At 60.6% G+C, this 57,671-nt stretch carries 45 protein-coding genes (1 of these 45 cut by a window edge); 24 read left to right on the top strand and 21 right to left on the bottom strand.

The annotated features are described in order from the left end of the window. Window positions 1-15 precede the first annotated feature (15 nt). On the top strand, window positions 16-1,047 hold the full coding sequence (locus G6N83_RS03010; protein ID WP_165139155.1) for a glycosyltransferase: 1,032 nt from the start codon (window positions 16-18) through the stop codon (window positions 1,045-1,047). A gap of 12 nt (window positions 1,048-1,059) precedes the next feature. Here the strand turns inward: G6N83_RS03010 and G6N83_RS03005 are convergent, their stop codons facing one another. From G6N83_RS03005 to G6N83_RS02985, 5 genes are read right to left on the bottom strand one after another with little or no spacing between them, the layout of a single operon-like run. Beyond that, complete coding sequence (locus tag G6N83_RS03005) at window positions 1,060-2,283, bottom strand: hypothetical protein (protein WP_165139153.1); 1,224 nt, start codon at window positions 2,281-2,283, stop codon at window positions 1,060-1,062. Beyond that, window positions 2,280-3,407: a glycosyltransferase family 4 protein gene (locus G6N83_RS03000; RefSeq protein WP_165139151.1), complete on the bottom strand. Its 1,128-nt coding sequence runs from the start codon at window positions 3,405-3,407 to the stop codon at window positions 2,280-2,282. Before G6N83_RS03000 ends, G6N83_RS03005 begins: the two co-directional genes overlap by 4 nt. Window positions 3,408-3,409: 2 nt before the next feature. Beyond that, window positions 3,410-4,609 carry a glycosyltransferase family 2 protein gene (locus tag G6N83_RS02995; protein ID WP_165139149.1) on the bottom strand — a complete coding sequence of 400 codons (1,200 nt, stop codon included), beginning with the start codon at window positions 4,607-4,609 and terminating at the stop codon, window positions 3,410-3,412. Beyond that, on the bottom strand, window positions 4,606-5,829 hold the full coding sequence (locus G6N83_RS02990; protein WP_165139147.1) for a glycosyltransferase family 4 protein: 1,224 nt from the start codon (window positions 5,827-5,829) through the stop codon (window positions 4,606-4,608). Before G6N83_RS02990 ends, G6N83_RS02995 begins: the two co-directional genes overlap by 4 nt. Before the next feature lie 3 nt (window positions 5,830-5,832). Further along, the gene (locus tag G6N83_RS02985; RefSeq protein WP_165139145.1) at window positions 5,833-7,758 is read right to left on the bottom strand and encodes a DUF6541 family protein; all 1,926 of its coding nucleotides are present in this window, start codon (window positions 7,756-7,758) and stop codon (window positions 5,833-5,835) included. Between the two features lie 165 nt (window positions 7,759-7,923). Here G6N83_RS02985 and glf point away from each other — a divergent pair, with 165 nt between their 5' ends. After that, window positions 7,924-9,060, top strand: a complete 1,137-nt coding sequence (glf, locus tag G6N83_RS02980; protein WP_165139143.1) for a UDP-galactopyranose mutase — start codon at window positions 7,924-7,926, stop codon at window positions 9,058-9,060. Window positions 9,061-9,066: 6 nt separating this feature from the next. On the opposite strand, the gene G6N83_RS02975 is transcribed toward glf, so the two are convergent. Together G6N83_RS02975 and G6N83_RS02970 are read right to left on the bottom strand one after the other, a co-directional pair. Further along, window positions 9,067-11,154 carry an acyltransferase family protein gene (locus G6N83_RS02975; protein ID WP_165139141.1) on the bottom strand — a complete coding sequence of 696 codons (2,088 nt, stop codon included), beginning with the start codon at window positions 11,152-11,154 and terminating at the stop codon, window positions 9,067-9,069. Continuing rightward, window positions 11,151-12,728 (bottom strand): DUF2142 domain-containing protein, encoded by a 1,578-nt coding sequence (locus G6N83_RS02970; protein WP_165139139.1) that lies wholly within the window; start codon window positions 12,726-12,728, stop codon window positions 11,151-11,153. The genes G6N83_RS02975 and G6N83_RS02970 overlap by 4 nt, the downstream gene beginning before the upstream one ends. A 211-nt stretch (window positions 12,729-12,939) precedes the next feature. On the opposite strand from G6N83_RS02970, the gene G6N83_RS02965 reads away from it, so the two are divergent. The 5 genes from G6N83_RS02965 to G6N83_RS02945 all read left to right on the top strand — a co-directional run bounded on the left by G6N83_RS02965 (window position 12,940) and on the right by G6N83_RS02945 (window position 18,955). Beyond that, window positions 12,940-14,013: a glycosyltransferase family 2 protein gene (locus tag G6N83_RS02965; protein ID WP_338143807.1), complete on the top strand. Its 1,074-nt coding sequence runs from the start codon at window positions 12,940-12,942 to the stop codon at window positions 14,011-14,013. A gap of 33 nt (window positions 14,014-14,046) precedes the next feature. Next, window positions 14,047-15,120 carry a nitroreductase family protein gene (locus G6N83_RS02960; RefSeq protein ID WP_165139135.1) on the top strand — a complete coding sequence of 358 codons (1,074 nt, stop codon included), beginning with the start codon at window positions 14,047-14,049 and terminating at the stop codon, window positions 15,118-15,120. 15 nt (window positions 15,121-15,135) lie between these two features. Then, window positions 15,136-16,104, top strand: a complete 969-nt coding sequence (locus G6N83_RS02955; protein ID WP_165139133.1) for a lysylphosphatidylglycerol synthase domain-containing protein — start codon at window positions 15,136-15,138, stop codon at window positions 16,102-16,104. Then, window positions 16,101-17,342: a polysaccharide pyruvyl transferase family protein gene (locus G6N83_RS02950; protein ID WP_165139131.1), complete on the top strand. Its 1,242-nt coding sequence runs from the start codon at window positions 16,101-16,103 to the stop codon at window positions 17,340-17,342. The genes G6N83_RS02955 and G6N83_RS02950 overlap by 4 nt, the downstream gene beginning before the upstream one ends. Window positions 17,343-17,536: 194 nt before the next feature. Then, window positions 17,537-18,955: an ArnT family glycosyltransferase gene (locus G6N83_RS02945; RefSeq protein WP_165139129.1), complete on the top strand. Its 1,419-nt coding sequence runs from the start codon at window positions 17,537-17,539 to the stop codon at window positions 18,953-18,955. A 1-nt stretch (window position 18,956) separates the two neighbouring features. Here G6N83_RS02945 and G6N83_RS02940 read toward each other — a convergent pair whose 3' ends face one another. From G6N83_RS02940 to G6N83_RS02925, 4 genes are read right to left on the bottom strand one after another with little or no spacing between them, the layout of a single operon-like run. Continuing rightward, window positions 18,957-22,037: a glycosyltransferase gene (locus G6N83_RS02940; protein WP_165139127.1), complete on the bottom strand. Its 3,081-nt coding sequence runs from the start codon at window positions 22,035-22,037 to the stop codon at window positions 18,957-18,959. A 23-nt stretch (window positions 22,038-22,060) separates the two neighbouring features. Then, window positions 22,061-23,029 (bottom strand): rhamnan synthesis F family protein, encoded by a 969-nt coding sequence (locus G6N83_RS02935; RefSeq protein WP_165139125.1) that lies wholly within the window; start codon window positions 23,027-23,029, stop codon window positions 22,061-22,063. Next, window positions 23,026-23,991: a glycosyltransferase gene (locus tag G6N83_RS02930; RefSeq protein WP_165139123.1), complete on the bottom strand. Its 966-nt coding sequence runs from the start codon at window positions 23,989-23,991 to the stop codon at window positions 23,026-23,028. Before G6N83_RS02930 ends, G6N83_RS02935 begins: the two co-directional genes overlap by 4 nt. Next, window positions 23,988-25,898 (bottom strand): glycosyltransferase, encoded by a 1,911-nt coding sequence (locus G6N83_RS02925; RefSeq protein WP_165139121.1) that lies wholly within the window; start codon window positions 25,896-25,898, stop codon window positions 23,988-23,990. Before G6N83_RS02925 ends, G6N83_RS02930 begins: the two co-directional genes overlap by 4 nt. Before the next feature lie 128 nt (window positions 25,899-26,026). Here G6N83_RS02925 and G6N83_RS02920 point away from each other — a divergent pair, with 128 nt between their 5' ends. After that, the gene (locus tag G6N83_RS02920) at window positions 26,027-26,818 is read left to right on the top strand and encodes an ABC transporter permease (RefSeq protein WP_165139119.1); all 792 of its coding nucleotides are present in this window, start codon (window positions 26,027-26,029) and stop codon (window positions 26,816-26,818) included. Continuing rightward, window positions 26,818-27,564: an ABC transporter ATP-binding protein gene (locus G6N83_RS02915; protein WP_165139117.1), complete on the top strand. Its 747-nt coding sequence runs from the start codon at window positions 26,818-26,820 to the stop codon at window positions 27,562-27,564. The genes G6N83_RS02920 and G6N83_RS02915 overlap by 1 nt, the downstream gene beginning before the upstream one ends. Here G6N83_RS02915 and G6N83_RS02910 read toward each other — a convergent pair. Both G6N83_RS02910 and G6N83_RS02905 read right to left on the bottom strand, forming a co-directional pair. Beyond that, complete coding sequence (locus tag G6N83_RS02910; RefSeq protein ID WP_241246262.1) at window positions 27,549-28,871, bottom strand: O-antigen ligase family protein; 1,323 nt, start codon at window positions 28,869-28,871, stop codon at window positions 27,549-27,551. The genes G6N83_RS02915 and G6N83_RS02910 overlap by 16 nt on opposite strands. After that, window positions 28,871-30,286 carry an O-antigen ligase family protein gene (locus tag G6N83_RS02905; RefSeq protein ID WP_165139115.1) on the bottom strand — a complete coding sequence of 472 codons (1,416 nt, stop codon included), beginning with the start codon at window positions 30,284-30,286 and terminating at the stop codon, window positions 28,871-28,873. Before G6N83_RS02905 ends, G6N83_RS02910 begins: the two co-directional genes overlap by 1 nt. A 59-nt stretch (window positions 30,287-30,345) precedes the next feature. On the opposite strand from G6N83_RS02905, the gene manA reads away from it, so the two are divergent. The 4 genes from manA (at window position 30,346) to G6N83_RS02885 (ending at window position 36,332) form a co-directional block, all read left to right on the top strand. Next, a complete protein-coding gene (gene manA / locus G6N83_RS02900; RefSeq protein ID WP_165139113.1) occupies window positions 30,346-31,521 on the top strand; it encodes a mannose-6-phosphate isomerase, class I in 1,176 nt (391 codons plus the stop codon). 159 nt (window positions 31,522-31,680) lie between these two features. Then, window positions 31,681-32,007, top strand: coding sequence for a WhiB family transcriptional regulator (locus G6N83_RS02895; protein ID WP_165139111.1), 327 nt, complete (start codon window positions 31,681-31,683; stop codon window positions 32,005-32,007). 66 nt (window positions 32,008-32,073) lie between these two features. Next, window positions 32,074-34,935 carry a glycosyltransferase gene (locus G6N83_RS02890; RefSeq protein ID WP_165139108.1) on the top strand — a complete coding sequence of 954 codons (2,862 nt, stop codon included), beginning with the start codon at window positions 32,074-32,076 and terminating at the stop codon, window positions 34,933-34,935. Then, window positions 34,932-36,332, top strand: coding sequence for a DUF5719 family protein (locus G6N83_RS02885; RefSeq protein WP_165139106.1), 1,401 nt, complete (start codon window positions 34,932-34,934; stop codon window positions 36,330-36,332). The genes G6N83_RS02890 and G6N83_RS02885 overlap by 4 nt, the downstream gene beginning before the upstream one ends. Window positions 36,333-36,357: 25 nt before the next feature. On the opposite strand, the gene G6N83_RS02880 is transcribed toward G6N83_RS02885, so the two are convergent. Further along, a complete protein-coding gene (locus tag G6N83_RS02880) occupies window positions 36,358-36,792 on the bottom strand; it encodes a metallopeptidase family protein (protein ID WP_165143065.1) in 435 nt (144 codons plus the stop codon). A 67-nt stretch (window positions 36,793-36,859) separates the two neighbouring features. Here G6N83_RS02880 and G6N83_RS02875 point away from each other — a divergent pair, with 67 nt between their 5' ends. After that, window positions 36,860-37,066 (top strand): DUF3499 family protein, encoded by a 207-nt coding sequence (locus G6N83_RS02875; protein ID WP_165139104.1) that lies wholly within the window; start codon window positions 36,860-36,862, stop codon window positions 37,064-37,066. Here G6N83_RS02875 and G6N83_RS02870 read toward each other — a convergent pair. After that, window positions 37,063-37,938, bottom strand: a complete 876-nt coding sequence (locus G6N83_RS02870) for an RDD family protein (RefSeq protein ID WP_165139102.1) — start codon at window positions 37,936-37,938, stop codon at window positions 37,063-37,065. The two genes, G6N83_RS02875 and G6N83_RS02870, sit on opposite strands and share 4 nt — an antisense overlap. A gap of 16 nt (window positions 37,939-37,954) precedes the next feature. On the opposite strand from G6N83_RS02870, the gene G6N83_RS02865 reads away from it, so the two are divergent. The 3 genes from G6N83_RS02865 (at window position 37,955) to katG (ending at window position 41,781) form a co-directional block, all read left to right on the top strand. Further along, window positions 37,955-38,950, top strand: a complete 996-nt coding sequence (locus tag G6N83_RS02865) for a stage II sporulation protein M (RefSeq protein ID WP_165139100.1) — start codon at window positions 37,955-37,957, stop codon at window positions 38,948-38,950. Between the two features lie 74 nt (window positions 38,951-39,024). After that, on the top strand, window positions 39,025-39,486 hold the full coding sequence (locus G6N83_RS02860) for a Fur family transcriptional regulator (protein ID WP_165139098.1): 462 nt from the start codon (window positions 39,025-39,027) through the stop codon (window positions 39,484-39,486). A 42-nt stretch (window positions 39,487-39,528) separates the two neighbouring features. After that, window positions 39,529-41,781, top strand: a complete 2,253-nt coding sequence (gene katG / locus G6N83_RS02855; protein WP_165139096.1) for a catalase/peroxidase HPI — start codon at window positions 39,529-39,531, stop codon at window positions 41,779-41,781. 78 nt (window positions 41,782-41,859) lie between these two features. Here katG and G6N83_RS02850 read toward each other — a convergent pair whose 3' ends face one another. Genes G6N83_RS02850 through G6N83_RS02830 form a run of 5 tightly spaced genes read right to left on the bottom strand, consistent with a single transcriptional unit; the run spans window position 41,860 to window position 47,146 of the window. Next, window positions 41,860-43,167 (bottom strand): DUF58 domain-containing protein, encoded by a 1,308-nt coding sequence (locus G6N83_RS02850; RefSeq protein WP_165139094.1) that lies wholly within the window; start codon window positions 43,165-43,167, stop codon window positions 41,860-41,862. Between the two features lie 7 nt (window positions 43,168-43,174). Further along, entirely contained in the window at window positions 43,175-44,146 is a 972-nt protein-coding gene (locus G6N83_RS02845; protein ID WP_165139092.1) for an AAA family ATPase, read from the bottom strand. Beyond that, window positions 44,143-45,303 (bottom strand): DUF4350 domain-containing protein, encoded by a 1,161-nt coding sequence (locus tag G6N83_RS02840; RefSeq protein WP_241246261.1) that lies wholly within the window; start codon window positions 45,301-45,303, stop codon window positions 44,143-44,145. The genes G6N83_RS02845 and G6N83_RS02840 overlap by 4 nt, the downstream gene beginning before the upstream one ends. After that, window positions 45,300-45,938 (bottom strand): DUF4129 domain-containing protein, encoded by a 639-nt coding sequence (locus tag G6N83_RS02835; RefSeq protein ID WP_165139089.1) that lies wholly within the window; start codon window positions 45,936-45,938, stop codon window positions 45,300-45,302. Before G6N83_RS02835 ends, G6N83_RS02840 begins: the two co-directional genes overlap by 4 nt. After that, window positions 45,935-47,146, bottom strand: a complete 1,212-nt coding sequence (locus G6N83_RS02830; RefSeq protein ID WP_165139087.1) for a glycerophosphoryl diester phosphodiesterase membrane domain-containing protein — start codon at window positions 47,144-47,146, stop codon at window positions 45,935-45,937. Before G6N83_RS02830 ends, G6N83_RS02835 begins: the two co-directional genes overlap by 4 nt. A 164-nt stretch (window positions 47,147-47,310) precedes the next feature. Here G6N83_RS02830 and mtrA point away from each other — a divergent pair, with 164 nt between their 5' ends. The 5 genes from mtrA (at window position 47,311) to hpf (ending at window position 52,892) form a co-directional block, all read left to right on the top strand. After that, complete coding sequence (gene mtrA, locus G6N83_RS02825; RefSeq protein WP_165139085.1) at window positions 47,311-47,991, top strand: MtrAB system response regulator MtrA; 681 nt, start codon at window positions 47,311-47,313, stop codon at window positions 47,989-47,991. Window positions 47,992-47,998: 7 nt separating this feature from the next. Next, window positions 47,999-49,681: an MtrAB system histidine kinase MtrB gene (gene mtrB / locus G6N83_RS02820; RefSeq protein WP_165139083.1), complete on the top strand. Its 1,683-nt coding sequence runs from the start codon at window positions 47,999-48,001 to the stop codon at window positions 49,679-49,681. After that, entirely contained in the window at window positions 49,678-51,351 is a 1,674-nt protein-coding gene (locus G6N83_RS02815; protein ID WP_165139081.1) for an LpqB family beta-propeller domain-containing protein, read from the top strand. Before mtrB ends, G6N83_RS02815 begins: the two co-directional genes overlap by 4 nt. 89 nt (window positions 51,352-51,440) lie before the next feature. Further along, entirely contained in the window at window positions 51,441-52,139 is a 699-nt protein-coding gene (locus tag G6N83_RS02810) for a ComF family protein (protein ID WP_165139079.1), read from the top strand. Between the two features lie 87 nt (window positions 52,140-52,226). Continuing rightward, complete coding sequence (gene hpf / locus G6N83_RS02805) at window positions 52,227-52,892, top strand: ribosome hibernation-promoting factor, HPF/YfiA family (protein WP_165139077.1); 666 nt, start codon at window positions 52,227-52,229, stop codon at window positions 52,890-52,892. A gap of 72 nt (window positions 52,893-52,964) precedes the next feature. On the opposite strand, the gene G6N83_RS02800 is transcribed toward hpf, so the two are convergent. Next, the gene (locus G6N83_RS02800; protein WP_165139075.1) at window positions 52,965-54,287 is read right to left on the bottom strand and encodes a hypothetical protein; all 1,323 of its coding nucleotides are present in this window, start codon (window positions 54,285-54,287) and stop codon (window positions 52,965-52,967) included. 249 nt (window positions 54,288-54,536) lie between these two features. Between G6N83_RS02800 and secA the strand changes: the two genes are divergently transcribed. Continuing rightward, window positions 54,537-57,344, top strand: a complete 2,808-nt coding sequence (gene secA, locus G6N83_RS02795; RefSeq protein ID WP_165139073.1) for a preprotein translocase subunit SecA — start codon at window positions 54,537-54,539, stop codon at window positions 57,342-57,344. 47 nt (window positions 57,345-57,391) lie between these two features. Next, window positions 57,392-57,671, top strand: partial view of a pyridoxal phosphate-dependent aminotransferase gene (locus tag G6N83_RS02790; RefSeq protein WP_165139071.1) — the 5' portion only. It continues 947 nt past the right edge of the window; only the first 280 of its 1,227 coding nucleotides appear in the window; the start codon lies at window positions 57,392-57,394; its stop codon lies beyond the right edge, outside the window.

The raw sequence follows: 57,671 nt of genomic DNA, 5'->3' as shown, positions 1-57,671 counted from the left end.
GGTTTCAACTCAGACATGTCTTCAGAAAACACCACACCATCGCAGCGCGTGCCCGCGCCCCTCGGATGCATCGTATTAGCGGCATACCGACCCCAGCGGGAACTCTTCGAACGCCAGCTTCGTTCGATTCAGGCGCAGACGGTGTCTGATTTCTCGTGTCTTGTGGTCGCTGACGGCGGCGAAGAAGACGTACGCGAGATGTTGAGATCTATCGTTGGCGACGATGAACGTTTCACGGTGATCGGCGCGGCAAGTCGAGTGGGTTTCTACCTCAACTTCGAGCGGGGTCTGTCTGCGGTGCCCGACACAGCGCAGTGGATCGCGCTGAGCGATCAAGACGACTATTGGCAGCCAGAGAAGTTAGAGAGGATGCTGCCGCATCTGCAGTACGCGTCAATGGTGAGCGCTCAAGCTCGCGTCGTGACGTACCCGGGCGGGGAAGTGCGTGCTGCGACTACCGGGCGTGTGCAGCCTCACGCTGACGACATTCCGATCTTCAATCAATTTACCGGCGGCATGTCTGTACTTCGACGTGACCTGTTGCAACTCGCGCTGCCTTTTCCCCAGTTCGACTCGCCCGCTCAGGTGCACGATCACTGGCTAGCTGTATGTGCTTCTTGCCAAGACGGTGCTGTTGTCATTCCTGACATCGTGCAGGACTACGTTCAGCACGACCAGAACGTTCTTGGTGAGACATCTGATAACGAGTTCGCCATGCTGCAGTCCTGGCGAAATGTGAAGACTCGCGCAGATGCGGCACAGCACGCGGGTGGGCTTCGTCGCTCGGCAGTCATTGCTTTGTCTGCTTACGTAGTCAGTGCTGGGTGGGCGCAGGCGATGACGGTTGCGCTCGTATCCCGCCCCCTGGCGGGCGACACTCGTCTTGAGCGACTTCAAGTGCTTTATGGTCGTCGACGTTCGTTCTGGCGGTCCGTAACGCGTCTTGTAGGCGCTGTCTTGCGACGCCGCATTCCTATCCGAAACGCCGCGGTGTTCGTTGCAGGAACCGCAGTTCGTGGGTTTACGCCAACTGACCGGCGCCCCTGAGTCTCGAAATATCTAGCGAGGAATTCGTTCTCGTCGCAGTACACCAATCGCCGCGATCGACACGAACGTCAAGACGATGACCTCAGAGAGCACGAGGCCGCTCACGATTCCCAGAAGCCCCGCCGTCGTCCCCGCGATGACCATTGCGGGAAGCCCCACAATGGCTGACGTGATGATGGCGATCATCACGATGCGGTCGCCGTGCGCTGGTACCAGTACGTTCCGGATAAGCGGTGTCGTCATCGAAATTATGAAGAACGTCACGCCGTAGGCTGGGAACACTTCGGCCGGCGGTGTCACATCGTCGCCGAGAAGCAGCCGCGTCAGTGGCGCACCAGCTAACGTCAACACCATAAACCCCACGACACCCAGCACGGCATGCAGAGTCAATGCGATGACGTGGCGTCGCATGCGACCATCGACGAAAGATACCTCCAGCACCCACTTTTGGAGGCTGTTTGCGAGGACAGCGATTGCGGTGACCCCGATTCGGTAAACCTTGTCAGCGGAGGTCAACTGTGCGGCAGCCGTTGTGCCGATGACTGCCTGTCCGATCGGGACGGGCGCTGTCGTATAACTGCCGCCGATCCCGTCAGCGACAGCAAGGCGGAAGTTCGAGCGAAACGCCGCCCGCAGCGCTATGGGATCAAGCGGTGGCACAACGGCGCGGTACAGATGAAGATTGAGGAGAATCAGTCCGCCGACGATTCCAGCGAGCATCAGCGTCGGATACGCTGCAACCGATCCCGTGACGAGCATGGCGACGCTGCTGAGAAGGGTGAAGGCCGCAGTAGGAATGGCTTCGTACCACAGGGCCACTCGTGCGCGACCGACACCGACCGAGTACCAAGCGACAGTAAGACCAGTCGCGCCCGTGGCGAGAGCTGCGAGAGCAGCCACCACTCCGAACTCCCCACCGATGAGTACCGCCGCGAGGATCGCACCAGCTGTTCCCGCCACGGCGTACGCGATGATGCGCGACCAAAAGCTCTGCGCGTAGATCTCTTTTTGCATTACGGCGTCGGATGCTTGAGCGACCCGTGCGCCACCGTTTACGTTCCACCCATAGCTTGCAACCATCGCGACAAAGCTGCCGATCGCCTGCCCCGTGCCGATCGCCGCCCATCCCGCTGCACCGTCGATGCGGGAAGCTATGGGGAGAACCAGCAAGGGAACCACCGCCGACATCATCGGCACCGCGCCAAAACCGGCGAACCTTGCAAGCATCGCCTTCATCGCGCTGCCTTTCGGTTGACGACATCATGCAAAACCGCCGCTGTCTGCTGTGCTGAGAGCTCCCAGGTGAAGCGCGATCCCCAGCTCCGCCGGTGGGAGCGTGCGCTCTCGCTGTCGGGAGTCGAGAGAACGCGGACGATTTCTGCCCCAAAGGTCACGGCTTCACGAGCGTCCGTGTAGGTGGAGACATCGCCGCCCACCTCGCGCAAGACCGGAATATCGTTAGCGATCACCCGGCACCCGCGACGCAGAGCGTCAACGATCGGCAGGCCAAACCCCTCGGCGAGCGAAGGGCATATGTATATTTCGCACACAGAGTACAGCGCCTCAAGCTGATCATGAGTGATCCAGCCTGGCAGGATCACGTCACGCTCTAGCCCGAGGGATCGGACCAGATCTGCCAACGGATCTTTGCCGTGACTGCCCGGTATGACGAGGAGCGGGCGCTCCGACGGAGCTAATGTCGCTACGGCTCGGATCAGGCCGTCGAAGTTTTTATGAGGCATCCGGTTGCCCGTGCTGAGAACGATCGGGCGACGAGTGTCGATGCCGAGTTGCCGCATTGCGCCGTGGACATCCGGTGCACGTTCCGGGAGAGTGCTGCCATTCAGGACGACGTGCACGGAATCGGGATCGATCTCCATATACCGGCGGATGGCTTCAGAGGTCGCCTGCGAGATCGTTATGAGCTGATCCGAAGAGCGCGCCGCTCGCGTCATCAGCCACGATGTGACAGCACGCGACAGACGCTCACGCGTGCTTCCTGGGATTTCACGGTAGATCAGATCGTGAATTGTTGTGACACGGGGCACGCCACGTCGGATCGGCCCGAAATTCGCCGGAGACCACACGAGGTTTGCCGTTACCGATCGCGCCACGCGGTCGAGTGCGAAGAGTTCACCGAGAGCCCAGAACGAGCTTGATGCGCGCACCCACGGAACCGTGACGACCTGTCCTGGAAAGAACGCACCCACGCGCTCGGTGCCGTCCCTTCCTGTCACCGCAACGAACTCGGCATTGGGAAGTAGCTGGGGCAATCGAGTGATGATTTCGCGCGCGTACGTTTCAGTGCCGCCGCGTCTTCCGGTATAGCCCAGAAGATCGATCAGAATGCGTGTGCGCACGCTCAGTTTTCAATAATGGCTTCGGGCCGAGTCTCGCGGCGCGGGATAGTGAGAACTCCAGCGAAGAAGCTCATCAGTATCGTTTGGAATCCCAGCATGATGCCGAGCGCGCTCGGCACTGCGATCCGGAGGACTTGGCCAGCCTCGAGCGGTCCAAAGTCAAGATTTCCCCAGCGCACTACCTGCACGATGCCGATCAGTATGCCCAGGAGGAAGATCGCGAGACCCACGAGTAAACCTCGCTCCTGTGTCCAGCTCGCGGCCACCGCGCGATACCGCGGGCTGGCTGGCAAGAAGCCTTCTTGTGTTGCATAGAGCTTCGTGAGCCACGCGAACATCAGCGCTTGATAGCCAATCGCGCAAAGTGCGGTCGCGTAGACCATTGTTGTGACGTCGAAACCTACCCCGCCGACTTGAATTGGACCGATCGCGAGAGCCCCCACCGCGATTGCACCAATAAGGAATGCCACGAGGCCCGGGTAGATGAAGAGCCACCTCGGTGAAAAGAGCAGCAGGAACCTGAGGTGACGCCAGCCGTCGTGCCAGCTCCGCAGGTGCGGCGGACGCGAACGTCCGTCTTTCTTCAACGTCGTGGGAACCTCTTCGACCCGGTAGCGAGCGAGCGAAGCTTTCACGACCATTTCGGAGGCAAACTCCATGCCGGTCGTCTGCAACTCAAGTTCCGTGATCCGACGGCGATTGAAGCCGCGCAGACCGCAGTGGAAATCGCCGATGCCGGGGCGGAAAAATAGCTGCCCTATTCCGGAAAGCACGGGATTACCGAGGTACTTGTGGAGGGGCGGCATCGCTCCGGGCTCAATTCCACCCTTGAACCTATTGCCCATGACGAGGTCCGCTCCGCCACGAAGTCGCTCAACGTAGCCATCAAGGTTGACGAAGTCGTAGCTATCGTCTGCATCGCCCATGATGATGTACGTTCCACGAGCTGCTTCAATGCCCGCGATGAGCGCCGCCCCGTAGCCGCGCTGCGGCGCGTCAACGACGCGGGCGCCTAAGCGTGTCGCGATTGACTGCGAACCGTCGGTGCTGCCGTTATCAGAGATGACGACTTCGCCGGCAATCCCGGACCGTTCGATGAAGCCCAGTGCTTTCCGAACGCATACTTCGAGAGTCTCCGCCTCATTCAAGCAGGGCATGAGAATCGTCAACTCGACTGAGTCATCTCCGTGGTACGTGTTCATGGGCGTCCTTCCTCAGCCTCACGGCGGATCAGCCGCGAGGGGTGTGCATCGTTTAGAGCGGAACCGGGGGTGCCGATTACCTCGACGATGCGACTCACTGTTCGTTCAATCGTCCGCGATGTGATCGCTTCTTCATACCAGGATCGTGTACGCCGGCGGAGATCAGCCCCGCCACGCACGGACGCGATGATTGATGATGCCAAGTCTCTCGGATTCGTGCTCGCGGCAACAAAACCATTGACGTCATCCGTCACCAACTCAGTCGAGGCGTTTCCTTCGTCGCTTACGAGCACTACCGGAGTTCCGTGCGCGGCCGCTTCGACGACGACAAGGCCGTACCCTTCACGTTTCGAAGGATTTGCCAAGCACGCAGCGCGTGCCATCAATCCGTCGAGCTCTTCTTGCGAAACAAATCCTGGCAAATCGGTCCACAAATCACCGTCGGCACGCGCGACTTCTTCTCTGATGAGCGACGTGGTCTGTCCGGTTCCGAGAATGACCATCTCCAGATCGGGAATTGTCTGGCGCGCCAGTTTCACAGCCGCGGGCAGTACCTCGACTCTTTTGTCTGAGATGTGTCGTCCCGCATACAGCACGAATGGCGGGTCAGCTGCTTTCTCAGCGAACGTCGCCACCGAAGTGTTGTCGATAAGGCCCGGGCTCACGAGAGGCGCGCTCCGTAATCCTTCAGCGCGGAGTCGCCTTGCGCTGAGTTGGGAGTGGCATGTCGCATGGGGGGACAGCAGAATGGCCAGTTTTTGAAGAACCCACGCGACGGTTCCCATCACCGGCCCCGAGTACGCTCGCCACTGCTGCGCACCCCATACCTCTAGATAGTCGACGATGACAGTGGTACCCGATCCACACAGGGCCAATCGGGCGGCGAAGACGTTGAGCACGGGCAGGGCGCTCACGATCACAGCTCGGTATTGACGTCGTCGACGAACAAGTTCGCGAAAAAGTCCCCACGCAAACCCGAGCGCCGCAGCAGGTCGTCGCACACCCTGCTGATCGTAAAGTGCGAGCGGACCTGTGACAGGTACAATCGAAAACTCGGTGTTCTGTGGTGGCTCGTCGTCCCACTGCGATGTCGTGAGGTAATCGACGTCGAATCCCCGTCGCTGAAGTTCTTCGGCGAACCCACGATATTGGCGCTCGCCGCCGCCGGTGCTCAGGGGAAAAAGGCAGTCGTACGCTATCGCGATGCTTCGTCGTCGCATGGATCAGCAGCCTTCGATGCGGAACAGTCGAGCATCGGGGCCTTCTTCGTCGACGAGCACCAGGTGATCCGAAGGATCCAGGTTCTGGATGCCCTCCCGGTCGGCAGCAGCGTCGGGATCACTGAACACGTTACGATCGCCGAAATCCAACACGTAAGACACGCCAAGGCTCTGAACCACAGCGCAAACCCGCGGGTCAGTGTCGATGTCGTTCAAATGCGCGTCAATGTAGGTTTCGTCTTCGTCGCGAGCCCCGAAGACGTGCTTTTCGAGCACGTTTCTTCCGGCAATTGCATAAGCCAACGACACGCCGGTCCAGGGGCTGCCGGCGATCACTGCGTCTGACGGTGTCGTGTCGTCGAGACGAGAGATGAGTGCCGCTTCGTCGGTGCTGAGGAGCGCTGACGCGTCATTCATTGTGTACGAACCGCGCGCCGCCGTTGCCATCGTCGTGACGTTCGGACCGATGGCGACAAGGAACAGTGCCGCCGCGGCAACTGTTGCGAGCGCCGCTTTGACGAGATGAGGTGATGCGGCGACGAACTTCACACGGCGCACGGCATCGACAACGACTAATGCGCCGTAGGTTGCAACGGGAATTCCCGCGATCGGGAGAAGAGCGGCTAAGCGGTAGGGATCGTTGTACCAGGGGTTCGTCACCATCTCGCGTAGCAACGTGTCGACGGGCGTACCTGAAACAAGAATGAACATGAACCCGGCCACCGCTGCCGGGATGAGAACCGGTAGATGGGCCGGTCGTCGAACCACAGCGATAATGCCGATCGCGAGCAGCAGTGCTGTCGCAAGTGTGATGGGGTACGCACGCGGAGAGAGCAGGAGTGCTTCACCAATCGCTTGCGCAGTGCTTTGCCATGGCCCCCACCGTGACATGCCCCAGTTCGTGCGGGAAAAACGCCAGAGGAGTAGACCGGTGAGAAGAAGAAGTAGAGCGGCGGCGCCGTTGAATATCCATGCCCGTCGAGACTTGTTCTGCAGTGCTCTTCGTGCCAGTTCGAACAGTGCCAGGAATACGGCGAAGGCAAAGAGCGCCAGGAACGCGTTCGGGTGGCCAAGTCCGATTCCAGCACATACAACTGCGAGCAGAACGATGTGCCGAGTAATTGTTGCTACGCCTCGCAGTCGAAGCAACTCCCACACAATTGCGATGCCCGCGGGTAATACTGCATACCCCATCGCATTCGGGTAGAGCACGCCGAAGTCGAACAGCAGAATCGGAAATGCTCCGAAAGCGGTGGAAAGTGCTGCGGTGGCCGCTATCGCTGCGGCGCGCTCACGGAAGATCGTTGCGCCGAGCGCCATGGCGGATGCGGGCCACGCGATCGCGCCGATAGCGATATTCGCCGCGTTTACCGACAGCGGTATCGATGCGCCGGTTGTCAGCGCTGTGAGAGAAGAGAGGCTGTGCCAAGCGTTGGGGTAGAACGGGATATCGGTCGTGGTGCCAATATTGAGTGCCGAAGCATTGGCGGTGTCGACCGCGAAGCGCACGGTATTCAGGTGGACAATAGCGTCGAAAGTCTGCGAAATGCTCTCTGGAGTCATGAAGACGTATGTGAGCTGAGCCCAGAGGGCGACCGCGGCAAGCACTAATCCGCCAACCGTCGCGACGATGCGTCGTGGCGACGGTGTGAGAAGGACCTCCGTGCCGACCCAGCGCCTGATGGCATACGCTGCCAAAGCTGCTACAGCGGTCAAGCCAATGACTGGGATCCAAGACCAAGACATGCCCACGAGCGGTGCGAGGGTCGCCGATACTGCCAAGATAGCGACAGATACGGCAGGGGCCATCAGTAGAAGCCGCAGCCGATGCCAGCCCCAGCCAGCGAGCACGATGACGAGCCCTGGAATTATGAGGGCGGCTGTGGCTACGAGGAACGCGGGGACGGCGCTTAGCCAAACTTCACTCATGCGATACCCCTCTTAATGACACAGTGAGCAATCGTATCCGACAGCTTGCTTTGTGACCCCTGGGTGCGCGCAGCGGAGTCTTGATGCGGTCTAGGTACACTCTTCTGAACCCACTTTCCGGCATCCGATGTCGTGTAAGTCACCGCAGCTCAGAAAGAACTCACAATGGATCTTCTCGTCGTCGGCTCTGGATTCTTCGGGCTCACGATCGCTGAGCGGGCCGCAGCCGCGGGTCGCCGCGTCACTGTGATTGATCGCAGGCATCACGTCGGGGGTAATGCGTACTCCGAAAATGAGCGTTCCACGGGGATCGAAGTGCACCGCTACGGTGCGCACCTTTTCCACACTTCCAACGCGACGGTGTGGGAGTACGTAAACCGCTTCACGGCTTTCACCTCCTATGTGCACCGGGTCTACACAACGCACAAAGGGCAGGTCTTCCCGCTGCCAATCAACCTCGGGACGATCAACCAGTTCTTTCAGGCCGCGTACTCTCCGAGCGAAGCGCGCGCACTCATTCACGAACTCGCTGGCGAGTTCGATACGAAAGAGGCGCAGAACCTCGAGGAGAAGGCTATTGGGCTGATCGGACGCCCGCTCTACGAAGCATTCATTCGGGACTACACCGCCAAACAGTGGCAGACGGATCCGAAGAACCTGCCAGCTGAAGTCATCAGCAGGCTCCCGGTGCGTTACAACTACGACAACCGCTACTTCAACGACACCTGGGAAGGTCTTCCCGTTGACGGCTACACGGCATGGCTCGAGCGTATGGCTGATCACCCGAACATCGAGGTGAAGCTCAACACCGACTTTTTCGACGAATCGCAGCCGTTGAATAAGAAGGCCGTCGTCGGTCAGCTTCCGATCGTCTACACGGGACCGGTCGATCGCTACTTCGATAATTCCGCCGGGGAGCTGTCGTGGCGTACGCTCGATTTCACTGAGGAGGTTCTGGACGTCGCTGACTTTCAGGGCACGAGCGTCATGAACTATGCGGACGCCGATGTTCCATTCACACGCATCCACGAATTCAAGCACTTCCACCCCGAGCGTGCAGATCGATACCCCGCCGATAAGACAGTCATCATGCGGGAGTTCTCCCGGTTCGCCACGCGCGACGACGAGCCTTACTACCCGGTGAATACGCCCGAGGACCGAGCGGGCGTCTTGGCCTACCGCGAGCTTCAAAAGGGTGAGCGTGACGTCTTCTTTGGCGGGCGTCTCGGTACCTACCAGTACCTGGATATGCACATGGCCATCGGATCCGCGCTGTCGATGTGGCAAAACCAGCTCAACTGAGCTCGATCAACGCGATTCGGATGCAGCGAGCACGTCACGGAGCTTCTCATTGAGGTACGGTGCGATGGTTTTGGCGTAAGTCGCCGTGAGGTGGCGACCATCGCGGTAGACGATGACATGTCCAACGACCGGCGAGCAGTTCTCTGGCCCGCAATAGAGATCGGTGAGATCGACAGTGTACGAGTTCGGGTCACTCGCTGCTGCCTCGTTGAGACCGTCAGGCTTGAGAGCCTCTGCGCGGCTGATCGAGCACTCATCGGTGGCGTCAAGGCCGTACTGCTCCACGCACTCCAGCGAGTCTGCGGGGAGCCATGGATTGTCGATGAGGGCTATAACGGGCACGTCTAGAGATGGACGTTTGCCCCACGCACTGCTCATCCCATTAACGACCTCAGAGAAAGCGACATCCTGATCTACCGTGGTGACTTCCGCGCTGAGAGGACGACGCGCCTTAGTTGTGACAATGGCGTCTACATCGGGATTATCTCCAACAAATGAAGCCAACGAGTCTCGCCACTGAGCGCATTCATCTTGTAGCGCCTCTGTTGGTTGAACGAGGTCGACATCTGTCCAGTAGCATCCTGCTCGACCGGCGACGTCTATTCGCCAGTTGTTCTCTTGTGCGATCAGTTCGTAGGCCCCAAGTAGCGCATTGCTATGAGAGTCACCTACGACGAGTAGATGCTTGTCGAAGCCTGAGGCCGGCCCGAGCGTGCACGAATTGAAAGTCGGGTCTCCTCCAGTTGACCAGCACTCGGAGCGGTTGTCGTTGTCGTCAGTAACCTCAGTGAGGTTGGGCACCAAAATGCCGTCGAGGTCGGGGTTCACGCAACCCGGTTCCGCCAAGCTCGCGGCTCCGAGGCAGGGAGACGTCCCGGCTTCAATGGCCCGCGTCACTTCTTCAAAGTGCGCGTTTTCTTGACGCACGATGAGTGCTCCAGCCGCGGGCAACGCTAAAACGATCGCCATACCGATAGCGCTCACCGCCGCGATGGTCCGAGGTCGAGCTCTCCCCAGTAGCCGGGGGGAGAACCTCACCCGGTCTTCCCACAACAACGTCGCGGCGGCTCCCATTGCGATGGCTCCCACGATAATCAGCAGCTTCTCGATAGTCGTAAGCGGGTGCTGTGTGATGTACGGGAGAAGAATAATCGGCGGCCAGTGCCAGAGATAAACCGCGTATGAAATTCGTCCGAGAAACGCGATCAGGGTGAACTTGCCCAGCGCGGAGGCGAAGGTGTCTGAACCTGCCCAGATGACGAGCGCCGTCCCGAGAACGGGAAGCGCAGCAGCCGAACCAGGAAAAGGCGTTGACTCGGAGAAGAATCCGATTGCGATCCCGATGCTTGCCAAACCGACGAGAGTTATGAATCTTTTCGCTACGGCGTTCTTCAGCCTTGGGAGGACAGGAATGAGTGCACCGACGCCAAACTCCCAAACCCGTGTGAGGGTCGAAAAATACGCCTCGCTCTCTGACCAATGCGTGAGCCAGATGCTGTAAAAGAAAGACAGAAGCGTAATGGCGCCGAGAAATGAATAGATGGCGATGCTGCGGTTCCATCTAAATCGTCGAATCGCGAACACAAAGGCGATGAGGAGGAGGGGAAGCGCGATGTAGAACTGCTCTTCGACCGAGAGCGTCCAAAAATGCTGCACCGGAGACGCGCCGTTATCCGCGGCCGAGTAGTCCACGCTGTTGGCGGCGAGCAACCAGTTCTGAACATAGAGCGTCGACGCAGCGACTTCGGTGAGAAACTGCTGCCACAGCGTACGGGGCACCCAAATGAGAATCGCAATTCCGGTCAGTGCAAGCACGAGGAGGGCATCAGGAAGAAGTCGCTTCGCTCTCCGCGACCAGAACCTTCCGACTGAGATACGTCCCGCCGTGTTCAGCTCCGAGAGGAGGTGGCTCGTGATGAGGAATCCGCTGATGACGAAGAAGACATCCACCCCAACGAATCCACCACTGACGCGGTTGGGCCACAGATGATAAATGAGCACTGCGCCAACAGCGAGAGCGCGGAGACCCTGAATTTCAGGACGGAAGCTCTTCCTGCTGGACGCTTTCATCTCAGAAGGAAGGACAGCGCTCACCCGGCCAACTCTCGTTGTTCGCGGTCTTCTGGCGACACAAGAATCGCGCGCACCGACATGACCGCGCCCGTGATGAGCAAGGCGCACGCCAAGCCGGCGATTACTGTGGTCGTGCCCGCGGGGAGCGAGGAACTATGAAAGATCCACTTTGTAAGGGCGCTGCGCCACTGGGCCCAAAGGTCGTCGCCATAAAAGTAGATCCCTGAGACGGCGAGTCCGAAGAAGGCCATAGCGACTGACGCGGCAATTGTCCCGAGAGCTAGCGCCGTTCGGGCTGATCGCTCGCGCACAATATTTGACAGCGCAAGCGCTGCGAGTGCGAGAACCAAAACGATAAAGGGATAGAAGTACCGGCCGTGCATACCTCTGTACGCAGTTGTTTCTGCGTACGCACCCCAACTCACTCGCAGCATGAGAACCGCACTGATCAAGATCGGCGAAACAAGTATCGCCGCAGTGCGCAGTGTTTTCTTGCGTCGAAGCATTCCAGTGAGTACCAGAACGATGCACGTGACTGTGGCGAAATCTACAAGAATCTGGGGTAGGGGAGCGTTTACGCGTCCAAACCAGCCCCAGAAAGTGGCCGGTGTCACACGCCACATCTCGTCGATAAAGTCTCCGATGCTGGGGCCCGTACCCGGAGCCCAGGTCGTGTCACTAAGGAGATATCCGTAGGGCTGGAGCGTCCCGAACAATACAAGATTTCGGATCCACCACCACTGTCCGAAAACGAGCGACACAAGCAATGGCCACGCTGTTTGCCATAGCCGTTGTGGCCATGCGCGAGGATGGCCTGCGCCGAAGAGTAAGACCAGCACAACCAAGATTCCATAAGCGAGAAGGGTGCCCTTCGCCAGGCCCGCCAGACCAAAAGCGACTCCGAGGCCAAGAAGTACGGATCTCCTGCGATCACCACAGAGGATCTTTATGCTCAGCCACGCCACGATAGACCCGACCAGAATCGCGAACGTGTCGTTGTTCGCGACGCCGAGCATTTGAGCCAATCCCGGAACCAAAAATATCGCCATCGCCGCTAAGATGCCTGCTTTTCGAGATCGCGTGAGTGTTCGCGTAGCGCTCCATGCTAGCCACACCAGAGGTGCCGCTAGTATCGCCCCCAACAGTCTCACGAGCAGCGCTGCCTGGTCCCATCGCCAGTCCTCAGCGCCGAATATCTTGACGACACCTGCAGCGATCACGTAGTAAAGCGGAGGATGCTGCGTCATCTGATCAAGTCGGTCGCTGGCATCGGGATGCTGGGCGGCGAGGTCGCTCAGTACGCTTCGATCCTCGGGCGCAAGCTGCCGCTCCTCACCGAGCATCGTTACGTATTCTGGGATTCGCGCTTCGCCCGGGTCGGGCCACGACAGGTCGTCCGCAACACGTAGCACGCTCGATAGATGTGATGTCTCATCAGGGGCGAGCAACGGCGGGGTGAGAATGCTCCAGGTCGCGCAAATAAAAACGAGTGCGGCCGTCAGCACCCAGACGAGCAGCGGTGCCCGCTCTGTCGGCTCGGCCTGGCGGGATTCGCTGAGCTCCCTTGAGCCGCCGGCACGGAATGAAGATCGCATGCGCTCTCCTTGAGGAGTCTGTGATGGACAAGTCAAGCTTGGAGCTTGTGCGGGTCATTGTGCGTTCGAGGTAGTCGTGCGAGGCCATCGGCTAGGATACTACGGGCTGCTGCGTGACAAGAGCTGGCACTGCTCTACTGGGCTGCAGCTCCGTTATCGTCCGGTACATGATCTGAAAGTCACAATGCGACTGTTCATCCAAATTCCCTGTTTGAACGAAGAAGAGACCCTTCCGATGGTCTTGAAGGGGATACCGACTCATATCGACGGTATCGACGAAATCCACATTCTCGTGGTGGATGACGGCTCCACCGACGCGACTGTAGAGGTGGCGCGTCAACTCGGCGTCGAGCACTTTGTCTTCCACACCCGCAATATGGGGCTAGCTCGCTCTTTCCGCGACGGCGTTGATTACGCGCTCCAACACGGAGCCGACATCGTTGTCAACACCGACGGCGACAACCAGTACCCGCAAGAGCGAATCGCGGATCTCGTCGCTCCAATGTTGCGTGGTGAGGCAGATATCGTTATCGGTGATCGCCAGACGAAGACAATCGAGCACTTTTCTGCGTTTAAAAAGCTCATGCAAAGCGTCGGGAGTCGAGTTGTAAACTTCGCGGCTGAAACCGACCTTCCTGATGCCGCGAGTGGGTTTCGCGCTTATTCTCGTGAGTCACTCATTCGGCTCAACGTCGTGACCCAGTTCAGCTACTGCATGGAGACGATCATCCAAGCAGGGAATAAGCGCCTGCGAATCTTTAGCGTTCCGATCCGCACTAACCCCAAGACCCGCGAATCTCGCCTCTTCAAGAATATTTTCCAGCACATGGCCCGCTCCGCTCAAGCGATTATGCGCAGCTATGTGATGTTCAAACCACATGCCCTGTTCGTGAGTCTCGCAGTCGCTTTCTTCATCGCGGCAGCAATTCCTTTCGGGCGGTTTCTTGTTCTCAGCTGGCTAGGAGTGGCAGGAAGCCATATCCAGTCGCTCGTTTTCGGATCGGCCATGCTGGTTGGTGGATTGCTCAGTCTTGCGCTCATCGTAATTTCCGACATGATCCGCACAAATCGCACACTTCTCGAAGATTCTCTCGAGCGTGTGAAGCTGTTGCAATACTCGCCTGACCGAGTCATCAATCCCAATACTTCAGTGCATGAAGAGGTGGCCCAGCATCCGTCATTGCCCGTCAGTATGCACGCAGCCGAGTCGGTTATCGCTCGTGCCGAGCGGACTAGCGATATCGCAGGAGCAGCGTCCACTGAACACGCTGCCCCACAACGCTAGTCAAGATTCGCCATCCAAATACCAGGAGACCCGTTGCTGAATACGCTCAAGAACATCGCGAAGGATCTGCTCGCAATTACATGGATTCGGCGCATCTATGAGCTTGTCAATCGGATTGTCCTCGAATCTTTCGGGTCAAGTCGCTTTTTGACACACTTTTGGTATTTTCTAAGCTTTCTGACTTTCAATCGAGAACAATCAGCGGTGCTGCGTGGCCGTCGCGATTACTACCGCAACAAGAAACGCGATCGACTCTCCCACGTGGAATTGCGCCGCAACATTCATCGCCTTGAGAAGGGCCTCATCATGCGCCCGCGACGCGATGTCTTCGCGCGCGATTACATTACCGAGACCATCGAGTTCTACGAGGACGCAGTGGCGCAGCAGCACTCGGCGCCAGCCTCTATGGAGGCAAGCGAGATGGCATGGGCACATGACGTGCTCACCGAGTACTTTCGGGTCAGCGCTAGAACAGATGCCACAGTAGAAGCTGCGCGGGAGCGATTCGAAAGCACGCAATTCATCGGAGAGTTCAGCGGCAAGATTCCGCATCCGAAAGAGCATCTTTCTGATATCGAATTCGATGCTCTCGAGCGGCTGGTTCGCCAGCGTCGAAGTGTTCGCTGGTTTGAGCAGAAGCCCGTCCCACGGGAGCTCTTCGACAAGGCGCTTCTGATCGCGCGCCAGGCGCCGACCGCCTGCAACCGGCTCCCCTATGAGTTCCGGATCTTTGACGAGCCTGACGCTGTGCGCCGGGTATCGTCCATTCCGTTCGGGGCTGCTGGCTATGGCGACAACATCCCCTCGATCGTCGTTGTCGTTGGAAAGCTGGAGTCGTACTTCAGCCCCCGTGATCGCCACGCGATCTACGTCGACAGTTCCCTCGCCGCGATGCAGTTCATCCTCGGTCTTGAGACTCTTGGGCTCAGCTCCACGGTTATCAACTGGCCCGATTTCGAGCCACTAGAACGCAAGATGCAAAAGGAACTGAAGCTCGGACTTTCGGATCGCGTCGTGATGCTCATCGCCGTGGGGTATGCAGATCCCGAGGGGCAAGTTCCGTATTCGCAGAAGAAGGAACTCGATACCTTCCGCCGATTCAACTAGTTTCGGCCGGTCCAAATGACGAATAATTCATCGCCCTGGTGGCGAAAACGTGCGCTGCGTTGGGGCATCACTGTGCTCGTGCTCGCCGCAGTGGGTTACTTCTTTGCCTCCTCACTGTGGAGCAACTGGGATCAAATCTCGCAAAAGCATCTTGACTTCGACTGGCTATGGATTCCGGCAACGCTGATCTTCGCCCTCGCTGTGCCGCTTACTGGGCTGCTCTGGGGCCGAATGGTGCGTGTACTTGAGCCCACCGCGCGTGTTTCCGCGGCCGAGGCGATAGCCGTGCAATGCGCTTCTTGGCTGCTCAAGTACATTCCTGGCCAAATCGGTTCCGTCATGAACAAAATCGTTTGGGCAGGGAAGAAGGGGGTGAGCCGATCTCTGATCGTCATCTCCTTCGTATATGAGAACGTCTATCTGCAGTTAGCTTCGATTGTGCCCAGCGCACTTATCCTGCTGGTGAGTCTTGGCCCTCGCATTTTTGGTGACAACGCGACGCTCCTCTTGCTTCCCCTGCTCGTGCTCGTGCCCCTGGTACTCATCCTCCATAAGCCGACATTCCGTAAGATCGTCGGACTCGCAGCTCGACGCATCCTTAAGAAAGATGTTCCCGAACGCTACTTTCTCAACTCGGCGCAGACACTCCGGTTCTTCGTGGAATTTCTGCTCCCCAGGATTCTCAACGGGGTCGGTTTCGTACTGATCGCTATCACAGTTTCCCGAATCGGCCCTGCGGAGTGGGTGCCATTCGCCGCCGCCTATGTGCTTGCAGGTGCCATAGGAATACTCGCCTTCTTTGTGCCGAGCGGTCTCGGCGTTCGAGAGGCCATCATCGTTCTTGTTCTCACCCAGTATGTTCCCGTCGAGGAGGCGGTAATCATCAGTCTTCTCGCACGTCTTCTCAGCACCGTCGGTGACGCGATTGTTGCGCTCATCTACGGCGGTGTCCGCCGCACGATTCCTCAGGAGTACCGACCATGACCTCTCCCAATATCGCCATCATTGGCTCTGCGCTGTCGGGGAATAAGGGCGCGTCGGCGATGCTCGAAGCCGCCGTCCAGACACTCTCCGAGCGTCTGGATAACCCGAGCTTCACGTTGCTGAGCATGTATCCCGAAGAGGATGCAGCGCTCAATCCTTACCCGAACCTAAAGATCGTGGCTGCGAATGCAAAGCAGCTCGGTGTGACGATCAATTCGCTCGCGCTCGCGTACCGGGTTCTTCCATTTCTGCGCGGCGTCTTGCGTAGCCGGTCGGAGGCTATTCGTGCATTGAGCGAGGCAGACGTTCTTCTTGATCAAGGCGGAATCACTTTCACCGATGGACGCGAGAAGTTTCTGCTCTACAACATCGCCTCAATTCTTCCGGCGATCAACGTAAGAACCCCCGTTTTCAAATGCGCTCAGGCCGTCGGACCGTTTCGTAATCCTGTGAATCGCTGGGCTTCTCGCACTTTCTTGCCGAAGGTGCGTACCCTCGTCACTCGCGGCAGGATCACTCATGAGTACGCGGAGGGTCTTGGCCTGAGCAATATTGTTGCCGGGGCTGACTACGCATTCTCTCTCGAGCTCGCGGGCACTGAAGCGACTGATGTATCGAGCCAGATCGATCTCACATTCTTCGAGCAGGATGTGGTGGGCGTGTGCCCGAGCGTCGTGCTACAAAAAAAGGTCGACGCGCGGGGCGGCGACTACGTCAGTCAGATGGTCGCCTTTATCGAATACCTTCGAAGCGAGGGAAAGCACGTGATGTTGATCCCTCACAGCGTTCGAACCGGAACAGAGAAGACACACAACAATGACCTGCCGTTGTGCCGTGATATTCACTCACGCCTCCGGCTAGGTGCTGACCTGCTGTTTGTTGATCGTGAGCTTACGTCGCAGCAGCTGAGATTTTTGATCGGGCAGTGCTCGCTTTTCGTCGCCAGCCGATTCCACGCGATGGTCTCCTCGCTCGCGATGGCGGTTCCCACACTCGTTATCGGCTGGAGCCACAAATATCGCGAAGTTCTCGAAATGTTTGAACTCGAGGATTGGGCGTTCGGACACGACAAGCTCACGCTCAAATACCTCACCGAGCGCTTTTCCGAGTTAGATAGTCAGCGCGTGGAGGTCAAGGCAAAACTTGATGCCCGTCTGCCGTCGGTGAAAGCGCGATCGCTCATGCAGGCAGACTTAATTTCTGACATCGTTCAAAAAACCCGTGGTGCACGCGCGTGACATCGTCAGTGACTGATACGCGGCTAGATCATTCTGTCTCTAGAGCCGCTGCGCGACGGCTGAAGGCTCGTCGTCTAGCGAGACCGTCATGGTACGCAGCCGGAGTCGCCGCGGTCACCGTGGCGACATTTGTGCTCCTCTTTGGCTGGGCGACATCTACCGCTCCGTTTAGCACCGTCGATGAACCGCGCCATATGAACTCAGTTTTGCGCTTGATGCAAGACGGCGGCTGGCCGGCGCCCAAGTCAGCGCCCATGCTCGAGGGAACGGCAGTCGCGTCGAGGGAGGCAGGGCACCCGATCTCTGGGGAGGCGGACGACCCACTTCCTTCCGCGAGCGAGCGTTCGGTTATTTCCGACAAGAACCAGCCGAGTTCTCCAGAGCAGACCGATTGGATGACCCAGCATCCTCCCGCCTATTACACGATTGTCGCGGGTACGCTCACTGCGCTCGGCGCGAACGAGTGGCGCTGGGACCAACTGCTATTGGGAATGCGACTAGTCTCAGCTGCATCGGCTGCATTGGCCGTGCCTTTTGTCGCGGGCAGCGTGCGGCGGATCACAAGATCCCGGGCTGCAGGCGTACTCGGGGGCGCGCTTCTTCTCGCGATTCCGCAGTATCACCATGTGCTTTCCCTCGTTACCAATGATGCCCTCGCGACTTTTCTTGGTGCTGCGCTCATGTACATCGTGGTTCGAGCGATGACGAAGCCCAAGCGCGTTATCGCGCTTTCACTTGTGGGCGGCGCAGTGCTGGGCGTGGCGCTGCTTACCAAAGGTTTGCTGCTTGCAGCGATACCGCTTGTATTTATCGGTTTCCTCGTCGCTGGTTGGCGGGCCTACTCTCGTCCGATGCGGCGATTGCTCCCGGCTGCTGTGACAATGGCTCTGGCCTTCGCTATCGGAGGCTGGTGGTGGCTCCGAAACCTGATCGTTTACGGTGTTCTTCAACCGAGTGTTTTCGGCAGCGGTATCGACGAAGAAGAGCCATCCGATGCGTACAGTCTGAGTGGCTTCTTCCTGCGAGTCGGGGAGCGCTTAAACGAGACAATGTGGGGCTCTTTCCGAGCGGAACTTGATCTCCCTGTCGTGCTCACGACGTCAGCAAGCATTGTTGCCATCTTGAGTATCGTGTGTGCTCTCGCGTTTTCTCGGAGACGTCTCGCGCTGGCGGTTCTCCTGCTGTACCCACTCGCAACAATGGGAATCATCACTTTCCACGCCTGGGAGATCTTCTGGGACAACGGGACCATTCGCGGGATTCAAGGGAGATATCTCTACGGAGGGCTTACCGCTTTGGCGGTAAGCCTTGGCATGTGTTGGACCCTTCTTTTCCGTCGCGTTACTCCCTGGCTGCGTGCAGCGGTGGCGGGATTGATTATGTTCGCGGGGCTATGCGCGGGTATTGGTGGATGGGTCTTCGGATACAGAGTGCTGTGGTCGGAATCTGGAGTCGACGCCATGCTGGCTAGTGGCGCGGTTACTTCCGTCGCGTTCGCGATTGCGATCTGCGTTTACGCCATTGCTGGTTTGATCGCAGTGGTTGCCGTTGTGGTGTGTGCGCGGGAGAAGGTCTTGTCAGAATCCGGCCCAGCCCCAGTTGTACCTCAGTAGATCAACTATCTCGGCACGCAATCGCCGCGTCGATGAGAACCCGAGCACGCGCGTCGAACGAGTGCTCACGCCGAATGTACTCGCTGGTTTCAGCGATTTCAGATTCGGTCGGGAAGGCAGCGGTCAGATCGCCCTCGAGGATCGACACGAGCTCTGCCGGTGAGTTGTACGTCGCCACTGCTTTTCCGAATACCTTGTCGATCCCGTCGACACGGTCGCTGAGGACACGCCCGCAGGCAGCCACGACATCGAATAGGCGGTTGGACATAAACCCTTCGCGCTGCATATCACGCCAATGGTCGTTCAGGACGACTGATGCAGATTCGTAGAGCGCGGGAACTTCCGCGTTCGGAACGCTCGTCGCTGCGATCGAGTCGGGGGAGATGAACTGCTCCCAGTCGCCGCCGTAGACGACCAGGGGAATGCCTGCCCGCAGTGGTTCGAGCACTGCCGGGCGAGCGATGTGTCTGCTGTTGCCCACGAAAACGATGTCTTGCGTTCGTGTCCGCTGTGTTGGGCGGAATAGTTCTGGATCAGTGCACTGCAGAAGCGGTGTCACAGTGCGACCCCAACGGCTCGATTGTCTTCGAGCCCATGAGTCCGATGCGGCAAACACTAAGTCAAACTTGCTTGCTTCGGCTCGGGTGACCATCTCGGGGTGGCTGATGACCCAGAGCATATTGATCCCCGCGGTGGGAGTGACGTGCACGTCGAGACCTCGGATCACGAGACTGACATCGTCAATGTACGCGGTCTCCCGACTGTGTGCATCGTGGTAATCGATGACGACTTCTTGTCCTAGGCGTTCTAGAGCGCGCGCCAGCGAGCGCGCGAAGTGTGTGTCACCCCAGGTTTCGCCCACCGGCCCGAAGGGCGAGGCGATCTTCAACGCCCATCGCAGGCGCGGAATACTCGACGAGGTTGCGATTGCACGGTGGATCACAGGCCGCATCCGGGACTCACCGTCTGCAGCGGTGAGATACTCCCAATGCGCGAGTTTTTGGCCGAGCTCCGCATAAAGTTCAGCAGCATCACCCAGTGCCTCGGGCATGAGAGTGGTTAGCGCTCTGAGGTTACCCATCGGATCAACGCGCGGAGGGGTGCCGTTTTCGAACTGACGCCACACGACGTCAGTTCGGACGACGAATTCGTAGTCAGGCCACTCTGCACTCAGCGCCGACGAAAGGGCAGGCAGCTCGAACTGGTTATAAAGCAGTGGCGAAAGTCCCTGCACTTTGACGAGATCAGCTGTCGGCATAGCGAAAGACTCGCCGTGGAGAGCTGGAATCTTGTGGGTCGTCCCTAAAGCCTTGGCGTCAGAAAGGGGGTGGCCCGACAGGATCGGCTCGGGCGCCGCGCCGCGCTTGGGCTGCACCGATCCGACGCCGACCAACACTCCTTGGGGTGTGACGTTGGTAGGTATGACCACTCGTCGCGACGTCGGTTCTGCTGCGTTGGCCAGCTTCCGGACGGAATCGGCATCAAAGAGCGCGCGAGGGCCAAGGACCAGCGTTCCAGTTCGGCGCACCTTCGTCAGACACATGTTCACTGCGTACGAAAAGGACTCGCGCTCGACAAAAAGCTGTGTGTCGAGGTCTGGGCGTCCGAGACGTGCTGCCGCCCCCGACATCCACTCCTCTCGGGTGGGAGCGATGAACGCCACGAGCACGCTGAATGACGGATCCTCGGAAAGTAGAAGAAGCTCTTTCAACTTGTGACTGATGTTTTCGTCGCGCCGATTCAAGATCGCGATGACGTGAGTTCCTGCAAGTAGCTCTTTTTCACGCAGCTCATCCCAGGAGACTTGTGCGCGAAGACGCACGTAGGTGTTCCACCCCATGGGCTCAGTCGTGGAAATGCGGTCAGCAGATTCTTCGCGATTGTCGTATATAGCCCCGAGTACCGGAATGTGCCGAATTCGGTTTTTTTCCGCAAGCCGCAGAATGAGGTCGAAGTCGACTGCGCGTGGCAGGGCAGTGTCAAAGTTTCCGGCCGCGGTGAGGGCATCAGCGCGCACCACGAGCGAATTCAGATCGACAGAGTTACCGAGCAGCAAGCTGTCATGTGTTGGCTCACTTTGCCGATAGCCAACGCGATCCTCGTACACCAGCTCGATCGTCGCGAAGGCGACGGTGTCGCCTTCTTCGACCATTGACGACACCATCGTCTCAAGGAAGAGCGGCTGCCACTCATTGTCGCTGTCAAGAAACGCGATGTATTCGCCCCGCGCCGCGTCAATGCCTGCGTTGCGTGTCGCGCTCACGCCGCTGTGATCACGAGGGATGAATCGAATGCGCTGGTCTCGATGCGCGAGGAGTTGAGCGATAGCCGCGGTGTCGTCCCACGAGCCGTCGTCGACGATTAAGAGTTCCCAGTTCGTCCATGTCTGGGCAAGAACTGAGTCTGCCGCGACTCTCACCCCGCCAGATCTATTCCATGCCGGCATGACGATGGATACCAGGGGCTGCGTTTTTGCACTGTCCCAGACTGGCAGTGCTTCAGTCGGTTTCTTCATCCATGAATTTGGGCGGCGGCGGCGGCGGTCCGCTCGCGCGGCCGACCACGCTGAAATCGCCTGCAGTGCATCCTGGTAAAGATCTGTCCACGCGACAGTTCGCACACCCGAAGCATCCTGAATGGGTATCTTCACGTTCTGCGGGTCGCTTTGAACGCGCCCCCACAAGTGCCCCACGGGGCCGCCGGGATGTTGTCTTGCTTCTGGGTGCTCTGCCAGATAAGACGCGGGATCCCAAACGGGACTCACCGGCGTGTTCCACTCCGCGCTTGCGATGTAGTCATACGCGAGAGGACGGGGAGTGCCAGGCATATTCTGCTTGAGGACGAAGTTGTCGATCAGAATATTGACGGCGTAGCCGTGCCGATAGCCCCAGCGAATGTAATGCTTGGCGGCTTCTGCCGTGCTCATTTCATCGACGCCGAGCTGAGCCGCGTAGAGCACGGGGTCAACGATCCCTGCTGCGATGATTCGCGCGATCCGTCGACGTGGATCGCTTTTTTCCAGAGCATGTCGCACGACGGGAAGACGGCGAAGGTGGCGACTCATCTCACGCAGTCGGTTCATCTGGGTGTCCTTGTTCTCTTTCATCATGCCTGCCGCGATGTGTAGCCCACTCGCCGGCGTTGCAGCGCAGAGAGTGAGCTTGAGCTGTCGTTCTCCCAGCGTCGCCCAGGGTAGAAAGAAGCTGTGGCGTCGATGTATTCGCGCACCCCATCGAATTCGTTAGGGAACCGTGCTTCGCACATCGAGAGCAGCGCGGCCGAGTCGAGCCAATAGGGGTCGTAGCGGAGTGTGTCGAACTTCACCAGAGGAAATCTCGTGTTGTCGAAGACGGAGTCTGCGTAGACGGTCGACGGGTTAAGGAAGCGACTTTCGCGCGGGTCACGGCGCCGGGATACATCGAAGTCGCTGTCGACGAGGTCGAGGAACTTTGACGGATACCGGTGGCGTCGACGCTGCAGCCAGTGTGTTCCGCGTCTGGATGCACGCTTCATTTCGGCGGTCGTCGGCTCGAAGTAGGAGCCGAGCCGGAATCCCGCTTCACGCATCTGCAGGCTGATGCCAAGCTCTTGTTGCGCGATCGCTGCTTTTCGATCCACCGCGGGACGGTATAGGTCCCAGAACGAAGTGAAGGTCGCAGATTTCAGTGCTTCGGTTGAGAAATACAGGAAGTAGGACTGGATATGCTCTCCGCGGCGCCAGGTTCGTGTTGCTCCCCACATTTCCACCGGTTGTGACTGCATTTTGGTGATCATCGACTCGACGGGGACTAGCTGCACGTAGGAGTCGTTCGTGAGCAGCAGCTCGTCGTAGTCGGCCGCGAAGTCCGTCATCTGGAGTGCCTCGTGCCACGACCCGAAGTCTTGGCCAACGTTTGCGCGCTCAAGAATTTCGGCGTACGGAGATATCGCGGTGCGATCTTCCGGCGTGAAAGTACTCGTGGAGGCGAGAACGACTCGATCGAATGTTCGCGAAAGGTCCTGGAGCTGGCGCAGCACGTGCGGTGCGACGCGTCCGAGCGGGTTGAAGTGGGCGACGAGAGCTAGTCGCTTCACTCGATCATTCCTCTATCGAGCGCGGGCATAGGGCGCCAACTGGCATCCTGGGAAATCTTTCTCCCGTCGCGAATCCCGCGAATGAGATTACTCGTGCCACGCACGGTGCGTTCGACGAACAGCAGGCGGATGAGCTCTTTCGCAAACGTGAGCGCCGTACCTGCACCGAAGAGCACAGGGTTGTAAATGCCAACGGACCGGTAGTACTGCTTGATGTGCGCGCGATTGCGCATGATGTAGTACCTGTAAGCGTTGCTCGAGGCATTCATATGACGAATGCCCATGTCCCACTGTTTGATTTCGCGGGTGCGTTTGAGCACAAACTCGTTGACTATGACCGATTGCGTCTTGCGTGACGCAAGCCAGCCATAAACCTGGTCATCCCAGTAGATGAAGAAACGCGGATCAGGAAGACCGATCTGCTGCACGATGTCACGGTGAATGAACATGCCCTCGAAGCATCCCGAATTCATCGGTTTGAAGCCCGACTCGTCGAACCCAGCAGGCGCGAACGGGATGGGGATGCCGAGAGGCTCGGCGATGCGGTACTGCCAGTAGAACTCGCTTCCGTCGTAATCGTAACGACGGCCCTGGATGCTCTTGAAACGCGGTGCCCAGGCGCCCATTCGTGCGAGTCCATTGGGAATGACTTCGACGTCGTCATCCATGAGCCACATCCAGGTCGATCCCAGCTCGTACGCGACGCGCATGCCCTCACTGAACCCGCCGGAACCACCGGTGTTTTCGTCGAGTCGCCGGTACACGAGCGTCGCGCCAATTCGATCGCGGTATGACTCGACGAGTGAAGTGGTGTCATCGGTTGATGCATTGTCGATAATGACGACGTGACCGGGCTTCGGGTCCATCACAATAATGCTGTCGAGCAGCTTCGAGAGCAGGTGTGAGCGGTTGAACGTCACAATTGCGATCGTCGCTGTAGCGGGGTCGAAAGCAGCGCTCATTTATTCACCCCAAGGTTGGAGCGCCAGGTCTCGGCCGAGGTGAGATCAGGCAATGCATCTCGGTACTCATGCGAGAGGCGCGCCCATTCCTTACGCAAACGCCGGTGCAGACGAACACTCTCAACGATCATCCGTCGGTACGCCGCGCGGTCGCGAGTGTAAATGTTCTTCCCCGCCCCGTCGGCGGTACTGACGAGCGCGCTGTCGTACCGAGGTATGCGCCACCAGTGCGCGTCGAGCTTGCCGAATTCAACTTCGGGCTGAGCCACATTTTCTGGCCGGGGAGTGTGTATCCAGTGCGCTACAAGCGTGCTGAGTGTAAACCAGCGAAGTTGCATTCCCGTTGGGCTGTCGAATTGCTGCCGCCTGAGGCGCTTGAACACCTGCCGGCCACGGCGAGAGCGCAGAACGGATGCCGCTTCTTTGTGGACCACGGTCTCGGGATAGTCCTTGGCAGCGGCGCGTGCGCCTGGCATCGCCGTTTCGAGATTTTTCCACATGTGCTGCGGACCCGACATGACGTCGCGGAGTGCGCGGTGACGCAGCTCTACCGGGTAGTACTGCATCATCATGAGGTGCTTGAGATCCACACGTCGGCTGTGGCGGATCAGTGTGCCGCCGTCAGGAACGGGGGAGTGTAGGAGAGCTGCCACGATGCGGTTTCGCGCGTGAAAGTACGCCTGCCAGTCGATGCTGTCGTCCTTGCCGACCCAGGAGACGTGCCAGAGCGCGACGCCCGGCAGCGAAACTGTGGGCACTCCAGCAGCTCGCGCACGCAGGCAGTGCTCGGCGTCATCCCACTTGATGAAGGCAGGCAAAGCAAGCCCGATCTCACGCAACACCGAAACGGGGATGAGGCACATCCACCACCCGTTGTAATCGGAATCGAGCCGCATGTGCAACATCGGAGACTGCCGAAGGTTTGCTTCGCTGAAGTCGTGCGGCATCCGCTCTTGAAAGAGTGTTCGCCACATGAACGGAACATCATCGACCACTTCGGCCCATGCATGGAGCTTCGGTCGATCGAGTAGGTCGAACATGTGTGCTCCGACGATGGTGGGCGTCGTGCAATACCGGCCGAAGATCACGGAGCGGCGGATTGATTCGGGTTCGATGCGCACGTCATCATCGAGGAGCTGAACGAAGTCGCTGTCGGGGCGATCGAGGGTCTCGATCATTGCGCGCGAGAAACCTCCCGAGCCACCGAGGTTGGGCTGACGGATGACCTGCAGAGTCTCGCCGAGCTCTGCAGCGAGTCCCGCATACTCAGGGCGATCTTCAACGTTCTCAGTGCCCTGGTCAATAACGAAGATGCGGTCGATAACGTCAAGCGCTTCGGGCGACTGAGCCAGATTCGCCAGAGTTTCAACGCAATAGCCAGGCTTGTTGTAGGTCGTGATTCCGAGCGACGCCTTGCCCGCACGTACGGGCTGTTGTTCGGTCGTCCACTCCGCGCCCTCGAAGATCGTGTCTTCGTGGTCGGCCACGATGTCGAACCAGATCCATCCGCCGTCGCTGTATTGATCGAGCACAAGCTCGACGGTCGTCGTGGCAGACCCGGTTACCTCGCGTGTCTCGATCCGCTGCTTGATGCCGCCGCCGGTGGAGCGGTAGACGAGAACTGTCGCTGTGCCCGTGGTGCGCACAGTCAGGGAGATGTTGCGAACGGGCGTCCAATGCTGCCAGTAGGACGCCGGGAAAGCGTTGAAGTAAGAAGCAAACGAGACGCGGCGGCTTGCTGCGATGCGCGCTCTGTGGCGGTCAAGGACGTTCGCGAGGTGAGCAACGCTGGTGACACGCACGGGTTCCTCGTCGATGATCGACCACGTTTCGGGGTCGGCATACAGCGGAAGGATGTCGGGGTCCCGCTCGAGCGGGAAGACAACATTCTGAAGGACGTGTGTCACTGGTTCTCCGATTGCGTGTGAGACAGGCGTCGGGAGCGTCGAGCCGGAGAGAAGCCTACCGTGCGCGCCATGTTGATCCCTGGGTGTGAACGCTCGCTTACGGCGTTTGGGCATCTACACTCGAAATCGTGACCACCGCAGCCGTCGGCGCCCCCGGATCTTCGCGCCGGTATCTGCACTCATTGTGGATACTCTCCGCGCGAGATCTTCGCGTGCGATATTCCACCAGTGCCCTCGGATACCTGTGGTCGGTTCTCGACCCGTTGGTAATGACCGGTATCTACTGGTTCGTCTTCACTCAGGTATTTCACCGCACGGTCGGCGAAGAGCCCTACATCGTCTTTCTGATCACCGCCCTCCTGCCCTGGGTATGGTTCAACTCATCTGTGAGCGACTTCACAAGGGCATTCAATAAAGACGCGAGGCTCGTGCGTTCGACGTCAATTCCGCGCTCTATCTGGGTGAATCGCATCGTTTTGAGCAAGGGAATCGAATTCCTTTTCTCGCTGCCCGTCCTCGTCGTGTTCGCTGTTTTTTCTGGAGCAACCGTCGGTTGGGGGCTGTTGCTCTTCCCCGTCGCGATGATCCTCCAGCTCGTGCTTTTAACCGGCCTGGGTTTACTCATCGCGCCGCTGTGCGTGCTGTGGTCCGACCTCGAACGGACAACGAAGCTCATCCTGCGGGCGCTCTTCTACGCTTCGCCGATCATCTACGGTGTCGCGAATCTCCCCGGCGCCTTTTCTGCGGTTGCGGCGTTCAACCCACTTTCCGGGATCTTCGCGCTGTATCGCATGGGGTTTTTTCCTGATCAATGGAACACGTTCACTGTCGTCGTCGGTGCGGTGATGAGTCTTGCCTTTTTGGCGCTCGGGATGTACACGTTCCGGTCGCTCGAGCGCCCCATGTTGAAGGAGCTGTGATGTCAACTGCTTCGCTCGCTATCGAGGTAGATGGCCTCGGCATCCGCTTTCGCCGAAACAAGCGCGGGCGGCGAAGTATCAAAGACCTTTTTGCCGGTGCCTCGCGGCGCTCACGGCCGGGTGAATTCTGGGCGCTACGAAACGTGACTTTTTCGGTGAGGCCGGGGGAGTCTATCGGCGTCGTAGGGCGAAACGGTCAAGGAAAGTCAACGCTATTGAAGCTCGTCGCGGGCGTGCTTCTCGCCGATGAGGGCGAAGTACGGGTGCACGGCGGCGTTGCACCGTTGATCGAGATCACCGGGGGGTTCGTCGGAGACCTCACTGTTCGCGAGAACGTCCGCCTCACGGCTGGACTCCACGGGATGGCTCGCGCTGAGATAGCCCGTCGGTTCGACGGCATCATTGCGTTCGCTGAGCTCGAGGATTTTCTCGAGACTCCCTACAAACACCTCTCGAATGGGATGAAGGTTCGTCTCGCGTTTGCCGTTGTATCCCAGCTCGACCAACCTATTCTTCTGGTCGACGAAGTACTGGCCGTCGGAGACAAGGCCTTCCGCGAGAAGTGCTACCGACGCATCGACGAGCTTTTGGCCGAGGGGCGGACGCTGTTCTTCGTTAGCCACAACGAGCGCGACTTGCGGAGATTTTGCACGCGAGGAATCTACTTCGACAAGGGGCGGTTGGAGATGGATGCTCCGCTCGCCGATGTGCTGGACCGGTATAACGCCGACTATTCCGCCGCGTGAGCTGCGGGAAGGTCTGAGCTTCCTGGCTCGTCGTTGATGTGTTGGCGCCATGACCGCGACTGCCCGGCCCGCACGGCACAGATGACGAGCAGCAGCCAACCAAAGCCCGAAAGAGTGAAGCTCTCAAAGAGCGAATCTACGGTTAGGGCAATAACGACGAGCGGTGTCCAGGCGTAGACGACCGAGCGACGAACGCTTGCGACGAGCCAAGAACGCACCAGAGCGATCCCCGCCAACAAGACGAATAGCGCGAGTCCCACCCAGCCCAACTGTAGGACCACATCGACGAAGGCGTTGAGCGCGCTGGCGTGGTGGTCTTGTTCGACGTAGTTGATCGCGTTGAACGGTGCTTGGTTGCGCAGCCACGGTCCCATCCACCCCCACCCTTGGACGGGGTAAATGCGCACGAACTGCTCGATGGTGTTCCATAGATCGACCCGGGTCGAGAAGTCGCTGCCCGCGCCGAGGAACGCGATAATTTGATGTCGCAGCGCGTATGTAACGGCGAGCCCTACTGCGACGATTGCGCCGAGCGTCCATTGCAGTACGTTTCGATTCTCGCTGGCGGTATGGCGCACCAGCATGAGTATGAGCGCCGCGGCACCGACAGCAACGCCGAGAACGACGACGGTGGGTGAATCGGAAAGTACAGCGAGCACACCAGCCAGAACAACGGAGCCGATCGCGACTCCGGATCGAACCGATGATGTTCGCCACTCGATCATGAACGCGATTAAGGCGATGACGGCAACGAAGCCAAGCGCGTTGCGAGTACCGAAGAGTCCCTGAATGGGTCCACCGGCGGCGATGTTGGCTTCGACACCGAGGAACGCTATCGGCGTATCGAGGAGAATGCCGGAGAGTATTTCGATGCCGAGCGATATCGCGAGCAGTAGTCGCAGTACATCACCGAGGGCGCGAACCATCTGGAGAGTGTCGCGCACGTGAGCCGCGACAATTCCCAAGAATGCCAGCGCCGCTAATGCGAGCCAGCCGACGATCGTCTCTGTGGTGTCATGGGTCCAAATCGTGCTGGCGAGTGCCCAAACGACGAAGGCAAGCACTGACAGCGGCACAAGGCGCGGTAGTTCGAGATCGTCGCTTCGCGCCCAAAGTATTGCTGCGCCAAGCAAACAAAGTCCGACGATGATCGTGATGAGGCAGATGCGACCAGCGACATGCTCGATGGCAAACATGCCGAACGCGGTGCCGAGAGTCGTCAGCGTGAAAGCTCGGGCGATCGCCGCTGACCGAAAGAACTCTCTGCCGAACCGCAGCGATGCAGGCGTTCCACCGAATCCGCTCATCACGTGTGCTGAGTCTTCGCGAGGGTGGCAAGTCCATCGCCACGTTCCATCGCGAGTGTCTGTCCGGTTGGGCCGACGCCGATCAGGGGCGCTTGCTTGATCTTGAACCCGAGCATGACGACACTCAACCATCCCCACAGCAAAAGGGGCCCGGACTCAGCGAGACCCTGCACGAGAAGCATGCTCATGAGGAGGATCGGCAGGAGAGTGAGGGGGGAGAACGGACGACTGTCCACAAGGTCCCATCTTGGTCGGTCGACCGCGAAGAACCACGCCCGCCAGATGACCGAGAAGTAGATACCGACCATGATGAAGAGGCCGACGGCTCCGAGCTGCAAAAAGACGTCGATCCACATGTTGTGCGCTTGCATCACGCTCTGCCCGTGGTCAATGATCCAGCCATCGAAAGCGGGGTCCGAGTCTAACCACGGTGTCGCGAAGCCCCAGCCGACGACGGGATGCTCGACGGCACGGTCGAGAACGGCCTGCCAGATGGTCTCGCGCCCGGTAAGAGTGGATGACCGCCCCAGCGCCGTGAAGATCGCGTCTCGCCACACCCATACCGCAGCGATCCCCAGCGCTCCGAGTCCGGCGAATGCAGCGTAGTACTTTGTGCGAGACCCCGGACGCCGCGCAGTGCGCATGAGGAGAGACGTCGTGAGCACGACAGCGACAGCGATGGCCGAAAGGTACGCGGTGGCGGAATCGGCGCGAACGAACGCGTAGGTTGCTGCGGAAAACCAGAGCGCGAGCGGAACACGGCGAGTCGTGTGCGCGGCGAACAGCAGCGCGAAGACAATCATGGCCGTGAGTGCGACGCTCGCGAGCAGATTCGCGTTGCCGAAGATGCCCTGGATGCGGCCGCCATCGAACAGATTATTTCGGGACCAGTAGACGATCGGGTCCAACTTCGTCGTTGGAATCACGAACCCGGGTAATACTGGCCCGTTGATGAAGACGGATACTGCAAGCTCGAACAGGAGCGACAGTGAGATGACCCACTTCAGTGCAGCAGCCATCGCCCGGATAAGTTCTTTCCAGCCCAGCATGCTCGCGACCATGAGGCCTTGCAGCGTTGTGCACGCAAGAAGCGTCCATGTCAGCGCTGTCGTAGACAGCCACGAAGACCAGAAGACCGAGGTCAACGCCCATGCAACGTAACCGAGAGGGAACCAGGGCAGTCGCCGCCAGTTCAGGGGTGGTCGGATGCTGACCCACAGCACCGCTGAAATGATGGCGGATACCGCAGCGATGCTTCCGGCGATGAAGTCGCCGAAGGCGTTGACCCAGGCAACTCCTGCGAATGCTTGGAAGAGCACGAAGACGCACCAGGCGCGCAGCATCAGATGCCGCGTCTTCTCCCTGGGAGGCGCAGCGGGGGGCGCTGCAATCGGATGCTTCGTGTGTACGGCCATGGTCTCTTCAGGGTACCGGGCGCACCGATGAGACCAACGGCCCTCAGTAGGCTGGCGTCATGCTTGTGCAGATATCCAATGAGCCTCGCGACTACGCGTGGGGTTCGACATCTTTGATTGCTCGATTGCAGGGGCGCACCCCCTCAGGCGTGCCAGAAGCGGAAGTCTGGTTCGGTGACCACCCCGGGTCTCCCGCAGTCGTTGAAGATGGGACCGGCCGCACGCTCGACGCGTGGCTCGCCGAGCAGCCCAGCGCGACGTCGAAGCTTCCGTTTCTCCTGAAGTTGCTTGCTGCGGGATCTCCACTGTCAATTCAAGTTCACCCTTCGAAGCACCAGGCTGAGGAAGGTTTTGAGCGCGAAGAAGCAGCAGGAATTCCGAGAGATGCTGGGCACCGAAATTATCGAGACGATAACCATAAGCCTGAACTCATCGTCGCTGTCAGCGATGAATTCGAAGCACTCGCGGGTCTGCGCCCACTCCCTGCGACGCGCCGTCTCCTCGCGACGCTGCGCGATTGCCCAGGCGTTCGACAGCTCACCGAGCGACTCAGCGGCACTGATGACGCTGTAGCGCTCGCCGGCGTTATCGGCTGGGTGTTGTCGGGCGAAGCAGGATCTGAAGTGGATGATGTTATCGCTGCCGTGTCGGAGCTGAAGCTCGATTCCAGTCATGAGTTCGCGCGTGAAGCACAGCTCATCGGACGGCTCCAGGGGTATTACCCGGGAGATGCGGGCATCGTCGTTGCACTGCTTATGAACTACGTCACTCTCTCGAAAGGGGAAGCGATCTTCGTGGGGGCGGGCATGCTGCACGCCTATGTTTCCGGACTCGGGGTGGAACTGATGGCTGCGAGTGACAACGTTCTGCGTGGCGGGCTGACCCCCAAGCACATCGACACGGAAGAACTGTCTCGCATTCTGAACACAAGCCCGATCGAGCCCCCGCGGCTTGTTCCGAGCTCGAAAGATGAAGCCATCGACGTTTTCGACGCGGGGATTGCGGATTTTTCCCTAACTCGCGTTCGGCTCGCGAACACTTCAGTCGTCTTGCCGATTTCGGGACCAGCGATCGCGCTTGTCATTGACGGGCGCGTCGACGTTTCGGCCAGCGATCAGTCGGATCATCACGTGCTTTCGCCCGGAATGGCGCTGATCGCGAGCGCAGACGAGGAGCTTCTGCACCTGCGAAGCGATGGTGACGGTGTCGTCTTTGTCGCAACGCCCGGGCGATGAGTCGAACGTTTTTGCATCGAAACATGTCTACGGCGCGTCGTAAAGATTCAAGACACACTTGAGGGTTTACGATCTGCGACTTGACCGCAGCGAATGACACCGGTGTAATTATGCGTAGGCACTATTCAGGTGCTGGGGGCTAAACGCTAGGAGAACGATATGGCGGCTGCGAATTACCGCTCGGGCGTTCCCGAAGACTGGTTTGTCGATCCGGTGAATCTCGGTGTGCCAGGAGTTCGGCGCACTGTGGAGTCCGAGGAAGAAAGCGTTCTCTCTTGGCAGACTGATGCGCTGTGTTCGCAGACCGATCCCGAGGCATTCTTTCCAGAAAAGGGCGGCTCGACTCGCGACGCGAAACGTATCTGCACGACGTGCGACGTGCGCTCGCAATGCCTCGAATATGCCCTTCAGAATGACGAGCGATTCGGCATCTGGGGTGGGCTCAGCGAACGCGAGCGTCGCAAGCTGAAGCGTCGCGCAAGCTGACTGAGATCGACACTCGCGGCGCGTTCGCGCGGTTGCAGCGCTGTTGCCGCCTAGGCTGACCTGGCCATGCCCGCTCGAGTACATGCTTTTCTCGTCGTGCGCCCTGAAGGGCGTACGACCGCTGCCCTTCACCTCAAACGCACCTTAGCCGCGCTTGAGGCGCAGACTCGCAAGCCCGACACGCTCACGATTGTGATGTGCGGCGGCGACAAGGCTGTCGCGGATGTCGCGGGGTCTTCGCGGGCTGAAGGTGTCATTACGGCGGCAGCTTCCACGAGCTACGCACATGCACTCAGTCTCGCGACGTCGCGACTAACTGGGGAGGCCGTCTGGCTTCTTGCGCAAGACACGGCTCCCGAACCCGAGGCTCTGGCGAGGCTTGCTGGTGCGTTAGAACTATCGCCGTCGATCTCTGTTGCCGCGCCGAAGCTCGTTGATGGTGAGAACCGCCAACAGATTGTTTCCCTCGGAGTGAGCATGACTCGCTACGGACGCACGGTCGAGATCGTCGAGGACGAGCTCGACCAAGGGCAGCACGACGTAAAAGCGGATGCCATGGCTGCGGATGTGCGAGGGCTACTGGTCCGCGCCGACGCTTGGCGTCAGCTCGGAGGTCTTGATCCCGCGCTTGCTGGAGCGGATGAAGGACTCGATCTCGGTGTGCGAGCTCGCCTCGCGGGTGGCCGCGTCGAGCTTGTACCGCGAGCGATCGTTGCAGTCGACGGCGATGGCGTCGCCGGGCTTCCACTGCCGCAGGGTGGCAAACGCATCCGTCGTCGCGTGTTCGCCGTCCGCACAGCGCAGTTGCATCGGCGCCTGGTTTACGCGCCCGCGGCGAGTGTTGCGCTCCACTGGCTTTCGCTTTTGCCGCTCGCCCTGTGGCGAACCATCTTGAAGCTTCTTGCGAAAGAACCCGCGAGCGTCGTCCCGGAATGGGCAGCCGCCATTCTGGCGCTCGTGCGATGGCGAGCGATTTCTCGTGCGCGCGCCGGAATTCGGCGAACGAGACGATCGTCGTGGGCCCTTATCGCTCCATTACGCGTTGGACGAGAGACACTACGGGAACGACTCGACATCGATCCGGATGAGACCGGTGAAGCGCCGCGTCGTAGCGATCTTGCGCTATTCAGCGGCGGTGGTGCGTGGGTAGTCCTTGCCGCGCTTTTGCTCTCGGCAGCGGTTTTTCCGGCGCTTCTGGCTTGGCCCGTGCTTGGTGGAGGGGCGATCGCGCCGCTTCGCGAGACTCTTGCAGGACTCTGGACAGACGCGGGGTACGGCATTCGCTCGACCGGTCTGAACATCGTCGCCGCCGCCGATCCATTCGCTGCTGTCGTCGCGGTTCTCGGTTCGCTGTGGCCCGGCGACCCATCGCGCGCGGTGGTGTTTCTCTGGCTGCTTGCTCTGCCGCTCGCCGTCCTCGGCGGTTGGTTTGCTGTCACCCGTATTACCGAACGTTCGCTGTTGCGCATCACCGCTGGCGTCGCATGGGCCTTGGCTCCGACATTCTGGTCGGCGCTGATAGACGGGCGACCCACGGGCGTTATCGTGCATTTGCTTTTGCCCTGGCTCTTTTATGCCGGATCGGTCGTGCACCGGTCCTGGACTGCTGCGGGAGCCGCGTCGCTCCTGATGGCCGCAACGATCGCGTCTGCGCCATCTCTGGGTCCGGCTCTCGTTGTGCTTTGGCTTGGCGCAATCATTCTCACGATCATCATGCGGGCAGGCCGCGGCGCCGGGCGGATCGTCTGGACCATGGTTCCAACGGCAGTGCTGTTTGCTCCGCTGGTGTGGACGCAGTTGCGGCTGCAAAACCCTTGGGGGCTTCTCGCGGACCCTGGCGTCGTGTGGGCCGGGCCGACGGCATCAGCTGACTCGACGGGGCGCGCGCTGCTCGCAGCTGGGTTTCCTTCTGGCGACTTTGGCGGCTGGACATCGATCCTGCAAGATTTGGCTCCGGGCGTTCCAGTCTGGTCAGTAGTCTTCCTCACCGTGCCGATAGTGGTGCTCGCGCTCCTCGCGCCGCTCACCCCCCGCTGGCTTCCGGGCATGGTTCTGGTCGTGTTCGCCGCGCTCGGTATCGGGACAGCGATCCTGCAGGTCGGAATCGCCGTCTCGTTCGACAACGCCGACGCGGTAGCGATCTGGCCAGGAACCGGCCTGAGCTTGGCGTGGATGGGCATCGTCGGCGCCGCTGTTGTGACGCTCGAAGCGGGTCTTGTTCCGCGTCAGAACGTGGCGCGCGCGGTGAGTGCGACCGTCGTCATGACGACCCTTGCCGTTCTCGCAATCCCCGCGCTCACCGCTGTCAACAGGGAACAGTCAGCGCTCACAAACGGCCCTACCTCTACGCTGCCCGCCTATGTCGCGGCCCAGGGGCGAGATGACGCGTCGGTCGGCACGATCGTCTTGACACCACTCGAAGACGGTTCAGTCGTCGCGGAGATCATCTGGGGTGGGAGCGAAACGATCGGCGGGCAGTCCACCGCCATTAATACCCGCGTCACGGCGACGGCATCAGACGACGAGACCGCAGCTCTTACGTCAGCCCTCGTGACAGCGACATCGTCGGACGCCGTTTCTCAATTGGCGAGTGAGGGAATCGGCTTTGTTCTGCTGGCGCCGTCGCCGGGCTCCGAGACCGACGAGGCACGCACCATTCGTCTTTCGGCACAGACCGCGCTCAACCAACGCGAGAACCTCGACGCCGTGGGAGACACCGAAAAAGGCCTGCTCTGGCGCGTGACTGACGACGTCGCGCCGCGCGCCGAAGCATCCATTTTCGTGCGAGAGACCGGACGCCTCATCGCGATCGTGCAACTTCTCATCTTCGGAGCAGCCGTGTTGCTTGCGGTTCCGACATCCGCATCGCGTCGAGCCGCCCGGCGGACTTCTCGCATCGTGGGGCCACACGCGCAGGAGGTGCGATGAGTAATCGGCGAATTCGACGTTGGGCTCTCACGAGTGCGCGTGTTCTCGTGGGGGCAGCAATCGCTGCCGCCACAGTGTTGGGAGTCGTTGTCGCCGTCGCAGCGCCGTGGCCAAGCTATTCCGCCACGCCAGTAGCGGTAGATGCCGAGCCAGCGCTATCGAATTCCGTTCTTGCATGCACGGGGCCTCTGCTTGCCTCGGCCCGCGATTCGACCCAGGCGAGTCTGTTGAGCGTGGCAGGCGACCAGAAACTTACAACCGGAGCGGCTCCCGGCGCCTCAGTCGTTGAGGCAGACAGCCTCAATGCCGCATCCGTTGCCGACGGCGCGACGGTGTCACGTCTGACCGCGCAGCCGCGAGACGGTGCGGCATCCGATATCGCTGGCGCAGGTTCCGCATCAGTTGAAGCTGACGACCTTCGCGGTTTTGCTGCTTCTTCGTGTCAGCCAGCGCTCATGGATTCGTGGCTGGTGGCTGGCTCCGCGACGACCGGCGCCGCGGATCTGATCGTACTTTCGAACCCGGGCGTCGTGCCCGCGACCGTTCAGCTCACGATCTACGGAGCGACCGGTGCGATCACCCCCGATGGTGGAACCGATGTTGTCATTCCCGCTGGTAGCCAGCGTGTGCTGCCGCTCGCGGGGCTCGCCCTCAACGAGCCCACCCCGGTCATCCGTGTCACCGCGTCCGGCGCACCGGTCGCAGCGTCATTGCAATCGAGCGTCACGAGAACGCTTGTACCGGGCGGCGTGGATCAGGTCGGTGCAATCCAGCTCGCTTCGCAGACGCAGGTAATCCCCGGCGTCACCATTTCAAAGGCTGCCCGCAGTGGCACCGTGACAACGGTGCTTCGGGTGCTTTCCGCGGGCACAGACGCGACAGCATCCGTTGTTGTTGCCGATGAGGACGGTGCTGTGCTCACCGAGGAAGTCCCGTTGACGGCCGACATGCCGGTCGAAGTCGATTTATCGGAACTCAAAGCGGGGGACTACACGGTCTCCGTGAACGCTGATGCCGCTGTCGTCGCTGCTGTGTGGCATGCCACTGGTCTTGGCGAGGGGTCAGACATCGCGTGGTTCAGCTCAGCGCCGGAGGTGAACCTTTCGAGCACGTTTGCCGTCGCTTCTGGCCCATCACCGACCCTAACGCTCGCGAACAGCAGCGATGCTGACACCACCGTCGCGCTTGAGGCTGTCGGTTCTCGCGGCAAAGACCTCGAAATCGACGTGCCTGCAGGGGGGACCGTTACGACAAACGTCGTGGCAGAAGCCGTCTATGTCATGACTCCCGATGCTCCCGTGCACGCGGCGATCACTTTTTCGGGAGACGGACAGCTTTCGGGTTATCCGGTGTGGCCAGCGGATGCCGCGGCGTCTACCGTGACGGTGTACCCATAGCGATCGATCTCTAGAGGGTGGCCGCTTAGAAGAATCGAAAGCGGTCTGGCCCGAGATCCCAGGGGTCTCTCCCGAGAAAATCAGCGGCGGCTCGGAAGACGCAGCTTTCGATCATCATTCGTCGATGGAGGTCGTCGTTGCGGTGCAGGTGGCTCAAGCGCTCAATCGGCAACCGGAACATCACGATGCGTTTTTCATCGGGCAGGGCTTTCCAGCGCGGGATGCCGTTCTCGTTGGCTGCGAGCGGCATATCCGCGATCTCAAAACGAACGTCTCGAAGCTCGGGCCACGAGGAACGGAGAAACTCGGCGGCTGCACCGACGGCGAGATCGAATCGGTCGATTCGAGTATCGATTGGCGGGAGCGGTGGTCGAACAACGGGGCTTCGCCCCTCGCGCCCATGGCGTCCGTGGCGGGATGGCCTGCCTCGTTCGGGAGTCTGCTTTGCCCGACGCCGCATCATGAACCTATCTTAGGCGCGGCGCGGCATCCTGGTGGCGCAGCATCTCGCGACTATCGTCGGTGGAATGCGGGAGAGACAGTGCTCGAAAGTCGGTTGCACGAGAGAAGCTGTGACGACCTTGACCTACGACTACGGCGATCAGATGGCTGCCGTGGGCCCGCTGGGTCGAATCGATGACCCGCACGCTCACGACCTGTGTGCGATCCACACCGACCGACTCTCGGTACCGAAAGGCTGGACGGTCATTCGTCACGAGACGCTGCGCGCTTAGCCGCGCTTCTCCCGGTTCGGAAAGCCCGGGGGCGTGACCGTCGCCCCGCTCATGAGTTTCAGCACTCTTGCACGCTGTGCCTCTATGGCACCGCGTTCGCGTCGCCGCCGTACCGCGACGATTCCGTATACAGCGCTCACGACATCACCTTCGGGCATCGGCGATACGTGCGCTGACAACTCCGACACCAGAGCGGATGCCACGCGTACCCGTGAGGCGGGATCCAACGTTCCCGAGCCCGCTATGAACTGAGCACACCGCCGCGCGAGGCGGTCGGGGAGGCGCGTGATGTCGACGGTCTGAGCCCAACCGGCCAACTGCGGGGGCACGGGGAGATCGACTGCCGGGGGCATCGGGGTGCGGGTGCGTTCGCTGTATGTTCCGGCGACGAGGTCGCCCAAGCGCTGTGCGCGCGGCGTAAACGCGCCGACGAGCGCGGCTACCGCGCCAAGAGTGATCCACACCTCCAACACTCCGAGAAGCGCGCGAATGAAGGCATGGCGAAAGCCTGCGCTGCCCCCATCGACTCTCACCACTCGGCCGCCGACTGCGAGCTTGCCCAGGCTGCGGCCGCGCGTGGCTGTTTCGACGACCGTCGGCAGAATAACGAGTGCCGTGACCAACGACGCGATCATCAGGATCGTTCCCGCACTCTCGGGGAGAGCCCCCGCCGATGTCAGCCAAAACGAAACGAGCAACATGACAACGACGAGCGCAACTCCGAGCGCGACGTCGATCATGGCTCCGAGCCCGCGAAGAAAAAAGCCAACGGGCTGCACGTCGAGTGCGACGGCTTCGCCGGTGAGAATTTCATCGGGCGAGACGTCGAGCGCAACGGAATCGACGGGAACGGATGCGGGGAGGGCCGGCATGGGTACAGTAAATCAAATGGATCTCGACGCTCTTGCCGCGGCTCGTCGCGACGAATGGCAGCGATTGGATGAGCTCAGTCGTTCGCGCCGCCTTTCGGGTAGTGAAACCGATGAGCTCGTCACCCGTTATCGCGCGGCATCCGCTGACCTCGCAGACCTCAAGACATCGGCGGGGCGGTCGCCGCAGGGAGACTACCTGTCGTCGGTCATCGCGCGAGCGCGGCTCCAGCTTACGGGCGCACCCGAAAACGTGTTGGCGCAGATTCCGCGGTTTTTTGCCCTGCAGCTGCCAGCTGCCTTTTACCGTGTGCGGTGGACAGCGCTCGCGGTCGCCGTCGGGTTTACCGTGATTGCCTTTCTCGTTACTCTGTGGATCTCGGCTGACCCCCGGGCTGTCGCAGCACTCGGCGACCGGGCAGATCTTCAGCAGTACGCCGAAGGTGACTTCACCGCGTACTACAGCGAGAACCCCGCAGCTGTGTTTGCGGGAACGGTATGGACGAACAATGCGTGGATAGCCGCGCAGTGCGTGCTATTCGGCGTCACGGGGTTGTGGCCGCTCATGATTGTCATCCAGAACGCCGTCAGCCTGGGGCAAGCGGCCGCGGTCATGGTCGAGTTTGATCGACTCGATGTGTTCTTCAGTTTCATTCTTCCGCACGGCCTCCTTGAACTCACGTGCGTCTTCGTTGCGGCCGCCGCAGGGCTCCAGATTTTCTGGGCATGGGTGGCGCCCGGCCGCCGCAGCCGAGCAGATGCGCTGGCGCGTGAAGGAAGGTCGCTTGCGACCGTCGCCATCGGGCTTGTCTTTGCTCTCGCACTCTCGGGAGTTGTCGAGGGCTTTGTTACCGGACAGCCTTGGCCGGTGTGGGTGAAAATCGCGCTGGGCGCTGCAGCGCTCGGGGTGTTCCTTTTTTACATGCTCGTGATCGGCGCTCGGGCAGTGCGTGCCGGTGAGAGCGGTGACCTCACCGAGTATGAAGCTGGTACGCCCCGACTCGTCGCCGGGTGAGTGAGCGAGTGCTGCGGCATCCGTTCAGCGCGTCGTTGTTTTGAGTTAATCAAAATAACGGTACAGTCGTGTTGATGTCGACTGCTGCTCCCGATCCCGGTACTGATGCGGTCATCCGCGCGGTCGGGCTGCGTGCCACTGCCCCGCGTCGAGCAGTCTTCGACGCTCTCCGAGGGATGCCGCACTCGCGCGCCGACGAGATCTTTGCCCGTGTGCAGCGAGACTCCGACGGGACAAGCCTGCAGTCGGTTTACAACGTGCTCGGGGACTTCGTTGACGCGGGACTGGTGCGTCGGATTGAGCCTGCAGGGAGCCCCGGCCTCTTCGAAGTGCGTGTCGACGACAACCACCATCACCTCGTGTGCACTTCGTGCAGTCGGGTCGAAGATGTCGCGTGCTCCGTCGGCGCAGCGCCGTGCCTGCACCCCGTCGATACACACGGCTATCAAATTCACACCGCAGAGGTGACGTACTGGGGATTGTGTTCCGCGTGCGCTGCCGATGCGAATTCTTCTGCTTCATCGCGAACCCTCTGATCAAGAGCGAAAGCTCAGAGACTCCAAGACGAAAGGAACGTCATGTCCGATATCAACGGATGCCCGATCCCTCACGACGGCGCGGACGAAACCCGCCTTCCCGTCGGCCCTTCACCGGTCGATGCCGAGCCAGAAGGTGTACTTCCTCACCCCACGAGCGGGTCGGCGAACCGTGTGTGGTGGCCGGAGAAGCTCAACCTCAAGATCCTCGCGAAGAACCCGGCCGTCTCGAACCCTCTCGACGAGGACTTCGATTACGCAGCCGCGTTCGAGGCGCTCGACGTCGACAGCGTCAAGAAAGACATCCTCGAGACGCTGACGGTCTCGCAAGCCTGGTGGCCCGCCGACTTCGGCCACTACGGGCCGCTGATGATCCGCATGGCGTGGCACAGCGCGGGAACGTACCGCATTACCGACGGACGAGGCGGCGGCGGTGCCGGCCAACAGCGGTTTGCGCCGCTCAATAGCTGGCCCGACAACGTCAACCTCGACAAAGCGCGCCGGTTGCTCTGGCCAGTGAAGAAGAAGTACGGGCAGTCGATTTCGTGGGCTGACCTCATGATCCTTGCCGGAAACGTCGCGCTGGAGTCGATGGGATTCAAGACGTTCGGCTTCGCCGGCGGACGTAAGGATGTCTTCGAGCCCGACGATGACGTCTACTGGGGCCCGGAAACGACCTGGCTCGGTGACGAGCGTTACACGGGTGAGCGCAACCTCGAAAAGCCGCTCGCGGCTGTCCAGATGGGCCTCATCTATGTGAACCCCGAAGGCCCGAACGGTGAGCCCGACCCGCTGAAGTCAGCTCACGACATTCGTGAGACGTTCGCGCGTATGGCGATGAACGACGAAGAGACTGTCGCCTTGATCGCCGGTGGGCATACCTTCGGCAAGACACACGGAGCAGCGCCCGATTCCAATGTCGGAGATGACCCGGAGGCCGCCGACCTCGATGAGCAGGGTCTCGGCTGGAAGAACACCCACGGCAGCGGCAAGGGCGACGACACGATCACCAGCGGCCTCGAAGTCACATGGACGTACCACCCAACCCGGTGGGACAACGAATTCCTTCACATCCTCTACGCGTACGAGTGGGAGGTTTTCGACAGCCCCGCGGGCGCAAAGCAGTGGCGTCCGAAGGGTGGCGCGGGTTCCGACATGGTGCCCCTCGCTCATGATTCGTCGGCCCGCCGCGAACCACGCATGCTCACGAGCGACCTCGCTCTGCGCTTCGACCCTGAGTACGCCAAGATCACGAAGCGATTCCTCGAAGAACCTGACGCATTCGCGGACGCGTTTGCGCGCGCGTGGTTCAAACTGACGCACCGTGACATGGGGCCCAAGGCGCGTTACCTCGGTTCTGCTGTGCCGGCGGAGGACCTCATCTGGCAGGATCCACTTCCCGCCGTCGACCACGCACTGATCGACTCCGATGATGCGGCATCGCTCAAGCAGCAGATCCTCAATTCGGGCCTCACCGTCGCAGAGCTGGTTCAGACCACATGGGCTGCGGCATCCACGTTCCGTGGAAGCGACAAGCGCGGAGGCGTGAACGGCGCACGAGTACGTCTCGCGCCGCAGAAGGACTGGGAAGTCAACAACCCGGCCCAGCTGCAGAAGGTGCTCGCGGTTCTCGAGGGCATCCAGGCATCCTTCAACGACGCCGCAACGGACGGCAAGAAGGTGTCGCTCGCTGACCTCATCGTGCTGGCGGGCAACGCCGGTGTCGAAAAGGCTGCCAAAGATGCCGGTATCGACGCTGAGGTGACGTTCCACCCGGGACGTACTGACGCCAGTGCCGAGCAGACCGATGTCGATTCGTTCGCGCCTCTCGAGCCGGCCGCCGACGGCTTCCGCAACTACACGAAGGGTCGCCCGACCCTCCCGGCGGAGTATTTGCTCGTCGATAAGGCCAACCTGCTCACGCTGAGCGCACCGGAAATGACCGTGCTCGTGGGCGGGTTGCGTGTACTCGGTGCCAACTGGGATTCCTCGGACTACGGCGTACTGACCGAGCGTCCAGGCGTTCTCACGAACGACTTCTTCGTCAACCTGCTTGACCTCGGCACGACGTGGAAGCCCCTCGACCCGGGAAAGCACGCGTTCCAGGCGACCTCGGATGCCTCGGGCGAGACGCTCTGGACCGGAACCCGCGCCGACCTTGTGTTCGGCTCGAACTCGGAGCTTCGCGCCGTCGCCGAGGTGTACGCGAGCGACGATGCCAACGAAAAGTTTGTCCGTGACTTCGTCGCGGCGTGGGGCAAGGTGACGGAGCTCGATCGCTTCGACCTCGTCTAACCAGCGCCGGCTCGTAAAGTCCGCATAAAAGGCGGCCCGCTCCTCTTCGAGCGGGCCGCCTTTTTCGTGGCCTTCGAATTAAAGGAGGCCCGCGGACTTGAGTGCTATATACCGATCGGCCACGCGCGGGGGGAGTTCTTCCGGGCCTGCGACAACAGTTTCAGCCCCGGTGCGTGAGATAGCGGTGCCAACGGCGGCCGCATCACGGAGCGAACGCTCAGCTGCTGCAGCTCGATACACCGCCGCGGCATCCCCTCGTGACTGCGTGGCGGCAACGACCGAATCATCGGTTGCCGACGCAACGATCACTCGTGTGCGAGAGGAGAGGGCGGGAAGCGATCCTAAGAAGCCGCGGGATGCCTCGATCTCGTCTTGTGCTGTCAGCAACACCACGAGCGAAGGCCGATTCGTCAATCGCCGGACCTGAGCGAACGCGGCATCCCAGTCGGTATCGATCAGGCGTGCCTCGATGGGAGCCATTGCCTCGACGAGCGCCGGAAGGAGGGCAGACCCATCCACTCCGCTCACGCGGGCTCGGACGACTCGGTCGAACATCACGAGGTGAACGTGATCCCCGGCGCGAGTAGCGAGCGCAGAGAGAAGGAGTGCCGTCTCCATTGCCGCATCGAGTCGCACGCCATCACCTACTCGTGCTGCCGCGGTGCGCCCGGAGTCGACGACGATAACGATGTGGCGATCGCGCTCGGGCCGCCATGTGCGGAGCATTGTGGTGCCTGCTCGTGCTGTGGCACGCCAATCTATCGAGCGCACGTCGTCTCCGCGCACGTATTCGCGAAGACTGTCGAACTCGGTTCCCGGCCCGCGGACCTGCACACTCGTGTTTCCGTCGAGCTCGCGTAGTCGAGCAACGCGCGATGGTAGGTGTCGTTGGGAGTGGAAAGGCGGAAGTGCGACGACCGAGACGGCGGAATTCATGCGTCGCTGACGTCCGGCGAAACCTAGGAAGCCGGAGGATCGGACGACGATGAAGCCCGACGAGATACGACCACGACGTCGCGGGAGGAGGGGAACGACCAGGGTGTGCGTGTGCTGAGGAGGGATGTCGATGGGAATGCGCTGTGGTGAGACCCCGGCCGTCGGCTGCCATGCGTCCCTGACGAGGCCACGCAGAATCCGGGTGCCATTGTTAGTGAGCACAAGCTCGGTCTCTGCCCGGATATCTCGCCGCACGCGTGCGGGTGCTTTCCGCTGCACGCGCACGGCGCGAAGGTTTGCTGCGCTGATCACATCACCCGCCACCACGAGAATGCATAGCAAGAGCCATGCGCTGGTCGCGGCCCACGCATTGAACCCTGCCGCCGTCGCCAAGACGACGACCGGGATGCCGGCGGCTATGGCTGCGGCGATTCGTCCAGAAAGGTACACGGTGTTATTAGATCGGTACGCGGGTTTGCTGCACGATCGCATTCAGCACGGCATCAATCGACACGCCTTCGAGCTCGGCATCGGGCCGGAGTCTGATGCGATGACGCCACGTCGGCACCAACATCGTCTGAACATGATCAGGAGTAACAGCGGCATACCCGCTTAGCCAGGCCCAAGCCTTGGCCGCCGAGAGAAGAGCTGTGGTTCCACGAGGGCTCACCCCGAGTTGCACCGAGGGTGACTCGCGAGTCGCGCGGGCGAGGTCGACGATGTAGGCGAGCACATCAGCGGTAACGGCGACGTTTTCGACGGCTCGCTGAGCGTGTTCGAGATGCCCCGTATCGAGTACGGCTTCAACGCCGGCGGCTGCGAGACTGCCAGCACGGAAGCCCTCGGCGTGGCGACGGAGCACATCGATCTCGGCATCACGACCGGGCACGTCAACGATCAGCTTCAACAAGAATCGATCGAGTTGGGCCTCGGGGAGCCCGTAGGTGCCCTCATGCTCGACAGGGTTCTGCGTCGCGGCGACGAGAAATGGATCGGGAAGCGCGCGAGTGACACCGTCGGCCGACACTTGGTGCTCTTCCATGGCTTCGAGCAGCGCTGACTGTGTTTTCGGTGGTGTGCGGTTGATCTCGTCTGCAAGCAGGATATGTGTGAAAATCGGTCCCTCGCGAAACTCGAATTCTGCTGAACGCGAGTCGTAGATGAGTGACCCAGAGACATCCCCCGGCATGAGGTCTGGCGTGAACTGGATGCGTTTCGTCTCGAGGCCGACCGTGCGACTGAAGGTGCGCACAAGCAGGGTCTTAGCAACGCCGGGCACACCCTCGAGAAGCACATGACCGCGAACGAGGAGAGCAATCAAAAGCCCTGTGATCGCGCCATCCTGTCCGACGACGGCCTTGCCGATCTCCTGACGCACGCGATGCATCGCATCGCGCAGTTCACTGTCTGAGGGAAGAGTGCCGGTCATTGAGAGTTCCTTTCCGGGCGGGAAGCGGCGACAACGGCAGCTTCCACAGCGTCGAGCTGCGAAACGAGCTCAACGAGCTCGCGGTCAGTGTGAGGGACCGATTCGAACAGGATGCCGCGAACCCGCTGCGTATCCATACCCGCTCGGGTGGCGGCGGCATCCGAGATCTCTTGCGTTGTGGCCCCCTTGCCGAGCGACAACTGGCGCCGAATGCGAGCGAGAGCACCCAAGCGAATCTGATCGGCGGCGTGGCCGGCGTCGCGTGCGCGCCCGTACAGTCGAGCGCGTCCTTCTGTCGTCTCATTCGCTCGCACCGAGACCGGAAGACGCTCCGCGACAAGCGGGCCGAATCTTCTCCCACGCCACACAGCGGCGGCAATCGTGGCGATGATCGAGAGCGTCATCGCGGGCGTGACCCACCCAGGCGTGAGATCCCCGAGCTCAGGGGCTGCGTTACCGCGCTGGTCGTCAGCCGACGGAACGTACCAAACCACGGTGGGGAGGGACCCGAGGAGTTGCAGTCCGAGAGACGCATTGCCGTTTTCGGCGAGATAGGTGTTGGTGAAAAGTTCTGTGCCATCTATTGCTGAAATGCCGTCACCGAGCAGGAGGCCGAATCCGCCGTGAGAGGGGTAGCACCCCGCGGCGCTCGCCGGGACCGAGAACTCGTTGCCCACGACCACCGCACCGGCGCGCGCTGCGATGTCGCTATCGCAGGCGGCGGCGACTGGCGCGAAGTCGCCATAACCCACGGACTCAGCACCTGGAAAGAGAACACGCAGGCCGCGCGAACCGATGTTCGGAACGACGACTCGGTCAGCACTGTCGGCGAGCTCTCGGAGGTCATCATCTTCGAGAAGAGGGCTATCCGGGAGAACGAGAGTGACGGCATCGTCACTGACCGCTGCAAGCGCATCGTCGTAGGTGCGCACCACATCGACCCTAATGCCCTGATCCTTCAATATCTCGGCGATCGCTTGAGCGCCGTTCGGGCCCGGCGACTCCGGATCGAATGCGCCACGGGCGCTCCATCCGATGTTGGCCGTCACGGCGGCGCCGATAATCGCGGTTACCACGAGCACAAGTACGATGGCGATCCATCCGATCACCCGACCTCGGCGTGACCGCGCTGCGGGGGAGCGCAACAGTTGCCTCACCTTGTGACTCGTGCTTCAGCAGCGAGCGCTTCATCAATTTCCGCGAGCTGCGCGTAGTGGCGCTCCTCGCCGTTTCGTCGCAGGTAGCGGATGTCATCGAAGAGCGTTGCTGCGTGAACGAGAGCTTTTCCGTGTGAGGGGACTATTCGCGCAGCTCGGCGCGCGAATCCCTGAGCGGTGGTTCCCGGCGGCGTTTCGATCAATCCGCGTTCGGTGAGGGAAAGCGCCAGGGCGCGAAAACGCACAACGATCGCTTCGCTCCACTTTTTCTCTGAAGCGAGATCCTGTGCCGCGTTTCGAAGTTCTGCCGCTGATCGCGTCTCCCGGACCCCGAAAAGTTCGGCAGTGTGCGGGTGGACGCGCACCCGAGCTCGCGGGCGGCCCCAGATGAGAAACCCCACAATAATCAGCGCGATGACAACCAGGACAGCGATGATGGCAAGACTTCGTCCCCAACCACCTGAAACTTCAGTGTTGAGGATTCTCTCGACAAAATCTACAAAACCGCTGACGGCGCGGTCGAAGGCCGTGGGCCGCGCTATTTCGTATGCGCTCCGGCTGAGTTCATCTTCAGCCCACCCGCGAGCTTCATCGCCGTCCGGGATGAGAGGAACTGCGGTCAGCAACGTCGTCATGCGTGAGGGGGCCCGTTTTCTACCGGAGGCGTGACGCTGGACGACACGGCGCCCGGCGGAGTCCAAGCCGAGCCGGTCGCGGTAGGGGCCGCGGGCGGAATATATGGCGGCGGCAGCACCGGGGTGCCATACGCTGTCGCGGGCGTCGCGCGCGGGAGGACGCGTCCCACGTTCTGGCGGAAAGGGTCGGCAAGCTCTCGCTCGCCGTTGTCTCGCCGTTCGGTGTATGCGAGCAAGTCGAGGTCCAGGCCTTCATGGCGCATTCGCACGTCGAGATAGATCAGGCACGCCGCGGTCGATTGAACCACGAGAGCAACGGATTGGACCAGCACGGAAAGCGCTTGTGCGAGAACCGTCGACACGATGATGGCGATGATAGCGGTGACATCCGTTTCGCCCGTGGGGGAGAGAATCGTCGAAATCGCAACCTGAATGATCGAGAACGGGGCTGTCACGACCTGTGCGAGCACTGCAAACGTCAGCGAAACCACGACGATAATCCCGAGAGCGGACCAGAACCGCCCACGAATCAGTCGCCACGAACGAGCAATGGCGCCCCGAACCGTCATGTCTTCGAGAATGATGACCGCCGGCACGAGAACGAGCTTCGTGCTCAGCCACAACCAAAGCGGAATCGCAGCCAGAATCAGCACGACGCCGAGTGCTATCGAGAGCGGAAGGAGGACGAATCCGAGCGCTGTGATTCCCGCGGCGAGAGCGACGAACACGATGAGGAACGCACCGGAAACGAGGGCAGCGTAACCGATGAGTCGCCAGAAAACGGGCTTTATCTGTGCCCAAAGTGCGCGCAACGTGCGTTTTTCGGCCACTGCGGCGTACGCGACCTCGGCTACCACAACAGCTTGCACGACCACGCTGAGGGCACCGGCGGCGAGTCCGAGAACGACACCTGCGGCAGCGGTTATCGCGGTGGAGCCCCAGAAGACTGCCCAGTAGTCGTCGCCCATCGGCATCGTATCGAGACGAGAGAACGATGCGATTGCGATGCCACCGATCGCTACGCTCACGATCAGGTATGCAGCAACTTGCACACACAGCGCGAATCCGAGCAGGACGCGCGGGTTGTGTCGGAGTGCGACGAACGATTTTCCGAGAATCGTTCCGAACGACAACGGGTGCAGGGGGATGATCCCCGGCCGCGATGCCGGGGTCCAGGCGTGGTTGGCATTTCCAGACGGAGATGTCACGGTGGCAGTTCCCCCTCGAGCAGTGCAACTGGAATTTCTATCGTGTCATACGAATCCGGCTTGGTTCCCGCAGGTTTGCGCAGTGTCGACTACGCTAGCCGGAGCGCACGACCAGGTGGCATGGAGCCGCCGTCGAGCCCGACTCAAAGGACGAACGCGTTCTCATGACCTCACGCATCCTCGTCGTCGACGACGACACCGCGCTGGCCGAGATGATCGGCATTGTGCTGCGAACCGAAGGCTTCGAAACTGCCTTCTGCGCAGACGGAGCAAAAGCACTGGACATCTGGCGGGAGGAACGACCCGACCTCATCCTTCTCGATCTCATGCTCCCGGGTATGGACGGCATAGAAATATGTACCGAGATCCGGGCTGAGTCAGGTGTCCCCATCATCATGCTCACCGCGCGCACCGACACCGCCGATGTCGTCAAAGGACTTGAGTCCGGTGCCGATGACTACATCGTCAAGCCGTTCAACCCGAAAGAGCTCGTCGCGCGGATTCGTACGCGGCTTCGCCCCGCGTCGGAAGAACCCGCGGAGACACTTCGCATCGGTGACGTGACAGTTGATGTCGCCGCTCATGAAGTGCGCCGGGGAACAGAGTCAATCGCTCTCACCCCCTTGGAGTTCGAGCTTCTCGTTGCGCTTGCGCTGAAGCCTCAGCAGGTATTTTCCCGAGAGATGCTGCTTGAACAAGTGTGGGGATATCACTACAAGGCCGACACGAGGCTTGTGAATGTGCACGTTCAGCGTTTGCGCGCAAAGGTGGAGCTCGACCCCGATAATCCCAAGATCGTGACGACGGTCCGCGGCGTGGGCTACCGCGCTGGCGCCGTGGTGTGAGCATGAAATGAGCACCCCACGCGCCGGAACATCCCGCGCTCGCTGGGTGTTCGGACTGCAAGACGCGCGCACTTGGCCAGAAACCTTGTCGCGATTGTGGCGACGATCACTCCGGTTTCGCACGCTCGTCATCACTATCGTATTGACCGCGTTCGCGATTCTTGTCGCCTGCGTCTGGATGGCTCTTGCCATTCAAGACGACCTCTTCGCCTCGCGACGTGATCAGGCCCTCGAAGATGCACAGCGCGCAACGCTTTCGGCGCAGACGACGCTCAATGCAGCCGAGGCCGAGGGTGACAGCGCAAAGGTTAGCAACGTCATGAGCAACGTCCGGACGATTCTTGCGCGGCAAGCAGGAACAGGCATGATTGCCGTGCTCCGAACGGACACAGCGCCATCCTCTCTCGCCCCGCAGTCGTTCACATCGGGCGGACTTCTCGATAGCGACATATCGCCAGAGATGAGGGCGCGCGTACAGAGCAATGCGGAGCTGCAGTGGTGGCAATCAATTCCCGTTCTACAAAGCAACGGTGACGAGACTGCCGGGATTGTGGTCGGCCAACAGCTCGATCTGCCCGGAGTCGGTGCGTACGAGCTGTACCTCGCCTACGACTTCAGTGCGGCCCAAAACACCCTTGGCTTCGTTCAGGGCATCCTTTGGCTCGTTGGGATGGTCCTCGTTGTTCTGATCGGAGGGATTTCGTGGTTCGTCTTGCGCTCAGTGACGATCCCGATCGGTGAGGCCGCACAGACGAGCGCCAAACTGGCTGCGGGCGATCTGAAGGTACGCATAGGCGTTCACGGCGATGACGAACTCGCCACTCTTGGACGTTCCTTCAACGCGATGGCCGACAGTATCGAGTCGCAGATAAAGGAACTCGCGGAACTCTCTCTCGTGCAGCAGCGCTTTGTGTCCGACGTATCGCATGAGCTTCGCACACCCCTGACAACGATTCGGTTGGCCGCCGATATGCTCAACGATCGCCGTTCGGAATTCGACCCGGCAACTTCACGCGCGGCTGAACTCATGCACGCGCAGGTGGAGCGCTTCGAAGTGCTCTTGACTGATCTGTTGGAGATCAGTCGGTACGACGCTGGCTCCGTTCAGCTCGAGCTGGAACCCACCGCTCTGGCGCACCTCGCTGAAGACGTGGTCGAATCTATGCATCAACTTGCGGAACAGCACGGCAGCGACATCCGAGTCGTCGCGCCGGGTGGATACTCCCCGGTCGATATGGATCCGCGACGTGTGCGCCGCGTCGTGCGTAACCTGCTCGGGAATGCCATCGAGCACGGCGAGGGTCGTCCAATTGTGTTGACCATCGACAGTAATCAGGATGCCGTCGCGCTCGGGGTTCGTGACTACGGGCTCGGGATGTCGCCTGACGAGGTGGAACGAGTGTTCGATAGATTCTGGCGCGCTGACCCCTCGCGTACACGCACGATCGGGGGAACCGGTCTTGGTCTTTCTATCGCCCTCGGTGATGCCCATTTGCACGGCGGCACTCTCGCGGTCTGGTCGCAGTTGGGCCGCGGAACGAACTTCGTACTCACACTCCCGAGACACGGTCATCACACTGTCGGTACGCCTCCGATCACACCAGATCCCGGCGAGGAAGCGATGTCTTTCGATGACCTCGGGCTCACACAGCCGATCGAACTCCCTTCCCGCCCCCAGGAGGAATCATGAGAGTGATACGAGCGCTGTACGCGTCACTTGTCACGCTGTGTGCTCTGGCACTCGTGGCGTGCGCGGGGCTTCCGACGAGCGGGACGGTCAATCCTGGCCTCCCCGCCTCCGGCGAAGAAACCGTCCCAGACTTCTCGTTCGTCGTAGACCCGCCACAGCCGGGTGCGACCGCTGAGCAGATTGTCGACGGATTCATTCGTGCGGGCTCGGGGCCGCGTCAGAACTGGGCGACTGCCCGACTGTTTCTTTCGGAATCCGCGCAAAACGACTGGCAGCCCGATGCGGGTGTGACGGTCGATGTGTTGAGCGAGCGAAAGTACACTGACGCTTCTCCCGAGTCCGTCACGCTGACAGTGAAAACCGCAGCGACAGTCGATGAAAGTGGCGTCTATCAGACCACTGATGGCGGATCAGCGGTTCTGCCGTTCACTCTTGAAAAAGAAGGCGGGGAGTGGCGCATTTCTCAAGCGCCAGATGGCGTCGTGCTGGACGAGGACCAGTTTTCGAGCGTCTTCCACTCGTACTCGCTCATGTACTTCGACCCGACATGGGAGTATCTCGTGCCGGACATCCGTTGGTTCCCAACTCTGAACGCCGCGACACGCATAGCGGACGCGCTCATTGATGGTTCACCGACACCGTGGCTTTCGGGGTCGGTGGTTTCGGCGTTCCCCGAGAACGTCGAGGCGCTCCCCTCCGTTCCAGAAGTGGATGGCGTCGCGCAGGTCGAGCTCACCGAGACGGCGCTCTCGGTCCCGACCGACACACTCTCCCGCATGCAGACTCAGCTTTCAGAAAGCCTCGCAAGTGCTGGCGTCACCGGCGTGCAGATGCTCGTCAGCGGCTCGCCGCTGACCGTGGAGCCTGCAACATATCGATCGACACGCGTGGACGCGCGGCCACTCGCGCAGACCGAGTCGGGATTTGGATTCCTTGCCGGCAGTGATGTGACGCCAGTAGAAGGGCTCTCGGACGCGATGGCCGATGTCGATGCGAAAGCAATCGAAACGGCTGCTGATCAAAAGAGCGCTGCTGTCCTCACCACCGACGTCGTCGTCGTACGTGTCGATGCGAACGCGGCCGCCGAGGACGTCGATGACCGTGCAGGAGTCATCGATCCGACGATCGACCCCGAGGGTTACATCTGGTCCGTTCCCCGCGATCAGCCCAACGCTGTGATCGCCGTGGACGTCGACGGAAACTCGTTTGAGATCGCGACGGCATGGCCCGAGGCGACGGAGATCACGGCGATGCAAATCTCCCGTGACGGTACGCGAATGGCCGCACTTGTGTCTGAGAACGGTCGATGGTCGGTGTGGGTCGCGGGCGTCGTGAGGTCATCAGATGGAGTGCCTGAGCGTCTCGGGGACGCGCTTGCTGTGACAACGCTCGATGAGATCGGAATCGATGTCGGTTGGCTTGATAGTTCGACGCTGGGGGTTTTGAGCGGAGATTCAGATGGAGTGCTGTTCACTCAACAGCCCGTGGGTGGGATAGCCACAACGACGAGCGCCCCACCCGGTGTTATCTCTCTCGCGGGTGCGAATCAACCTGGCCTCGTCAGATTGCTCGGCGCTGACGGAGAGTTGTATGTGCGTCGAACGAACTGGGTATCGTCGGCATCCGGCGTGAGTGTCCTCGCGACCCAGCAGGGTTTGCCCTCGTCTTAGCCCTCCACAGTGAAGAGTAGCGCTCCGGGTGCGCACAGGAGTACGTGAGGGGTTCACGCGAGCGTGGAGCGAGTTCGACGATGGACGCCATGGCACCTATCGAAATCTCTGACTCCATGCGGCGCGCTTTCGCTGATGCTCTTACCCTTTTGTTCCCCATCGAGTGTGCGGGATGTGGGCTGCACGATGTCGCGCTTTGCGACCTGTGTCGAGCAGAACTTCTTCCAGAGCCAATCGTTCAAGAGACGGCTAGCGGGATGCGTGTCTGCAGCGGGCTCGCGTTTGCCGGCGTGAGTGCCCGCATCGTCCGTGCGGTAAAAGAAGAGGGAAAGACAGCAACACTCGTTCGAGCTCTCGCGCCGGCGCTGCGACATGCCGTCGACGACATTTGTGCCCTGTCGGCCGGTACTTCTCCAGATGATGTCGTGATCGTCCCCATTCCCACCTCCCGTGCAGCGATGCGGCGACGAGGTTTTCGCGTGGTGGAGATGATCGGCAAGTGCGCGGGGCTGGCCCCGCGCCGGATCCTTCAACTCACACGTGCAACCGTCGATCAGAGAGAGCTCGGACGGGATGAACGGCAGCGTAATGTCAGCGACAGCATGCGAGCAAGCACTGCTGCGGGCACCCGCGTGTTGCTCATCGACGACGTGGTCACCAGCGGCGCGACTCTCGATGAGGGTGCCCGCGCCATCCGCGCTGCCGGCGGTATTCCTCTGGGTGCCGCGACTGTCGCCGCGACGCCGAAATGGAACGAGGGGGAACATGCAAAGCGAGTTGGTAGGTGACAGCGGGCGCTGTCGGGGTTACGGTGTGAGGACAAGGCGACTGATGGTCTGCCCTTGACCGGGCAGACCGGAACAAGGAGGTCAAAGATGGATACCAACATCGTCGGCGTGGGAGTGGGAATTACAGATCGCTTCCGCTCTGTTGTTGAGGAAAAGACCGCCCGTATAGAGACCCTCGCACCTCGAGCGCAGCTGCTCGAAGTCAAGGTCACCCATCGTGCTTATCATCAGGGCCGAATGGAAGATTCCACTGTGGAGATGACCCTCACCGGTAAAGGTCCCGTTGTTCGCGCGGAGGCCGTAGACGGCGACAAGTTCACCGCTCTCGATATGGCGGTCGACAAGCTCGCAGAACAACTTCGGCGCGCAAAAGACAAGCGCGTTGACGCGCGTAATCACCCTCGCGGTGCGCACTACGAAAAGGGGAGCGGTCAGCTCGAGGGGATCGACGTCGAACCGGCATCGGTTGATGTCCTCCGCGCGGTTGCTACCGGCGAAGTACCAGTTCAGCATGGAGAAGCCGAGGAGGAGTACACCCCTGTCGTCATCCGCACGAAGGATTTCGACGCTGAGTGGATGACCGTCGAAGAAGCGGTGGACCGAATGGAGCTCGTCGGTCACGACTTCTTCCTCTTTATCAACGCCAGAACCGATCACCCCAGCGTTGTGTACCGACGCAAAGGTTGGGACTATGGCGTCATCTCACTCTTGGCTCAAGCACCGCCCGAAGATTTGAGCGAGCTAGCGTCTTAGCCGCGAATACGACGACGCCGAGTCCTCCCCGCACGAGGAGGACTCGGCGTCGTCGTATTCGCCGTGGTGTCTTCAGTCGAACATATCGCCCAGCAGACCGCCCAAGAGCGCCCCGCCGATAAGCCCACCCATGATGTCGCCACCGCCCATTCCGCCGCGACCACCGGACCCGCGTCCGTTCCACCCACCGGGGTCTTGCGGACGTGAAGAATCGATATCACGCTGGGCGAGTGCAAGAGCCTCGCTCGCGAGCGAGCTGGAGCGTCGTGCGTATTGGAGCGCTGGCTCACGTGCGTCGTCGTCGTCCGGCAGCAGGTCGATTTCTCCGCGTACTCGCTCCGCCTCAGCAAATCGCGTGCGTGCATCCGCGCCGATCCAGCCGCGGTGGCCTGAAATCACCGAACGGGTTACTGCGATCTGGTGGTCGGCGTCATCGATGGCGTGCCTGACCTGTTCGGGTGACGGCAGCGGTTTCTCGGCGCGACGTACAGCAGCGGCGACCGCGGTGTCGAGCGCCGAGTTTGCATCGCGGAGCCGCGAAAGTTCGGCAAAGGGATCGGCGAGGGCGCCCGCAGGCGGCAATGCGGCCAGCGCAGCTTCAAGCGCTGCTGCCGAAGAGACAACAGCTGCGCTCGAGGGGACACGCGCTGTCGCCATGAGGTCGGAGCGCGAGTCTGCAATGACCTCCGTGAGCGTGGATTCTGCTCGCAGAGCCTCTATCTCGAAGTCTTCTACGCCATCGAGAAGCGTCGCGGCTCGGCGCACCGACTCGGTTGCCGTGTCAAGCGCGAGAGTAGCCTCTTCACCCCGCCCGCTCTCGCGCCGTCTTGTCGACACGTCAGCGCTGTGTTCCGCAAAATCCAGCAGGTGTGCGGCTTCTCGCGCACTGTTTTCTACCTGTCGAAGCGCGCTCTGCGAGTACCGGCTTGCGAGGCGATCGATAACCTCCTGGGCGTGGGGCACGCGTGTGCGAAGTGCAGCAGCATCGCTGTGGACTTGAGCAAGCACCTCCGGTGCGCGGCGCACGCGGTCGATGTCGTCGGACAGCGCCGAAGTGCGGTCGTTGAGAACCTCTTCGGCCCATTCGCAGAGCTGAACGATTCGAGCGTTTCGGGTGCGCAGCTCTTCAGCGGTATCCGGAATCTCATCGTGATTGAGCTGATGTAGTTGGAAAGCTTCGCCCAGATGGGTGCGCACGGCATCCAACGCCTCGTGTAGATCTGATGTCGCCCGCGTTCCGAGCTCCGCTTCGGCGAACGCGAGTTCGTCGGTCGCGGTACGTACTCGCTCGTCCGCGGACACCAGAGCCTTTTGCGCGTTTCGCGCGAGGTCGGCGTCACGCGCAGCCAGTTCCGATTGCTGTTCGCGTTTTCTTTTGCCCCAGAGCCCGGCCATCCTCTAATTCTACGTCGCCGTGACATACCCACGCCCTGCCCTTTGCTGTGCAAATTTTATGAGCGCATAGGTCGGAAACTCGCGGATTTTCGAGACGAGAGCACCATTGTGGGTACGGCTAGGTGACCTTATCTTCAGTACCCAGTGCGCTCCAAGGTCACGGGCGGATAACATAGCCGGGTATGCCTGGGTGCTGAGTGCCCGGGATGCGGCGCGCCAAACGCCAAACCCGATAGATGGAGATGCTCCGTGGCCAACCCTCTCGAGAAACTGCTCCGAGCCGGCGAAGGACGCCTGCTGAGACGCCTGCAGCAGGTAGCCAAGGCTGTCAATGCGCTCGAAGAGGAATACACGCACCTCACCGACGACGAGCTGCGAAACGAAACAGCCGAGCTCCGTGAGCGCTATGCAGCAGGCGAGACGCTTGACAAGCTCATGCCGGAAGCTTTCGCAGCAGTGCGTGAGGCCTCCAAGCGCACGCTCGGCCAGCGTCATTACGACGTGCAGATCATGGGTGGTGCGGCGCTCCACCTGGGCAATATTGCAGAGATGCGCACCGGTGAGGGTAAGACCCTCGTCGCCACGCTCCCCGCATACTTGAACGCCATCGCAGGCGAAGGCGTCCACGTCATCACGGTTAACGACTTTCTCGCGAGCTACCAGGCAGATCTCATGGGCCGTGTGTACCGTGCGCTTGGAATGACCACTGGCACCATCGTTTCGGGACAGACCCCCGATGTGCGCCGCCAGCAGTATGAAGCCGACATCACATACGGCACAAACAACGAGTTTGGCTTCGACTACCTTCGAGACAACATGGCCTGGCGCAAAGAAGACCTCACGCAGCGAGGCCACTTCTACGCGATCGTTGACGAAGTCGACTCGATCCTCATCGATGAGGCACGAACGCCGCTCATTATTTCTGGGCCCTCGTCGGGCGAGGCCAACCGCTGGTTCACCGAATTTGCGCGAATCGCCCGCACCCTCGAGCCCGGAGTCGACTTCGAGATCGACGAGAAGAAGCGCACCATCGGTGTACTCGAACCGGGTATCGAAAAGGTCGAGGATTACCTCGGCATAGACAATCTCTACGAGTCCGCCAATACGCCGCTCATTTCGTTCCTCAACAACTCGATCAAGGCTCTTGCACTGTTCAAGCGCGACAGCGACTACGTCGTCATCAATGATGAAGTGATGATTGTCGACGAGCACACCGGCCGCATCCTTGCCGGTCGTCGATACAACGAAGGCATCCACCAGGCGATTGAAGCCAAAGAGGGTGTTCCCGTGAAAGCGGAGAACCAGACCCTCGCCACCGTGACCCTGCAGAACTACTTTCGCCTGTACTCGAAGCTGTCGGGTATGACGGGTACTGCCGAAACCGAAGCCGCCGAGTTCATGTCGACGTACGACCTCGGTGTCGTCACGATCCCCACGAACAAACCAATGATCCGTAAAGACCAAGCCGACCTCGTGTACAAGAACGAACAGGCCAAGTTCACGCAGGTTGTCGAAGACATCGCTGAGCGCCACGCGACGGGTCAGCCCGTTCTCGTGGGTACAGTGAGCGTCGAAAAGAGCGAGTACCTCTCGCGCGCGCTTGCGAAAAAGGGCATCAAGCACGAAGTGCTCAACGCAAAGAACCACGCACGTGAAGCCGAGATCGTCGCTCGCGCGGGTCGTTTGAATGCCGTCACTGTTGCGACGAACATGGCGGGTCGCGGTACCGACATCATGCTCGGTGGTAACGCCGAATTCATCGCGGTCCAAGAGATGAAGGCCAAGGGCCTCGACCCGGTCGAAACCCCTGAGCAGTATGAGGCTGAGTGGGATGCCGTCTACGAAGCGGCTCGCGAAATCGCATCCGCTGAGGCTGCCAAGGTCGTCGAGGCCGGTGGGCTCTACGTCCTCGGAACCGAGCGTCACGAGTCACGTCGTATCGATAACCAGCTTCGTGGCCGCTCGGGCCGTCAGGGTGACCCGGGAGAGAGCCGTTTCTACCTTTCCCTCACTGACGATCTGATGCGCCTCTTCCAGTCGGGAGCGGCCGAGGCCATCCTCGCGCGGACCAATTTTCCCGATGACGTCGCAATTGAATCTGGCATGGTGAGCCGTGCGATCCGCAGCGCTCAGACCCAGGTTGAGTCGCGAAACGCCGAAGTGCGTAAAAACGTTCTCAAGTACGACGACGTCCTCAATCGACAGCGTGAAGCGATCTACACCGACCGACGCCACATGCTGCAGGGTGACGACATCGCGGACCGCGTGCAGCACTTCATAGAAGATGCGATCGCGGGAATCGTCGATGACCACACCGGACGCGGTCACACTGAGAGCTGGGACTTCGACGCGCTGTGGACAGAGCTGAAGACGGTCTACCCCGTCAGCGTGACGATTGATGAGGTCATTGCTGAGTCCGGATCGAAGGGTCGCGTGACGCCCGAGGGCCTCAAGAAAGAGCTTCAGTCCGACGCCAAGATTGCATACCAAGTGCGCGAAGAGACGCTGGGTGAAGCAGCGACGCGCGAGCTGGAACGACGTGTTGTGCTCCAGGTGCTGGATCGCCGCTGGCGTGACCACCTTTACGAGATGGACTACCTCAAGGACGGCATTGGTCTGCGCGCAATGGCCCAGCGCGATCCGCTGATCGAGTATCAGCGCGAGGGTTTCCAGATGTTCCAGTCGATGATGGGGCAGATCAAGGAAGAGTCCGTCGGCTTCCTCTACAACCTCGAGGTCGAAGTCCGCCGTCCTGACGGCGAGCACACTGAGGTTGAAGCCAAGGGGCTCGCTGTACCTCCTGTCGAAGCCCAGCGTCTCGAGTACTCGGCAGCGAATGACGCCGGCGAGGTCGAGGTGCGAAATGACCGCGGTCAGGTCCAGAAAGCTGCGACAAACCGTGCTCGGCAGCAAGCTGCGGCATCCGTTTCCCCGGTTGCGCCAAGTGGGCCAGAAGCCGCCCGCGGAGCTTTCGGGCAGGCCACGGATGCCCCGGCTGCGGCGCCAGCGGCGCAGAACCGCGCGCAGCGCCGGGCGTCTGACAAAAAGAAGAAGTAGCCACCCGCTGTCGATTGGCTGGGTAGAAGCGGGGATATCCTGATCGGATGACCCCGCTTCGCACCCTCGATCAGTCGAGCAAACTGAAGGATGTCCTCTACGAAATTCGAGGACAGGCACTTGTTGAGGCTGACCGGCTTGAGGCCGCCGGCCACAACATTCTCAAGCTCAACACGGGGAACCCTGCAACGTTCGGCTTCGAGGCGCCTTTCCAGATCGTGCGCGACATGATCGAAGCCGTGCCGAGCGCCCACGGGTATAGCGACAGCCGTGGGATCTTGTCGGCACGCCGAGCGGTGATGTACCGGTATGAGCAAGATGCATCAT

Source organism: Microbacterium endophyticum, from assembly GCF_011047135.1.
GTDB lineage: Bacteria > Actinomycetota > Actinomycetes > Actinomycetales > Microbacteriaceae > Microbacterium > Microbacterium endophyticum.
The sequence above is the reverse complement of the archived record's forward strand: the minus strand, read 5'-3'. Positions and strand labels throughout refer to the sequence as shown.

Excerpts from the sequence above, each read along its gene's own strand:
- G6N83_RS02915 (WP_165139117.1), top strand. The coding sequence starts at position 26,818 with ATGTCAACTGCTTCGCTCGCTATCGAGGTAGATGGCCTCGGCATCCGC.
- G6N83_RS02940 (WP_165139127.1), bottom strand. The coding sequence starts at position 22,037 with ATGAACCGACTGCGTGAGATGAGTCGCCACCTTCGCCGTCTTCCCGTC.
- G6N83_RS02985 (WP_165139145.1), bottom strand. The coding sequence starts at position 7,758 with ATGAGTGAAGTTTGGCTAAGCGCCGTCCCCGCGTTCCTCGTAGCCACA.
- G6N83_RS02860 (WP_165139098.1), top strand. The coding sequence starts at position 39,025 with ATGTCGACTGCTGCTCCCGATCCCGGTACTGATGCGGTCATCCGCGCG.
- G6N83_RS02995 (WP_165139149.1), bottom strand. The coding sequence starts at position 4,609 with ATGAACACGTACCACGGAGATGACTCAGTCGAGTTGACGATTCTCATG.
- mtrB (WP_165139083.1), top strand. The coding sequence starts at position 47,999 with ATGAGCACCCCACGCGCCGGAACATCCCGCGCTCGCTGGGTGTTCGGA.
- G6N83_RS02835 (WP_165139089.1), bottom strand. The coding sequence starts at position 45,938 with ATGACGACGTTGCTGACCGCAGTTCCTCTCATCCCGGACGGCGATGAA.
- G6N83_RS02815 (WP_165139081.1), top strand. The coding sequence starts at position 49,678 with ATGAGAGTGATACGAGCGCTGTACGCGTCACTTGTCACGCTGTGTGCT.
- G6N83_RS02955 (WP_165139133.1), top strand. The coding sequence starts at position 15,136 with ATGACGAATAATTCATCGCCCTGGTGGCGAAAACGTGCGCTGCGTTGG.
- G6N83_RS02945 (WP_165139129.1), top strand. The coding sequence starts at position 17,537 with ATGAACTCAGTTTTGCGCTTGATGCAAGACGGCGGCTGGCCGGCGCCC.
- G6N83_RS02910 (WP_241246262.1), bottom strand. The coding sequence starts at position 28,871 with ATGAGCGGATTCGGTGGAACGCCTGCATCGCTGCGGTTCGGCAGAGAG.
- G6N83_RS02865 (WP_165139100.1), top strand. The coding sequence starts at position 37,955 with ATGGATCTCGACGCTCTTGCCGCGGCTCGTCGCGACGAATGGCAGCGA.
- G6N83_RS02810 (WP_165139079.1), top strand. The coding sequence starts at position 51,441 with ATGGCACCTATCGAAATCTCTGACTCCATGCGGCGCGCTTTCGCTGAT.
- G6N83_RS02870 (WP_165139102.1), bottom strand. The coding sequence starts at position 37,938 with ATGCCGGCCCTCCCCGCATCCGTTCCCGTCGATTCCGTTGCGCTCGAC.
- hpf (WP_165139077.1), top strand. The coding sequence starts at position 52,227 with ATGGATACCAACATCGTCGGCGTGGGAGTGGGAATTACAGATCGCTTC.
- G6N83_RS02890 (WP_165139108.1), top strand. The coding sequence starts at position 32,074 with ATGCCCGCTCGAGTACATGCTTTTCTCGTCGTGCGCCCTGAAGGGCGT.
- manA (WP_165139113.1), top strand. The coding sequence starts at position 30,346 with ATGCTTGTGCAGATATCCAATGAGCCTCGCGACTACGCGTGGGGTTCG.
- mtrA (WP_165139085.1), top strand. The coding sequence starts at position 47,311 with ATGACCTCACGCATCCTCGTCGTCGACGACGACACCGCGCTGGCCGAG.
- G6N83_RS02950 (WP_165139131.1), top strand. The coding sequence starts at position 16,101 with ATGACCTCTCCCAATATCGCCATCATTGGCTCTGCGCTGTCGGGGAAT.
- G6N83_RS02800 (WP_165139075.1), bottom strand. The coding sequence starts at position 54,287 with ATGGCCGGGCTCTGGGGCAAAAGAAAACGCGAACAGCAATCGGAACTG.
- G6N83_RS02845 (WP_165139092.1), bottom strand. The coding sequence starts at position 44,146 with ATGACCGGCACTCTTCCCTCAGACAGTGAACTGCGCGATGCGATGCAT.
- G6N83_RS03005 (WP_165139153.1), bottom strand. The coding sequence starts at position 2,283 with ATGAAGGCGATGCTTGCAAGGTTCGCCGGTTTTGGCGCGGTGCCGATG.
- glf (WP_165139143.1), top strand. The coding sequence starts at position 7,924 with ATGGATCTTCTCGTCGTCGGCTCTGGATTCTTCGGGCTCACGATCGCT.
- G6N83_RS02905 (WP_165139115.1), bottom strand. The coding sequence starts at position 30,286 with ATGGCCGTACACACGAAGCATCCGATTGCAGCGCCCCCCGCTGCGCCT.
- G6N83_RS02895 (WP_165139111.1), top strand. The coding sequence starts at position 31,681 with ATGGCGGCTGCGAATTACCGCTCGGGCGTTCCCGAAGACTGGTTTGTC.
- G6N83_RS02990 (WP_165139147.1), bottom strand. The coding sequence starts at position 5,829 with ATGCGACGACGAAGCATCGCGATAGCGTACGACTGCCTTTTTCCCCTG.
- G6N83_RS03010 (WP_165139155.1), top strand. The coding sequence starts at position 16 with ATGTCTTCAGAAAACACCACACCATCGCAGCGCGTGCCCGCGCCCCTC.
- G6N83_RS02970 (WP_165139139.1), bottom strand. The coding sequence starts at position 12,728 with ATGCGATCTTCATTCCGTGCCGGCGGCTCAAGGGAGCTCAGCGAATCC.
- G6N83_RS02930 (WP_165139123.1), bottom strand. The coding sequence starts at position 23,991 with ATGAGCGCTGCTTTCGACCCCGCTACAGCGACGATCGCAATTGTGACG.
- G6N83_RS02880 (WP_165143065.1), bottom strand. The coding sequence starts at position 36,792 with ATGCGGCGTCGGGCAAAGCAGACTCCCGAACGAGGCAGGCCATCCCGC.
- G6N83_RS02885 (WP_165139106.1), top strand. The coding sequence starts at position 34,932 with ATGAGTAATCGGCGAATTCGACGTTGGGCTCTCACGAGTGCGCGTGTT.
- G6N83_RS02875 (WP_165139104.1), top strand. The coding sequence starts at position 36,860 with ATGCGGGAGAGACAGTGCTCGAAAGTCGGTTGCACGAGAGAAGCTGTG.
- katG (WP_165139096.1), top strand. The coding sequence starts at position 39,529 with ATGTCCGATATCAACGGATGCCCGATCCCTCACGACGGCGCGGACGAA.